The organism is Arcobacter sp. F155, from assembly GCF_004116455.1.
Taxonomy (GTDB): Bacteria; Campylobacterota; Campylobacteria; order Campylobacterales; family Arcobacteraceae; genus Halarcobacter.
The window spans coordinates 403,412-461,082 of record NZ_PDJU01000001.1; the positions used below are offsets into that span (position 1 = coordinate 403,412).

Sequence of the window (57,671 nt, forward strand, 5' to 3'; positions counted from 1 at the left end):
GCTAAGCAGTTCATGTAGGGTACAGAAAAGATAGTTGCCATTCTTGCTCTATCATCGGCAATACCTTTTGTTGACATTACCCCAGGAACAGCACAACCACCAACCATAGCCCCACCTAAAACAAGTGGAAGAGTTGATTGTCCATGTAAACCAAACTTTTTAAAGACTCTATCTAGGATAAAAGCCATACGAGGCATATATCCAACATCTTCCATAATAGCAATTAAAGCAAAAAGAATAAAAAATATAGGAAGATAGTTCATTAGGGCATTTGCACTATTTACCATCCAAATACCAAAATCTGTAATCATAGGTACATCTGTAAAGTTAGCTTGTGGAAGTATATCTATTACTATGTTTTTAAATGCAGCTAAAATAGGCCACGTATAATCTGTAAGTTTATATCCCCATACAATAGAGATTTGGTAAACCATAAACATAAAAAATAGTAAAATAGGGATTGCTAGAAATCTATTTAAAATAATTTTATCTACTTTTTGAGTAAGAGTTTGTTTATCTTTGTTTTTCTCTTTTAGTGCTTTGTGGTAAATAATATCTGCAGAGTCATATCTATATGAGGCTAAAAAAGAGACTGCATCTTTATCATATCTTTCATGGAAAATATCTTCTTCCTTTTTTGCAAACTCTTCAATACTTGGCTCATACTTTTTTACTCTTTGAATAATAGTAGAGTCACTTTCTAAAATCTTTATTGCTAGCCATCTTTTGTTTTGTATTAAAGCTATTTTAGAGATTTTTTCTTCAAGACTATTTATATGGTGTTCTAACTCATCATAGTTGATTTTAAACTCTTGGTAGCTGTTTTTATTTTTTGCTGTAGCAACAATGTTTTTCATAATATCTTTGCCACCAAGACCTTTTGCTCCACTTGCTTCTACAACTGGACAGTTTAGCATTTGAGATATCTTTTTTGAGTCTATTTCTATATCTCTTCTTTTTGCAACATCCATCATATTTAAAACAACTACTACAGGAATACCTATTTCAAGTAGTTGGAAAGTAAGATAAAGATTTCTTTTTATATTTGAAGCATCTATTACGTTTACAATAACATCAGGGCTTTCATCAAGTATGAAGTCTTTTGCAACTCTTTCTTCTAAAGAATAAGAGCTAAAAGAGTAAGTTCCTGGTAAGTCTACCATCTCTATTTTGTGGTTATCATATTTAAAGTAACCCACCTTTTTATCAACAGTTACTCCAGGGTAATTTGCAATGTGTTGTTCTATCCCACTAACAAGGTTAAAAATAGTAGATTTTCCACAATTTGGTTGTCCTGCTAGGGCAACTTTTATATTATTCATTATGAATGTTCCTCTATTTCTATAAGACTTGCTTCACTTCTTCTAATAGTAAGATTATAGTTATGTAGTTTTAATTGCATTGGGTCAAAAAGGGGAGCTTCTCTTATAACTTCAATTTGAGCATTTGATACAAAACCCATATCTAAAAGTTTATGTAGAAGTTTTCCTTTTGCATTAAGTTTTTTTATCTTTGCTTTTTGACCTTTTTTTAAAATAGCTAAAGTGTTTTTTTCTAAATTCATATTAGTTTTCTGTATCTTTTTTTGTGCCACAACCTTTTGTACCACAGTTGCAACCGTTGTTTTTAAATATTTTTTTGTATAAATAAAATGCTGCAAGTAGAGCGATTATAATAATAAATGCATTTTCCATATCTGTCCTTCAATGGGTATAATTATGATAATTGATATCAAAAGTTAAGGCTGAATAGTAATATTAGTTCCCTTTAAAGGTACTTAAAATAGTGGACTTCATGATAAGTGTAGTTGTTTAAATAATTATATATTAAGTAAAAATAAAGCATCATTATAAATAAAAATATTGTTAATGGTATTAATTTGATAACAATTATCAGTTTTGTTTAAACTTAGAGTGGATAAAATTATTGATAATTATTATCAAGGAGCATAATTTGCCTTTATTATTACCTTTAGCAACTTTACTAACTGCTGCAATTACTGTTAAAACTTTGGATAAAACTTCAAAGAAAATAAGTAAACGTAGGGCAAGGAAAACTAAAAATGAAATTTGATAAAGAAGTTCAAAGAGAAGCTGCAAAAATAGGAATGACAGCAACATTAGGTATTACAGTAGCTACATCTTTATTTATGAAAAATAAAACTGCTAAAAAAGCTCATATCATAGCTGGATCTGCTTTTTGTGGTTTTGCTTTATGGCATACTTTTCTTTATGATTCTAAAAATAAAAAGAAAATTGAAACTGTAGAGAAGAAAGAGGAAAAAGAGGTGGTAGTTTCTTAAAGAACTACGCCGTTATCAAATATAACTTTGTTTCTACCTTCTTTTTTTGCTTGATAAAGTAAATCATCTGACTTTTTCTTTGCATCAGTATAGTTTTTGTAGTTTCTTCTAAAACTAACACCCGCACTAAATTCAACATGAATACCTATATCTTTATATTTAAACTTTGTAGTACTAATTAGGTTTTTTACTCTTTTGATGTATTTATATAGTTCTTTTTCTTCTTCATAGTTGATTAAAGCTAAGAACTCTTCACCACCATATCTTGCTATTACATCTTCTTTTCTTGTAAGGCTTTTTAGTATTTGTCCAAAAGTTTTTAAAACTGTATCTCCACAAGTGTGACCATAGGTATCATTGATTTGTTTGAAGTGGTCAATATCATAAAAAACAATTGCATAGTTTGAGTCAAAAGCTTCATGCTTTTTCTCTATTTTTTTAACTTCTTCTTCGTAAGCTCTTCTATTTAACACAGAAGTTAAGAAGTCAGTAGATTTTTCTTGTTTTACAACTGCTAGTTCTTTTTGTAGCTCTTCAATCTTTTTATTTAGTGAATCAAACTGCTCTTTACTTTCATTTAGTTCAACTCTATTGTTTTGCATAGAGTGTTCAATACTATAAATTGTATCAATAAGTTTTGATTGAAGTTGTCCTAACTCTCTATATGAAGCATTTGAGATGTTTAAATCTTTTAGTTCAGTTTTTATAACATCAAATTTTTCACTTGAGTTTGTGCTTTCTAAGATAGTTTTATCAAAATACTTTTCCATTAGATTACTAAGTTTGATAATATCGTCTGTTTTATTTTTTAAAACTTTTCTATCTGCTTCAATTCTACCTTTTGTAATCTCTTTTAACTCTTCAATAGAAGCTTTATTTAGTAGCTCTATTGGGTTTTTATTAACTTTTTTCAAAAATGAGTTTATTTTTTCATCATTGTTAAAATCAATAGAAGGAGATATTATTTCTGATAGGTTTTCAACAAAATATTTTATTTGTGAAAGTACATTTTCTTGGATTAGTTTCTCGTATAGTTCTTTATCTACACTATTAGCTTGATTTAAAAACTCTTCTTCATAGTTTTTAGGAGTAGGTGATAATCCTTTATCTTTCAAGGCTTCTAAGGTAAGTTTGGTAATTTTTTTAGTACTATCCAATACAGCTATCCTTTAATTAGTCCGTGATTATATCCAAGCTAATATATATTCTATCTTTAATTAAATTAATTATAAATTTGTTATTTTACAAAAATGTAAATTTAAAGTGGAAAATATATAATTTAAAAAAAGATTTACATAAATGAAAGAAAAATTAGAAAAAGAAGCATATAAATTAAGGTTTGAGTATTTTAATTTGTATGAAGATAAAGAAACAAAGTGGCATGAAAAGTATAGAAACCATGACTTGTACAACATAGTTGTAAAAAGTCTTGATTATAGGTTTCATGAAATAGGGCAGGTTATGCCAAAACTTTTAGAAGAGGTAGATACTAATCGTTAAAGTTAACAAAAGCAGCTTCAATACTTGGTATGTTTTTATATCGAGTTTTTGTAAGTCTTACGTTTTTTGTTTTTAGATTACAGATTGCAATTCTAAAACTAGCACCCATAGTAGGCTCAACTACGCAGATAATATCATCTTCTATTTGTCTTGTTGCGTGGATGATTCCTTGTAGGTTATTAAAAAAGTATTTTGGGTATGTAAGTGGTGTAATTTCAACTATATCTATAGCTTCATCATTTTCTAAAGTTTCAACTATATCTTTAGCCTCTTCGTATGTTTCAAACTGAATACACCAGTCATCAAAATGTTTGTTAAAATGTTCTAAATCCTCATCTAGAAATCCACCAGCTAAGGATTGTAAAGCAAAAATAGGCACATGTCTCCTTGAAAATATATTTATTTAATCTGTAATTTTAACATATTTTGATTTTAAATATAGTTTTAAAGAATTCTCTATAAAATAATATTCTATAATATATTATTTTAGAATATCAAAGTTTAAAAGGAAACATACATTGAAGACAGTTGTTACAATATTAGCTGCATTAATTATACTTTTCATTATTGGAGAATTAAATAAATATTCAGAGTCACATCAAATCATTTTTGGACTACTAGTCTCTGATATTAAGAATCTACTAATTGGTATAGATGTAGGACTATTTTTTAGTTTACTTTTTACTATTAAGATGGTTAGAAACTATATTTTGAATTCTATTTCAAACTTCATGGCACATAAATCTTACATAAAAAGATTAGATAAAAAAGAACTAATAACATTAAAAGATGAAATTACTGAAGCAATTCATGGAGTTGATATTGTTAGTAATCAAGAGTCACTATTTAATTCAATAAAAAAATTAGATAATATCTTAACAATTCCACATAAATCTATAGTTAATGAAAATTGGATTTTATCTAATTATACTAGTGATAATAAATATATTGTAATTAGTCGTACTCAAAATTTTAGAATTCATAAACTAATACAGATTAAGAAGAAAGATAAAGAAAATGATTTTTATAATTTTCAGTTTAGATATAGTATTAAAATAGACGAATCAGATTTAGAAAAAATGTTAGATAATTTCATTTTAAATATACAGGTTGAAGGACAAGATTTACATTCAATAAATAAAGATAATATTAAAACATATAAGTTAGAAAATGGAAAGTTTGATAATGCTTATAACAAAGAAAGTAGAATATATCATTTTTATTTTAATTGTAAAATTCCTTTAGAAAATGAATTTACTAAAATAAAAGTTTTTACTCAAAGAGTTGAACCAAAAGATGATTCTATAGCCTTAGTTGTTACAGATGCTACTTATTGTTCAAACTATACATTCAATTTACCAGATAATTTAAAAGTAAATAATGTATATACACAAGAAACATTAATACCTTCAGAGACAAAGCAAGTTGATATTGTTAATGAAGATGATAATTTTTCAATTAATATAAATGGGTGGCAGTTACCTGGGTTACTTTTTGTAATTACTTTTAATAAAGATTGACTTTTTATAATACATAATTAATAAATAGTTAAAAGTATTGTGCTATAATTAATTTAATATAGATTATCGCGGCACTAAGTAAATCTATTTAGATTTAATAAGATAATTAAGGATTTTGATATGTATACAGGAATTGAATGTTAATAAAAGTAAGTTTTTACTTGTTTAGTTATTTAAGCTCAGTCATTTGACTGGGCTTTTTTTATTTATAACTTATATAAATGTTGCATAATTTAATATGAAATTAATCACTGTATAAATATAAGGTTATTGTATGAAAATAAGAGTCTATTATGAAGACACAGACATTGGTGGTGTAGTTTACTATGCAAATTATTTAAAGTTTTGTGAAAGAGCAAGAAGCAATATCTTTTTTGAAAGAGGATTATCTCCACACAATGGCGATGAATTTTTTGTAGTAAAAAAAGTAGAAGCAGACTATATCAAATCCGCAACTTTTGCAGACGAGTTAGAAGTAACATCAAAGGTAGTTTCTCAAAAGAGTGCTTCTTTAGAAATTTTCCATGAGATATTTAGAGGTGAGGAGCTTTTATTTACAGCTAAAGTAAAACTTGCATACCTAAAAAACTACAAACCAACAAAAATACCAAAAGAGACTTTAGAACTTTTCTCATCATTTAAATAGTTTAAAAGTTTCCCTTAATAAATCTCAAGCACAAAAAGGATAAAATATCTCCTTTGAAAATAAATTTTACTTATAAAGGATATTTTAGTGTTAGAGATTTTTGTTATAGGTTATTGTCTATACTTCTTCTTTACAATCTATACTTCATTTATGCAAATAGGGTATGTAAAGAAAGCTAAATCATTAGAACCAATTATTTTAGACAATGCAAAGTACGTTGAGGCTGCAAACTATTCAATAGAAAAAGAGAAGTTAGCTATTGTTTCTTCTTTTTATAGTTTTATTCTATTTATTTTTTGGATTGGCTTTGGTCTTTCTACTTTAGATTCAGTTATTACTACAGACTCTTACTGGCTAAAAGCGATTATTTTTGTTGACTTATTTATCATTATCAATTGGGCTTTAGGCTTACCTTTTGATTTATATTCAACTTTTAAACTAGATAAAAAATATGGTTTCTCAAACATGACACCAGCACTATTTATAAAAGATACTATCAAAACAGGAGTTTTATTCTTAGTATTTGGTTCAGCTGTTATTGCAGGTATTTCTTGGATTATTAGTACTTTTGAGACTTGGTGGATTTGGGGATTTGCATTTATTTTTGCTGTTATTATTCTTATAAATATGCTTTATCCAGTTATTAGAGATAAGATGTTTGATAAGTTTGAGTCTTTAAAAGATAAAGAGTTAGAAGCAAAGATTGAAAATCTTTTAGACCAAGTAGGTTTCAAAAGTTCAGGTGTATTTTCTGTAGATGCTAGTAAAAGAGACAACAGACTAAATGCATATTTTGGAGGATTAGGAAGTACAAAAAGAGTTGTACTATTTGATACTTTAGTTGAGAAGCTAAGCCATGATGAACTATTGGCAGTTTTAGGACACGAATTAGGACATTTTAAAAATGGTGATATTTTAAAAAACATTGGTATCATGGGTGTTGTTATGTTTGTATTCTTTGCTATCTTTGGAAACTTAAGTGAAGAGATGTTTTTAGGACTGTCTATTAACAACGAGCCATATGCGATTATTGCTCTGTTTTTAATATTCTCTCCTATTTTATCTTTCTTCTTAATGCCTTTAATCTCTTTAATCAGTAGACACAATGAGTATGCAGCAGATGAGTTTGGTTCAAACTTACAAAGTAAGAAAGATTTAGTAAGTGCTTTATTAAAATTAGCAAATGAAAACAAATCATTTCCACTTTCTCATCCATTATATATCTTCTTTTACTATTCTCATCCACCATTAGTGGAGAGATTTAAAGAGTTAGGTTATGATGTACATGAAAATAGCGAAGAAGCTTTAAAAGATAGCGTATTTAATAAGTAGTATGGAAAATCTAATCTTAATCGCAAGTTCGACTTTTGTAGCAGGTTTACTAATAGCTTCTTTAGTAGTGTGGTTTATTTCAAAACAGAAAATAAACCTTGCTACTAGGGAGTTAGAGTTAGTAAAAGGTTCTTATGAAAATATTATTGTAAGTTTAAAAGATAATATCAAAAACCTTGAAGAATCAGTTAAAAATCAAGAAAGAAGTTTCCAAGAAAAAGTTACTCTTGAAAGAAAATCTTACGAAACTAAGATTGAAGCTTTAGAGGATTTAATTGAAGACAAAAAAGAACAGTACGAAAATGAGTTTAAAATCAAAGAAGAAAATCTAAAAGAAAAAATAGAGCTTTTAGAAACTTCAAAAGATAGATTAAAAGTAGAGTTTGAAAACTTAGCAAATAAACTTTTTGAAGAAAACAATAAAAAATCTTCAAGCAACTTAAATCAACTTCTTACTCCTTTTAAAGATCAGTTAAATAGTTTTGGAAAAAGAGTAAATGATATTCATAACGAAGAGACAAAACAAAGAGTAAATCTTCTTTCTGAGATTAAAAACCTAAAAGAGCTAAACAATCAAATCTCACAAGATGCTTTAAATCTTACAAAAGCCCTTAAAGGTGAAAACAAAACTCAAGGTGACTGGGGAGAGCTTATTTTATCTAAGATTTTAGAGCAAACAGGTCTTAGAGAAGGTATTGAGTACTCAACTCAAGGCTCATACACAGATGAAAATGGAAAAAGACTAAGACCAGACGTTATTGTTCATCTTCCTCAAAACAAAGATATTGTTATTGATTCAAAGGTTTCATTAACTTCATATGTAAACTATACAGAGTCTGAAACTGATGAGCAAAGAGAAAATGCAACAAAAGAGCTTATAAAATCACTTTATGCTCATATCAAAGGTCTTGGTGCAAAAAGTTATGAAAATATAGATGAAGTAAAGACTTTAGATTTTGTTATTCTATTTATTCCTATTGAAGGAGCATTTATGCTTGCAGCTTCAAAGGATAACAACCTATTTAAAACAGCATTTGAAAACAATATTATACTTGTATCACCTTCAACTTTATTTGCGACACTTAGAACTATAGAGAATATTTGGAGATATGAACACCAAAATGAAAATGCTCTTCTTATCTCTAAAAAAGCAGCTGACCTTTATGACAAGTTTGCAAGTTTTGTAACTGATATTGAAAATATTGGTACTCACTTAGGTAGAACTCAAAAATCATATGATGAAGCTATGAAAAAGCTAAGTTTAGGAAGAGGAAATCTTTTAAGACGAAGTGAAGAGTTTATTGAACTAGGTGTAAAAGCTAAAAAGAAGATAGACACCCAAAAACTATTGGGTGAATAATCTTCTTAGTTTTATATCATTTAATATATAAATAGCAACTACTGCACAAACAGTTCCAAGTAGGGTATTAAAATCTATTTTTTCATCTAAGAAAATAGCACTTAATGCTAAAGCTGAACTTGGAACTAAAAACACAAAAGAGCTTACTTTATTTACTCCTAATTTTTCAGAACCAATAAAATATGTAGTTGTAGCAAAGGCACTACTTAAAGCTGTAAGACATAGGATATTTATCCAGAAGATATAATCATACTCCACAACTCTAGCTAAATGATTAAAATCAACTGCAAAGGCACTAATAACACTACAACATACATATATATAGAAGTTAAAGATTAGTGGAGTTGTATTAGTAGCTCTTGCTGTTATAATTGTAAGTATAGGCCAAAGAACAGATGCTATAAGAAAGTATATATTATGTTGTGAGAATATTTGGTTTAAATCAAAGTACCAAATATTTAGCATAGTTAAAACACCAAATGCTCCTAAGATAAGAGCAAATGAGTGTTTTACAGAGATAGTTTTCTTATGAAGCAGTGCTAGGATTACAAAAGTATTTATTGGAATTAGTGTAGTTACTAATGCTCCACCTAATCCTGCTGTTCCATAGTTTACTCCAAAAAATAAAGAGATAGAATAAAATATCATTACAGAAGAAGCTAAAAGTACTAAAATAATTGTTTTAAAATCAATTCTAAAATTTACTTTCAAAAATAGAAGTAGGGGAAGCATAAATACCCCAGAAAGAAATACTCTTAAAAATACAATTTCATATTGGTTTACATAAAGTGTTAAAACTTTAGTATTTATCCATGATGAACCCCAAAATATCATGGATAAAAGTATTAATAGATAAAAAAGGTTTTTATTCATTTGGTGACTTAATTCTATTTGTTTTTAAAAATAGACTTAGATAAATACCAAGAGCAATCATAACTGCACCTGCTATATGATATGTAGCTAACTTCTCTCCTAAAAAGATAAAAGCTAAGATAGAACCAAATATTGGCATAAGATGTGCAAACTGTCCAGTTTTTGAAGCACTTATCGTATCAACTCCAATATGCCAAAAATAAAAAGATAAAATTGATGGAAAAATTGATACATATAAAAAGATGTGCCATTGCTCTTTCAATAACGTAACTTCTCTTTCAATAGTATATCCTTGATAAAAATAAAAAGGAAGAATAAGAATAAATCCTATAAATACTAAAGTTACAAAAAGTTCTAAGTGTGTTAACCCTTTTGGCTTAAACTTTAAAAGTACAGAATAAGTAGCCCAAGTTAATGAACTAATTAATATCAATAAATCACCTTCTTGTAATACAATATATAATAGATTAGAAAAATCACCTTTTAATACTAAAAATATAACCCCAACTGTAGAAAGTATAATTCCTGTTGTTTGAAGCTTTGTAATCTTTGCTTTTAATATAAAGTAAGACAATATAAGTATTAAAATAGGTGTAATCGAGTTTATAAGAAGTGCATTAGTTGCTGTTGTAGTATTTAATGCAAGATAAACAATAGTATTAAATAAAGTAATACCTAAAAAAGAAAGTACTATAAGTATTTTGAAATTTTCTTTTATAGCTTGTTTAATTCTTTGTATATTTATAAAGAATAAAGAAGGTAGTAAAAAGATTAATGTAAAGAACCATCTAAAAAAAGATAATTCAATAGCTTCTATTGATTCATTTACATATCTTCCTACAATAAAGTTACCAGACCAAAAAAGCACACACAGTGCTAATAAGATATAGACCCGTTGTGTGCTTATCATTTAGTTTAACTCATTTAATAATAATATATCTACAGTGTTACCTTGTTTTAAATCTTTTCCATCTTCTTTTTGGATTAAAAGAGCAGGAGAACCTAGCATATTTGTCAAAATAGCACTTGTACCTTGTTTTTTACCATCAAAGTTAATTTTATACTTCTCATCTTCATAAAATACATTACAAGCAGTAAATATAGTTTTTGGCATTTTATGTGGGAAGTCTTGAGTTATTTCTGCTTTTACAATAGGAAGCTCTTTTTGAGAGTTCTCAAACTTATATATCATAGGTAAAAGATATAAAATAGCACATACAGTAGAAGAGTAAGCAAAACCAGGTAAAGAGATAACTAACTTCTTATCTTTCTTTGCAACTAAAATATGCATACCAGGTTTAATTTTAACACCATGAAATAATACTTCTGCTCCAAGCTTCTCTTTTACTACATCTTGAACAAAATCATAATCACCAACAGATACTCCACCAGTAGTTACAACAATATCAGCTTTTTCTAAAGCAGACTCTAGTAATTCTGTAATTGAATCCATATCATCTTTTACAACACCCATTTGAATTGTTTGAGCTCCTGCTGTTTTAGCTAAGGCTTCTACAGTAAGATGATTTGAACTTCTTATTTGTGCATCATTAGTTTGTTCTTCTCCTAAATCAAGAATTTCACTTCCTGTACTTGCAATTGCAACTATAGGTTTAGCATATACTTCTACTTGTGATATATTTAATGATGCTAAAACACCAATTTCAGCAAAACCGATTTTTGTTCCTTTTTTAATAAGGACTTCATCTTTCTTATAATTCTCTCCAATATCTCTAACTGCAAATTTAAAAGGTACTTCCTTATTAATAATAATTTCATTACCTTCTACTGTCACGTTTTCAATCGGTATTAAAGTATCACTTCCTTCAGGCATAAGTGAGCCAGTAAATGTCTTAATACATACTCCAGATGTCACAGAAGATTCTACTACTTCTCCAGCTGGATTTTTATCTATAATAGTTAATTTTTTTAGGTTTTGGTCATTTGCAATAATCGCATAACCATCCATACCTGAAGTTTTGTATTTTGGTGAATGCTCATTCGCTATAATGTCCGTAGCTAGCGTTCTTCCGATAGAATTCGTTAAAAAAAGCTTTTCCTTAGTTCTACCTTTAAAATCTATACTAGATAGGATGCTTAAAGACTCGTCATAATTAATAAAATTTCTCATATTTATCTCCATATTTTTAAAGAAGAATAGTATCATATAGTAGATAAAAAAGTAACTTTTAGTAAATTATTGAGTATTTTTGTAAGGTTTAAGTAGCATAAGTATAGCAAATAATACAAACTTGTTACGAAATCACATAAAATTATAAATTTATTCAAAAAATAATTGACTTACGTCAAAAATATGGCAATAATTTACCATAGTTATATAACATTTACTTATATAATTGGGCGTTATGTTACATATAAGAAAAAGTTAATTTACTTATTATAAGAAGAAATTGACTTAAAATAATATTAATTGTCATTTGTGCTTAATTTTATGTTATTATATGTGTGTAGCTAATTTTCAAGGAGGAACGATGACGAAGTCAAGTAAAAATTCTGAAAAATCACTTGAAAAAGTTTCTGAAAAGAAACTAAGCAGAAGAGATTTTTTTAGAAAAACTGCAGTTTATTCAGCTGGTGCAATAGCTGCGGCGAATGTTTTGTCTCCCGTAAAGCTTAAAGCTGATGATACAGCTATTGTAAATGAAGCTGAATGGGGAACAAAGCTTGGTGATATGGTTACTAAAAACTTATATGGAGTACCTTCACCTTATGAACACAACGTTATTAGAAGAACAACAGACCTTTTATCTTCAGGTGATATGTATGCTTCTGTTTCAATGTGTCCTATTCATGAGTTACAAGGTATTATAACTCCAAATGGTCTATTCTTTACTAGAAATCACGGTGGTACAGCTCATGTTGACCCTGAGAAATTTAGACTTATGATTCATGGAAAAGTTAAAAAAGAAGTTGTTTTAACTTTAGATGAATTAAAAAAATATCCAAGTGAAAGTAGAATTCACTTCATTGAGTGTCCTGCAAATGGTTCAACTGGATGGAGAGGACCTCAATTTAATAATCTTCAATTTATGAAGGGTATGATGAGTTCTGCTGAATGGACAGGAGTAATGCTTAAAACTGTACTTGAAGATATCGGTCTTGAAGATGATGCAGTATGGATGCTAGCAGAAGGTAGTGATAATGCTGGAAATCCAAGAACTATTCCTGTTGAAAAAGCTTTAGACGATGCTATGTTAGTTTGGGCTCAAAATGGTGAAGCTCTTAGACCTGAACAAGGTTATCCTTTAAGACTTCTTGTTCCAGGTTGGGAAGGAAACTTAAATACTAAATGGTTAAAAAGATTAGAGTTCTCTGACAAACCATGGCATGCAAAAGAAGAAACTTCTAAATATACTATGCTTCAAAAGAATGGTAAGGCAATCAGATATTTCTGGCCGAATGAAGTTAACTCTGTGATTACATCTCCATGTCCAGAAAAACCTTGGACAAATCTTAAAAAAGGTGACATGATTGAAATCGAAGGTCTTGCTTGGTCAGGGCACGGTACAATCAAAAATGTTGATATCTCTTTTGATGGTGGAGACAATTGGGTAGAAGCTAACCTTAAAGGCTTAGTATTACCAAAATCATGGACTAGATTCTCTTATATTATGAAATGGGAAGGTAAACCTTTATTACTTTCTAGTAGAGCTGTAGATGATACAGGTAACGTTCAACCAACAATTGATCAAGAAACTTCAGCAGTTGGTGTTGAATCTGTTTATCACAGAAATGCAATTGTAACTTGGGAAGTTAAAGCAAATGGGGAGGTTAATAATGTTCACATTAGAAAACACAATGCTTAAGAAATCTTTATTAGCTGCAAGCGTTGTAACAGTAGGTTTATTAATCTCAGGTTGTACTTCAAGCGGAGACCTTGAAAGAGCAGTTGACGGTGCAGTAAAATATGAAGTAAAAGATGGTAAATACACACAATACCATGTAAATACTCAAGGTATTAAAAAGTTTAACTTTGGTAGAGAAGCTACTCCTACTGAAATTGCAGCTTGGGATAAAGATGCAATGCCAGATGGTACTGGACTACCAAAATATGATATGAAACATGGAAAAGTTGTTTTAGATGAAGATGGAAACCCTAAAAAAGCAGAAGGTTCTGTAGAGTGGGGTAACGAACTTTATGATTCACAATGTGCTATGTGTCATGGAGAGTTTGGAATTGGTGGAAAAGGTTACCCTGCATTATCAGCAGGTAGTGCTTCTACAGAAACATTAACTAATCAGTTATTAAATCCAGCAGATAAAGAGCCTGGAATGGAACCTCCAACAAAAGTAATTGGAACATATTGGCCATATGCAAGTACACTTTTCTGGTATATTCAAGATGCTATGCCTTTCCCTCATCCAAAATCATTATCAAATAGTGAAACATATGCTTTAGTTGGATATTTACTAATGGAAAATGGTGTTGAAATTGATGGTGAAGAGCTAGATGAAGAGTATGTTCTTGACAGAGAAAAATTCTTAAAAATCAAGATGCCAAATGAAGATGGATTCTATCCAAAAGTTGATACACCTGAAGATCCTAAGCAAGGTGTAAGAAACATGAAAGCATACTTAAGTAACCCTAAAAATTATGGTACGGGTGAAAGATGTATGACAGATTGTGTTAAGGGTGAAGTGCCTGTTCTTAGAATTAAGAACGAGTTAAATGACTTTAATCCTCCAGCTTCTACAGAAAGATCATGGAAGGTTCAAAGCTCAGATTCAGCTGCAAACTCAAAAGCTGCAAGTACATATGAAACATATTGTGCTGCTTGTCACGCAAATGAAGCAATAGGTGCTCCAGTGTTAGGTGATAAAGAGGCTTGGTCTGCTATTGCTGCTAAAGGAATGGATGTAGTTTATGCTAATGCAATAAATGGTATAAATGCAATGCCTCCTAAAGGTGGAGCAATGGATATTTCAGATGAAGAGTTTAAGGAAGTAGTTGATTATATGATTAACTCTAGTAAATAAAGGAGAAAGCAATGAAATTAATCAAAAAGTTACTTGTAGCTTCGGCTATTTGTGGATTATCTTTTTCTAGTTCTTTTGCAGATGCAGAACTAGTAAAAAAAGGTGAGAAAGTTTTTAATACTAAAAATTTAGGTAATTGTTTAGCATGTCATGCTGTAAATGGAAAAGCTATTGATGGACCAGGAAGTATGGGACCAGAATTAAGTGGTTTACAGTATTGGCCAGAAGATACACTTTATGATATTGTTTACAATATTTATGAAGCTAAAGGTATTACAAATACATCAATGCCAGCATTTGGTAAAGCTGGTTGGTTAAGTGATGATCAAATCAAAGCTGTAGTAGCTTATTTAAAAACAATTAAATAATTATAAAAGGATAGATGATGATAAATAGAAGAAATTTTTTAGGTTTAGGTTTAGGTGCATTAGCAGTATCAATGGCTCCTTCTACGTTAAGTGCTATTGATTTTAGAAAAGATAAGCCAAAGGCTTGGACTGCAACTAAAGTAGATGCAGCAATCCAAGAAATCTTTGGAACTACTAAAATGACTAAAGGTAAAGTTAAATTAAAAGCTCCAGATATCGCTGAAAATGGTGCAGTTATTCCTGTAACAGTTTCATCTAAATTAGCTGGTTCAAAAGTAGCAATTCTACAAGATGCTAACCCAGAAACTTTAGTTGCTGTATTTACAGTACCAGAAGGTGGAATCATTGACTATTCTGTAAGAATCAAAATGGCTAAAACTGGTAACGTAACAGCAATCGTTGAAGAGAATGGAAAATTATATTCTGATGCTAAAGAAGTTAAAGTAACAATTGGTGGTTGTGGTGGTTGATTTAGTTCAACTAACTTTATAAAGAAATAAAATTTTAAAAAATAAAAAGATATATAAAAGGAATTTATAATGGCTAAAAAAACTAGAATCAAAGCTAAATTAAAAAAAGGTGTAGTAACTGTTAAAGCTCTTGCTAACCACGCAAACCTAAGTTACCAAGAAGCAGAGAGAGCAAAAAAAGAAGCTAACTTCATTACATATGTAGTAGCAAAAGTTAACGATAAAATTGTTTATGAAGTATCAACAAGTCAATTCTTATCAAAAAACCCTTATATGAAATTTAAATTCAATGCAGATGCAGTTGGAGCTAAAAAAGGTGATAAATTAGTGTTTACTTGGGTTGACCTAAAAGGTAACACAAGAGAAGATTCAAAGAAAATTAAATAATTAATCACTCTTTTGAGTGATTAATCTTATAAGGAGATATGTATGTTATTAAAAATTGCTAAAACGACTGCATTAGCTGCTCTTACTGTATGTACTTTAAATGCTGCAGACTTTAATGCACAAGCTGAAAAAGATAGACTTGCTTTAATTGATTATTTTGAAGCAAAGTTTGAAAACCCAGAGAAAAATAGAGGTACTTTTTTCCCTTATTCTACTGATGATGAGTTAAAAAACAACATTATTAGTGGACTTAAGCATGAAGATTTTGCTATTGGAAATTATGCTTTCTCTAAAAATGGAAAAGTGTCATATGAAGAAATCAATGAATTCCCTCCATATGAAGAGTTTATCGAAAATGGTGAAGCTTTATATGAGAAGAAATTTGCAAATGGAAATTCACTTGCAACATGTTTCCCAGACCCAGTAGAAGCAGGTTCAAAATATCCTTACTTTGATGAGGAAAGAAAAGAAGTTATGACATTAACTGTAGCTATTAATGAGTGTAGAACTGATAATGGTGAAAAGAAATGGAATACTAAAAAAGGAAACATGGCTCACGTTCAAGCATTCTTTGTTTCTTCTGCTAAAGAAGAAGAGAAAGTTGTAAATACTAAGATTGAAAGTGCTGATGCAGCTGCTGCTTATGAAAGAGGAAAAGAGTATTACTATAGCCAAAAAGGTTATTTAAAACTTAACTGTGCTGAGTGTCACGTACAAGGTGCAGCACTAAGAGTTAGAAATGAGTCTTTATCTCAATTATTAGGACAAACTACTCATTTCCCAGTTTATAGATTAAAATGGGGAGCTAAAAGCCCTAACAATGATGGTTTAGGTACTTTAGAAAGAAGAATGAGTGGATGTGTAAAAGACCAAGGTCAAGTTCCACCAAAAGCTGAAGATAAAGAGATGAGAGAACTTTTATTCTTTATGTCTTATATGAGTAATGGACTTAAAATTGATGGTCCAGATATTAGAAAATAAGTAGGAGATGGTTATGAGAAAATTATTATTAAATTTATCAATTGCAGCAACTACAGCTTTAGTTTTTACAGCTTGTACAGGGAATGCACCAACTCCTCAAAGTGCGGCAAAAGTTGATGAGAAAGCTCTTTGTAGCGTTGAGAAAAATGGTATTGAGCAAGTTTTAGCTACGGCAAAAGTTTATAACGAAGCAGCTAAAGCAAACAAATTAGAATTTAGAAGATTAAGTGTTAATAACTCTGATTTAATTATCGCTGTAGAAGAAGGTATTAAATCTGGGGCTAAAGAAGTTAATCCTAAAACTTTTAAAGGTAAAAAATCAAAAACTGTTTTACCAATAGAGTTTGCAGCAACAAGAGCTTGTAAATTTGGTATTGCAGCTTTAAGTCAAGCACACGAAGCTAAATCTACTTGGAGACTGGCTGTTCCAGGTGATGGTTTCAAATACTAATTAATTAAATAATTAGACACAATTTAAAAAGTCAAGGATAACACCTTGGCTTTTTTTCTTTAAGATTAAAAAAAGGCTAGGAGAAGAGATGACAATTTTAAAAAAACTATTAGCAACTTCTGCTATTTTTGCAGTATGTTCAACATCAGCAATGGCTGAAGGGAACTCAAAATTTGTTCCTATTTCAAAGGGTGTTAAATCAATTGAAATGAATTTAAATGGCGAAAAGTTTACTTTAATGAGAAACCAAAATGCTGGAAATATTATTTCAGAACTTTATAATACAACAAATAGAGGTGCGCCTCAACCTATGGTTATTGCAAAAGGTGTAGAAACAGTAGGTGAATTAGAGTTTATTGAATACATGAAGAAAGCTCAAAATGATAAGTCTATTGCAATTATTGATTCAAGAAAGCCAGGATGGAATGCAAAACTAAGAATTCCAGGTTCAATTAATGTTCCATTTACAAATTTTAACGAAAAAGATACTGCTATTGAGTGGATGGAAGATGAAATGGGTGTTGTTGACAATAATGGTAAATTAGATTTTTCAAACGCTAAAACAATTGTTTTATATTGTAATGGTTATTGGTGTGGACAAACACCAGCAATGGTTAAAAGAGCAAAATATTCACTTTTAAGCATGGGATATCCTGCTGAAAAAATCAAATACTACAGAGGTGGAATGCAAGCATGGACTTCATTAGGTTTCACTGTAGTTGGAAGTGGAAAATAGTTTAAGACCTTGTCAAAAATTAAAAGAGGATTTATAAATGAGTAAATTAAGTAGAAGAGAGTTTGTTTATATGATGGCAGTACTTGGTGCTGCTCCTGTATTTGCTAACTCTCATACAAGAATGACAAATACAAACAAAATGGAAGACTATTATAAGTTAAAGCCATTTGGTAATGCAAGATTTATGCATATGACTGACTCTCATGCACAGTTACTTCCTGTATATTTTAGAGAGCCAAGTGTTAACTTAGGTTTCCATGGAAACTATGGTAAGCCTCCTCATATTGTTGGAGACAGACTTTTAGATTATTATGGAATCAAAGATAATAAAAGATTAACTTATGCATACTCTTGTGTAGATTTTGAAAAACATGCAAAAGTTATGGGTAGAACTGGTGGTTTTGCTCAAATTAAAACTGTTGTTGATTATCTAAGAAAAAGTTTTGGTGAAGATAAAACTTTATTAATGGATGGTGGAGATACATGGCAAGGTAGTGCAACTGCTCTTTACACTAGAGGTAAAGATATGGTTGGTGCTATGAATTTACTTGGTGTAGATGTTGCTGTTGGTCACTGGGAGTTTACTTATAAAGCTCAAGAAGTTTTAGATAACGTAAAAGAGTTAAATGCTGAGTTCTTAGCACAAAACGTTAAAGTAAAAGAAGATGCATTATTCAATGAAACTGAAATTGCAATGCAAGCTTATGACGAAGATACAGGTCATGCATTTAAACCATATACTATTAAAAAAATGGGTAATGCAAGAGTAGCAGTTATTGGTCAAGCTTTCCCTTATACTACTATTGCAAATCCTCAAAGATTTATTCCTGATTGGTCATTCTCAATTAATGACGAAGGAATGCAAGAGCTAGTAGATGAAGTAAGAGAAAGTGAAAAACCAGATGCAGTTATTGTTCTTTCTCACAATGGTTATGATACTGACAAAAAAATGGCAGAAGTTGTTACTGGTATTGACTTTATTATGGGTGGACACACTCACGATGGTGTTCCAGAAGCATATCCTGTTAAAAATGAAGATGGTGTTACTTATGTTTGTAATGCTGGTTCAAATGGTAAATTCCTAAATGTACTTGATTTAGACATTCAAAATGGAAAAATCAAAGACTTCAAATTTACACTTCTTCCAATCTTCTCTGATTTAATTGATGAAGATAAGCAAATGAAAAAATATATTGAAGATGTAAGAGCTCCTTATAAAAAAGATTTAAATAGAGTAATTGCAACTACTGAACAAACACTGTTTAGAAGAGGTAACTTCAATGGTTCTTGGGACCAAATTATTTGTGATGCTTTAATGGATGTAAAAGGTGCTGATATCTCTTTATCTCCAGGATTTAGATGGGGAACATCTGTAATTCCAGGACAAGATATTACTTTTGATGATTTAATGACTCAAACAGCAATGACTTATCCAGAAACTTATGCTAGAGATATCTCTGGTAAAGATATTAAGCTTATTTTAGAAGATGTAGCAGATAACTTATTTAACGAAGATCCATTCTACCAACAAGGTGGAGATATGGTTAGAACAGGTGGTATTTCTTATAGAATTAATCCAACTGCAAAAATGGGTGAAAGAATTTCTGACATTACACTTACTAAAAATGGACATAAACTTGAAGCTAACAAGTCTTATAAAGTTGCAGGTTGGTCTACTGTTGGTTCTAAAGCTCCAGGTGAACCAGTATGGGAAACTGTAGAGACTTACTTACAAAATGTTAAGCATATTGCAAACCTTAAAATTGATACTCCAGATATTGTTGGAATCAAAGGAAACCCTGGAATTATTTAATAGTTTCAGAATGATAAAACATAAAGAAATCTTTCTTTATGTTTTTGATTTATAAAGTATTTAAGAAAGTATTTTATAAATCAAAAGAAGGACAAAAGATGATTAAAAAGGCGTTTATAGTTCTATTTGCCTGTTTTATATCTACAAATTTATTTGCAGACTTTCAAGAGGGTAAAAAACTTTTTGAACAAAAATGTGCTCAATGTCATAAAGGGTATATCTCATTTAAAAAACTAAAAGAGAACTTTTATGAGAGAAATAATCAATTATTAAAACTAGAAACTCCAACAGAGAATATGCTTGCTTGGGCAATGATGGATAGTAGTAGAAAAATTGGTGACCCAAATGATGAAGATATGAGGTCAATTGAGATTGAAGAGTATTTAAAAAACTATTTAGAAAAACCAGATAGAAATAATAGTATTTGCGATCAGACTGCTTTAAAGTATTATAAAAAGAAAGAGCCAATAAAAATAACAGATGAAGAAGCTGAACTTTTAGCTCAATATTTTATGGGATACAAAGAAGATAGACTTAAGAATATGCCAAAAGCAAATAAGATTCTAACTTCAAACTATGATGAAAAAGAGATTTTAAAAGAAGCGCAAACAGAAGGAAAACATATTATTGTTTATGCTACTTCTAAAACTTGTTACTTCTGTAAAAAAATGGAAAAAGATGTATTAAATCAGCAAGATGTTAAAGATATCATGGCAGAAGATTATATTTTCTTAAAAGTTAATGTTGATTATGTAAACTTACCTTTTGGTTTAAAAAAGCATTTTAAAGGGATGACTCCTACATTTTTTGTATTAACTTCAGGTGGAGAGTTATTAAATACTTATCCTGGAGCTTGGATTAAAAGTGATTATTTACAAATTTTAAAAGAGAATCTATAATTTATGATTATTGGTAAAGTAATAGGTACTTTTAGTGCTAAAAAGGGTGATAGTGGACTTCCTAGACCAAAGGTTGATAGTTTAAAACTAATAGAGGGGTTTGGAATAGAAGAAGATAAGTTTGCTGGAAAAGACTTAGAAAAAACAGTAATGATAGTAGGGCAATACAGTTACGATATCTCTTCAAAAGAGGGAATTAATATCCAAGCTGGCTCTTTAGGTGAAAATATTTTATTTGATTTTAATCCACATGATTATAGTGTAGGAACTAAGTTTAAAATAGGTGAAGCAGTTATACAAATAACTGAAAACTGTACCATTTGTAATCATTTAGCAGTATTTGGTAAAAAGTTACCAGAAATCGTAAAGGATTGCAGGGGTATTTATTGTACTATTATAAATAATGGAGTTATAAAAAAAGATGACTCTGTAGAGTTAATATAAAGGATATATAATGAAAAGAATTTTTATTTTAATGTTTGCATCAGCACTATTTTTATTTGCAAAATCAGAGTTTAGTGAGCCACATCCTACATTTGATGAGCCAAGAAAAGTAGCTATTCAACTTTATGATTCTGACTTGGAAAAAGTAAATCATAATCTTAGTACGATTTATAACATTTTAAAAGAGTACCCAGCAGAATCACTAAAAGTAGTTGTTATTGCCTATGGAAATGGGGTAAGAGCTTTAAAAACAGATTATGATGCAGCTACTCTTAAAAGAATCAAGTCTTTAGTTGAGTATGATGTAGAGTTTATAGTTTGTAAAAACACTATGGAAACTATGAAGTGGACAGAAGATGATTTTATTGATGATGCAAGTTTTGTTCAAGCAGGAATAGTAGAATTAATAGAGAGACAAGTTGATGGCTATATTGGAGTTATAGCTTACTAATTTCATAAAAGGAGTTTACAATGTTAAAGAAGATTTTTACGACAGGATTTTTATCATTAGCTTTAGCTACAACTGTTTATGCAGCTAATGTTAGTAAAGAGCAGTGTGAATCAAAAGAGGGAAGCTTTATTTACGCAGGAAATGAGTGTATTGAGTATAAAGCCTTTGAATCTGAAGACAATGAAGTTATTACTGTAATTGTTCATGGAACTTGGGATTTAGGAACAAATACTCTTGGTAGATATGCTCCTTTTGCAGAAACTATGAATATGATAACAGATTTAACAACTATTGCAGTTGCTCTTCCTGGGTATTCAGATTCATCAACAAACAACTTAAAACCATTAGCAAGTAAAGAAGTTAAAAATTTAGCAGCTAAAAAAGAGTATGTTGAATTTTTAGGAGAATTAGTTTCTTCTTTAAAACAGAAGTACAATGCGCAAAAAGTTAACTTTATCGGTCATAGTGCAGGGGCAATGATGGGTGCAACTTTAATTGGTACAAAGCCTGATTTAATTCAAAATATTGCTTTAGCTGGTGGAAGATATGATATTCATAAAGTAAGTGATGAAAAAGATTTAATCTCAATGGTTGATGTATTAGATAATATAAATAAAGATACTAAAATCTTATTTATTTATGGAACTGAAGATAAAATTTCAAAACCAGAAGTTACTACAAGTTTTTATGAAATAGCTAAAAATAAAGGCTTAAATGTAAAACTAGTAAAAGTAGAAGGTGCAGCTCATATTGATTTAGATATGACAGATACTGCTACAGAAGCTACTGTAGAGATGTTTGAAGAGGAATAATTACTCCTCTTCATAAAACTCTAGTTCATTGTATGCATCAAATACATTTCTAGAGTTTAACTCTTCATATAAAGCTTTATCTTTAAACTCTTCCATTTTAATATGTTTTGTTACCTCAGCTGAACCAATTTCTTCCTCAACAGCTTCTAAAACTCTTTGTTTTAATAGTGTAAAGTATTGTTTTGTTTCATTTATGGCATTTTTACTTGTATCATGACCGTGCCCAGGAATTAGGTTTTTATAATCCATTTTTTCCATCATTTCAACAGCTTTAAGTTGACCAATAACTGAGCCATTTCTATTAGAAGTAATTCTTCCATTCATAACTAAATCACTAGAAAATAGTGTTTTATTTGAAGGGATATATACAAATAAGTCATCACTAGTATGAGCTTTTTTCCCTACAGGAATAATTTGAACTTCCATATCATCAACTTTAATAGAAGTTGCTTCTTTAATCTCATGTTCTACTCTTACTATTTTTGTATTTTTAATAGCATCTTTAGGAAGCATTTTAAACATTCTTGTTTTAGAGCCTTCCTTATAGTTTTTATTTATACTTGAAGAACCAATTATTTTTGCATCAAACTTCTCTTTATAAAATGAAGCACCTAACCAGTGGTCATCATGTTCATGTGTTAAAAAAACTGTTTTAACTGGAAGTTTTTTTATCTCACTCATTTTTTCATATGCTTGTTTTGCTAATTCATAAGTAGCTCCTGCATCTACTAAAAGGTAGCTTTTGCCAGTACTTACAAAACAGTGATTTGACATAAATCCACCATTGTGTTTTGAAGGTGCTTCAAGCTTTCCTAAAAAACACCATGTATTATCATTGATTTTTTTTGGTTCTAGCTTATAATCAAATGCAAAAACTGATGTACTTAAGCCTAAAGCAACGATACTTGAAATAATCTTTTTCATCTTTATCCTTATTTGTTTTTCTTATATTTCTTCATGAAGTATTTTAGTAAATCTAAGGTATAATTAGCATTAATATTGTAATATAATCAACAAATTTTTAGGAATATTTATGGATAAAAAAAGACAAATGAATTTCAATCTAAATAATTTTTTATTGTCATTATCAAATGCATTTGATGAAGTAGAATCAAGATATTTTAATACAAGTAAAAACCACTCTAAAAGAGTTGCCTATTTAAGTTTAAAGTTTGCCTTAGAGTTTAACTATAAACAAGATGCTTTATTTGATATTTGTGCTTATTCTTTGATGCATAATATAGCTTTATCACAAGCAAAAGAGGATAAAGAAAAGTTTTGTAACTTGGCAAATGAATACGCGATGAAACTTCCTTTTGATTTTAAAGAGCAAAAAGATGTTTTAAAGTATCAGTATGAAAGTTTTGATGGAAGTGGACCTTTTAATCTAAAAGAGTATGATATTCCATTATTCTCACAGTTTATCTACTTTGCAAACCATATAGATACAAAATTTGATTTAAGTAAAAACTCTGTAGAAAATAGAACTAAAATACTAGCTTATATAAAAGATAAAGAGAATATACTTTTTTCAAGTGATTTAGTTGAGTGTTTCGAAGAGTTTGCTCAAACTCAAAGCTTTTGGCTTGATTTACAAAATGAAAATGAGTTACTTACTTTTATTTTTTCTACACTACAAGACAAAACTATAGTTTTAGATTTTGAAGAGCTTTTAGAGATTACTTCTATCTTTACACTATTTACTAATGAAAATCTAAATATCATAGAAAATGCATCTAGAGTTGCTGAATTCTATAACTTTGAACACAAAGATAAACAGACATTTATGATTGCAGCTTCTTTATGTAATATTGGAAAACTTTATATTGACGAAAAAATACTAAATAAGCAAAACTCTTTAGATGATAATGAATATGAAGAAATAAAAGCTTATCCATACTATATAAAAAAAGTCTTATCAAATATTATTGGTTTTAATGATATCTGTTCATACGCTTATAAGGTACAAGAACAAATTGATGCAAATGGATATCCTTTTAGCTTAGAAGCAAAGGATTTAAGTCTAAAAGATAGAAGTCTAGCTTTAGTTAATATATATACTGCATTAACAAGTAATAAACCATATAGAAAAGCTTATACTAGAAAAGAAGCTTTTGATATCTTAGAGCAAATGGCAAAAGAGAATAGGGTAGATGAAACTATTGTCAATGATTTTAAAGAGATTTTTAAATAGTAAATCAAATTAATGATTTACTATTCTGAAGTTGTTGTTAGATTTAACATTTTCCAAGAATACATTCCACCTCTATACCAAGAGATTTTTTCTTCTGGATAACCAATTTTTATAAGGTTTTCAATAGCGAAAGTTGATTGTGGACACCATACTCCATTACAAAATAGAACTAACTCTTTAGCCTGTGTGAAATCATATTTTCCTTTTGATACTTCTTTAACTCCAATCATATCAAGAACATCATAGAAATCATCAGGGTATTTGTCTTTATTAAAGTAAGTAAATGGAATATTTTCAGCAGTTGGTATACTCATTTGTAAGAACCAATCAGGAAGCCTTGCATCAATTAATAGCATATCATCTCTTTCTTGAGACTCTTTTATGAAGTTAATAACTTCTATTTCTCCAATAGTTTGTATTTTGTCTGTTATTTTCATAGGAGTGATTTTTCCAACAGTAGTAACAAACTTCTTAACGCATTTTGAAGATAATCCTTCTTTTGCATAGTCTCCTGACCAAATATTTTTAGGATCAGCTCCATTTATTTGTCTACACTCTTCATCATGTATTCTTTTTATATTGTATGTTTTTTCATCATACTTAACTTCTACACCATCACCTCTTAAGTTTAACTCACTCGCATTTACTGCTAAAGTTAGTAATGAAGTAGCTAGGGCTATTTTTAGTGTGTGTTTTAACATTTTAACTCCTTTTTGTTTATTAGAAAATATTATAATAATTTCATATATTTAAACTTAAAAATATTAAATAATAATTTTCTTAACAAAAGCTAAGTAAATATAACATTACGTGTGGTACAATTTGAAAAAAATATGGAGAATACTATTAAATCTCAATCACAAGCTTATAAATTTGCATTAATAGCAGTATTCCTTTGGTCAACAGTTGCTACAGCTTTTAAATTTGCATTACAATATTTATCACCTGAAGAGTTAGTATTACTCTCTTCTTTAACTTCATTAGCTGCACTGTTTTGTGTGCTAATAATAAATAAGAAACTAAATCAAGTATTACCATATATAAAGAAGAATATAAAATTAGTTTTTATTTTAGGACTTATTAATCCATTTTTATACTATCTAGTTTTATTTAAAGCTTATGATTATTTACCAGCTCAAGAAGCACAAGCTATAAATTATACTTGGGCTTTAATGTTAGCATTTCTTTCTGTTCCATTTTTAAAGCAGAAACTTACATTCAATGATATTGTTGCAGGGATTATCTGCTATTTTGGTGTATTAGTTATATCAACAAAAGGTGAACCTTTTTCTTTAAACTTCTCAAATATAGATGGAGTATTGTTAGCACTATTTAGTACAATTCTATGGTCTTTATATTGGATATTTAATACAAAAGCAAAAGGTGAGTCAACAGTAATGCTATTTTCTAACTTCTTAGTTGCTACACCAGTTATAATAATATACTTCGTTTTAACACAACCTCTTAGTGTTCCTAATTCAAGTGGAGTATTAGCAGCAGTTTATGTAGGATTGTTTGAAATGGGTATTACTTTTCTATTTTGGTTAAAAGCAATGCAAAATGCCCAGAATACTTCAAAGATTGCAAACCTAATTTTTATCTCACCTTTTATGTCCTTAATCTTTATATATTTCATTCTAAATGAAAAGATTTTTATCTCTACTTTAGTAGGTTTAGCATTCATCATTGTTGGACTACTAATTCAGCAAAAAAAAGCCAAAGAGTAGCAATAAAATAGCATTTTAAGAAAATTACAATAAAATGATATATTAGTTATAATAAATGGTCTTTTTTTAAGTCTTAATTTATTTTTACTGTGAAATAATGAATAGTTTTCAAAAGTCATTACTTTTAGTACTACTAAAAAAACATTAGAAATATTGTTTGGATTTAGACTAGAAAAAGATTTAATTTAAGGAAAGGGGATTAGATGAAATTAACTAAGTTAGCTAGTGCTTTTGCACTAAGTGCAGCTGTTTGTACTTCAGTATTTGCAGCAGATACAGTTAAGATCGGTGTTCAAGCACCAATTACAGGGAAGTATGCAAATGAGGGACAAGGTATTGACAACTTTGTTAGACTTATTGTAGATGAAAAGAACAAAGAGGGTGGACTACTTGGTAAAAAGATTGAAGTAGTTACTTGTGATGATGAAGCAAAAGCTCAAAAAGCAGCTGTTTGTGCTAAGAAGTTAGCAAATGCAGGTGTTTTTGCTGTAATTGGTTCTTATACTTCAGGAGCAACAGAAGCTGCTCAAACTACTTATTATAGAAATAAGATTCTTCAAACTTCAGATGGAACTTCAGATTCTTTAATTAAAAGAAAATATTGGACATTCTTTAGAAACTCATTTCCAAACTCAGCTCAAGGTGAGTTTACAGCAGACTATTTTGTAAATCAAAAGAAATATCAAAGAATTGCAGTATTATCTGATTATTCTTCTTATTCTGATGGATTAGCAAACTCTGTAGAGGATTCTATTAAAAAGCTTGGTGGTAATGTAGCATTTAGAGGAAAGATTAAATCTGGTACTCAAAACTTTACAGCTATCTTAACTAAAATCAAAGCATTAAACCCAGATGTAATTTATTACTCAGGTTACTATACTGATGGTGGACTTTTAAGAGTTCAACAACAACAATTAGGAATTAACGCTGACTTTGTTGGTGGTGATTCAAATGATAACCCAGACTTCTTAAAACTTGCAGGAAAAGCTGCAGAAGGTGTTTATTTAGTAAATGTACCAACTCCAGATATTTTACCTTATGAAGCTGCTAAAAAATACTTAACAGCATATGAAGATAGATTTAACATGAAGCCTCCTTCAATTTGGGCTGTAGTTAATGCAGATGGTTTAAGAGCAGTTATGGAAGGTGTTGAAAAAACAAACTCATTTGATACTAAAAAGATTTCTGACTATATTAGAAATGATATGAAAGATTTCCCAGGAATTACTGGACCATTTAACATTAGAGAAGATGGTGAAAGAGTTGGAGCATCTTTAATGGTGTATCAAATTCAAAATGATGGAAGCTACAAAGTATCATTCAACAAATAATAAGAGAGCCTAAATAAATGGATATTTTTCTTCAACAGTTAATCAATGGTTTGACTATAGGAAGTTTATATGCATTAGTTGCTTTAGGTTATACAATGGTTTACGGTGTGATGAAGTTAATCAACTTCGCACACGGTGACCTTGTTGCCTTCTCAGCTTATGTTGGACTTACTATATTTACACAGTTTTTTGGTGCAAGTGCAGTTTCTTTTGTTAATGTAATTATCATTTTCTTATTGACTGCTATTATTGTTGCTTTTGTGGGTGTTCTTCTTGAGCGTCTTGCATATAGACCTTTAAGAACGGCACCAAGACTTAGTGCTGTTGTTTCAGCACTTGGTGCAGCTTTAGTTATTCAAAATGGAATAATGCTTATTTGGGGTCCAAATATGCAAATTTTCCCAGCAGATTTATTACCTAGTACAACTTGGAATGTTTCTGGTGTAATTATTACATTTACACAGCTTTGTATTTTAGTACTTTCAGCTGTATTAATGATAGCTTTATACTTCTTTATTAATAAAACAAAGATTGGTACTGCTATTCGTGCAACTGCAATTGACCAAGATGCAGCAAAACTAATGGGTATTAATGTTAATAGAATTGTTATGATTATTTTCGTAGTTGGTTCTATGCTTGGTGCTATTGGTGGTCTGTTTATTGGTATTTATTATAGATCTTTAACATTTGATATGGGATGGGTTTATGGTCTAAATGCCTTTATTGCAGCTATTATTGGTGGAATTGGTTCAATTCCAGGAGCTATGATTGGTGGATTATTACTTGGATTATTTAATGCTTTAATTGCAGGTTATATCTCAACAGAATGGGCTGAGACATTTACTTTTGTTCTTTTAATTATTATCTTAATTGTTAGACCAACAGGTATTCTTGGTGAAAAAACAGCGGAGAAAGTATAATGAATAAGACTACTTTAATTGCTACTATATTTATATTAGTTATGGCTGTTTTCCCATTTACTGTTGATTCAGCTTGGCTTAGTATTGGTATTACGTTTTTAGTATTTGCTACAGTTGCCTTTTCTCAAGATATTATTCTTGGACGAGCAGGTGTATTTAATATGGGACATGCTATTTTCTTTGGTATTGGAGCATATACAACAGCAATATTAAATGTACATTTTGGTTTAGAAATTATTGCAACTATTCCATTTGCAATTATCTTTCCTGTAATTGTTGCTATTGTACTTGCAGGTCCAATCATTCACCTAAGAGGTGATTATTTACTTGTAGCAACAATTGGATTTAATATCATTTTTGAACAGGTTTTATCAAATGATTTATTTGGTTTAACTGGTGGTCCAAATGGTATTTTTGGAATCGATGTTGTAAGAGTATTTGGATATGAATTATGGTCAGATACTGCAATTTACTATATGGCATTTGGACTTCTTTTAATTACACTGTTAATTATTAGAAACCTTGATAACTCAAGATATGGTAGAGCACTTTATTATATCAATAAAGACGAAATTGCTGCAAAGTCTATGGGTATTAATATTCCATATTATAAACTATTTGCCTTTGCACTAGGTGCTGCTATTGCAGGTGTTGCTGGTTCTATTTTTGCAATTCAGTATTCAGCTGTAAGTCCTGAGTCATTCTCATTTATGCAGTCAGTTATGTTCTTTGCTATTGTACTTGTTGGTGGTTCTGCATCACTTCCAGGTGTAATTATTGGTACATTTGTAATGTTTGTACTACCTGAACTATTTACAGAGTTTAAAGAGTCAAGATATTTAATCTTTGGTGCTGCAATGGTTCTTACTATGGTTCTTAGACCAAATGGTGTATGGCCAGCAACTTTTGGAAATATTCCAAAGTATTTAAAAGAAAAAGCACTAAAAGCAAAATCAAAAGGAGAAACTGAATAATGAAATATGTACTAGAAATAGATAACGTATCTAAGTTTTTCCATGGTCTTGTTGCAATTGATGACTTAACTATTAAAGTAAAACCTGGGCAAATCTATGGGATTATTGGTCCTAATGGAGCAGGGAAAACTACACTTTTTAACTGTGTTACTGGTATTTATACACCAGAGCAAGGAACTATTAAATATAAAGGTGAAGATATCACTGGAATGCAACCTCATAAAATTGCTCAAAGGGGAGTTTTAAGAACATTCCAAAATATTAGGCTATTTAAAGAGATGAGTGTAGCTGAAAATATTATGGCAGGATATCATACAAAGTCAAAACAAAAATGGTATCACGCAATTATCCATACTCCTGCATATAAAAAAGATGAGCAAGAGGCTTGGAAAAAAGTTGAAGAGTTAATGGAGTTTTTTAATTTAACTCATTTAGCTACAAATGCAACTGGTGATTTATCTTATGGTAATCAAAGAAAAGTTGAGATGGCAAGAGCATTAGCTGCAAAGCCTGAACTTCTTATTTTAGATGAGCCAGCAGCAGGTCTTAATGAAAATGAGACAATTGAGTTAACTGAAATCATTAGAAAAATATCTCAAATGGATATTGGTATTATGATGATTGAACATGATATGGAAATGGTTATGAATTTAACTGATTATATCACTGTTATTAACTTTGGAAAAGAGATTTCTCAAGGTGAACCAAGTTTTGTACAAAATGACCCAAGAGTTGTAGAAGCTTATATTGGTTCTGATGATGACGAGGAGGAAGAGCAAGATGGTAAATAATGAGATTTTATTAGATATAAAAGACCTTCACGTTTCATATGGAGCTATTTCTGCAATTAAGGGAATTAATATTCAAGTAAGACGTGGAGAAGTTGTAACAATCTTAGGTGCAAATGGTGCTGGAAAAACTACAACTTTAAGAACAATCTCTGGCTTACTAAAAGCAAAACAAGGTAGTATTATCTTTGATAAAAATGATATTACTAGTACTCCTGCTCATGATATAGTAAGTTTAGGTATGTCTCACTCTCCTGAAGGAAGAAGAGTTTTTGGAACACTTACTGTTGAAGAGAACTTGATGATGGGTGCATATACACTTAAAGACCACGACAAAGAGACATTACAGTGGATTTATGACATCTTACCAAGACTAAAAGAGAGAAGAAAACAGCTTGCTGGTACTCTTTCTGGTGGTGAGCAACAAATGCTTGCAATAGGACGTGCTATTATGTCAAAACCAAAGCTTTTAATTCTTGATGAGCCTTCACTTGGACTTGCACCTATTTTAATTAAAGCAATTTTTAAAGCAGTAAAAGAGATTGCACAAAGTGGTGTAACTGTTTTATTAGTAGAACAAAATGCGAAGGCTGCATTGAAGTTAGCTGATAGAGCTTATGTTTTAGAAGTGGGTCATATTACCCATGAGGGAACATCTGAAGAGTTATTAAACTCAGAGAAAATCCAAGAAGCTTATCTTGGTAAAAAACACTAAATAGTAGTAAGGGAAATCCTACTACTATTTAAAAAATGGTTCAATAATATAACAGCTCATTGACCACTCTTCATCATCTTTTGTTTTATGGATTTCTCCACCTTTAAATGTTGCTTTTAAGTTATCATAGTTAGCTACTACTTTATCAAAGTTTTTGATTATCTCAGGAATTCTTTTATCAAGCTTCTTTCTTGCATCTTTAGTAATATCAGAGTAGAAAGTAAATACTCCATAATCTAAACTAGACTCTTTATAGTTTTCATCCCTTTGAATCATTTTACAGATTCTATCTACTTCATCTAAGTACTCTTTTTTAGTATTTATAACATTATTTTTAACAGAGATAATTACTCTTGAAATTGAGTCATTGTGGTTACTATGAGGAATTCTTTCATCAAGTGTTATACTAAAAGTACCTTCTGTAAGATCTCTTTTAGTCATAAAGTTTGGATATTCATCTCTATCAGGTAGTGAACATCTTAAAATATCTGTAACAGTAGCATTTATAAATATTTCTGGTGTGTGCTCTTCTATTTTTGCTATCTCTTGAGCAATATGAATAGTTACAATTTTATGGGGACCATAAGAAAGACTTAGTCTATCATTTGTCCAAAATAAAAAGTTGTTTTTAGCATTTACAATACCATTTAAAATAGCATCTACTACTTTTTCTTGTTTTGGAAAGTTATTCATAGTAGTTTTCCTCTACTTCTTCAATAATGCCACTTTCATAAAGAATATTTTCTATAAGTCTATTTTTTGATACATTGATTTTCTCTGAAAGAATAACTAATGCATCATCAAGTTTTGAATCAATTTTAATAGTTAGCTGAGTAATCTCTTTTTTGTTTTTAAGACTTTTATCTATTACATTTCTTATAATTTGTCTATCATATTTTTGTTTAGCCAAAAAATAACCCTTTGATTTTTGTTTACTTATATTACTTTGATTTCTTTTAAAACTCCTTGAAGTAATGCTTTTTAGGTTTTATAGAACAGTTTTACACAATACTATAAATAAGTAATTTTAGATACTAAAATAAGTAAAATTTAAGTCTAAATTAAGTTTTTGTGTGTGATAATTTTTGAAAGGTACTACTTTTTGTATTACTTAATAAAATTTATGCTTTTAATTATAAGGATACGGGATGAGAGAAGAAAAAGAGATTATAGAATCAGCAGTTAAACTGGCTGAAAAATGGCAAAGAAGAGCTACTGAGTTAGTTAGTGACTACGATAGAGAGTTCTATAAGAAGATGAACAAGATGTTAGAGCATCCAAAAGACAAAGCTTTACTAATTGAGTTAATGGACCAATGCTTTAGATGTGAATCAAATGATAGAATTGCAAATCAAATCATTTTTTTACTTGAAAAGCATGGTATGGCACACTTTTTTACTACAAAAGATAGAATGCTTTTATGGTTATTCCAAAATATAGGTAAATTTTTACCAAACCTTTCTGTACCAATGTTTGTAGATCAAATTAGAGATGACACAAAAACTGTTGTATTAAAAGGTGAAGCAGAACCATTTAATAAGCATCTTAAAATGAGAAAAGAAGAGGGTACAAGGGTAAATATTAATTTAATTGGTGAAGTAGTTCTAGGGGAAGAAGAAGCTAGTGAAAGAATTGAAAAGTATTTAAAAGCTTTAGAAAACCCAAATATTGACTATATTTCTATTAAAATCTCTACAATTTATTCTCAAATAAGTGCTTTAGATTTTGAACATACAGTTGAAGTATTAGTTGAAAAGCTAAGCAAAATTTATGCTCAAGCTAAAAAATATCCTTATATTGCACCAGATGGTACAAAATCAAATAAATTTATCAACCTTGATATGGAAGAGTATAGAGACTTAGATATTACAGTTGAAGTATTTAAAAGAACTTTAGCAAAAGAAGAGTTCAAAGACTTCTATGCAGGAATTGTACTTCAAGCATATTTACCTGATTCATTTAATGTACAAAAAGATTTATGTGAATGGGCAAGAAAAAGAGTAGAGAATGGTGGAAGCCCTATTAAGTTTAGACTTGTTAAGGGTGCAAACATGGAAATGGAAGAAACTGAAGCTTCTCAAAAACACTGGGAAATGGTAACTTATACTGAGAAAAGTGATACTGATTCAAACTACAAAAGAATGATTAGACATGCTTTAAAACCAGAAAATGCTCCATATATGCATGTGGGAACGGGGTCTCATAACTTATTCGAACTTGCCTTTGCTACAGAACTAGCAAAAGAGAATGATACAGAAAAGTATCACACAATTGAGATGTTAGAAGGTATGAGTGAGTCAGCAAGACTTGCAATTAAAGAGATCTCTAAAAATGCGATTCTTTATGGTCCAACAGCTTCAAAAGAGCAGTTCACAAATGCGATTGCTTATTTAGTAAGAAGACTTGATGAAAATACAGGTCCTAATAACTTTATTAGATATTCTTTTGGATTAGAAGTTGGAACAAAAGATTGGAAAGATCAAGAAGCACTATTTAGAAAATCATTTGAGAATGAGAAAACATCTTTTGTTGGTGCAAAAAGACAGCAAAATAGATTAACTGAAAAATGGGATGATTTCTCTAACTCTTCATACGATACAGGAACTTATCACGCAGAAGCTGATACAGATTTTGTTTTACCTGCAAATCAAGAGTGGGCAAGAAATATTATAAAAAAATGGAAATTCTCTAAAGACAGTGAACATAAAGTTGCACCAGTTGTAGTTGGTGGAGAAGATTTAATTGAAGGAAGAAAAGTTGTAGATGCAATTGATAAATCTCAATTAAAAGAGGGTGTTTTAGCAGGTAGATTTGCTAATGCTACAGCAGAAGATTTACAAAAAGCAGTAGATATTGCAGATGCTGATGTTGATGGTTGGAGAAGTAAAACAAATAGACAAAGACATGAGGTTTTAAAACAAGCAGCTATTAAAGTTAGAGAAAGAAGAGATGATTTAATAGGTGTTGCAGCAGCAGAAGTAGGAAAAGTATTTACTGAAACTGATGTTGAAGTATCTGAAGCAGTTGATTTTATTGAGTTTTATTCTCACTCTTCAGAGTATTGGGAAAAATATGAGAACTTAGAGTTTAGCGGAAAAGGTGTAGGTGTTGTCGTACCACCTTGGAACTTCCCTGTAGCAATTCCTTTAGGTGGGGTTGCATCAGCATTAGCAGCTGGAAATACAGTTATTATCAAACCTGCTTCTGTTGCAGCATTAACTGCTTATGAAATGTGCAAATGCTTCTGGGATGCAGGAGTTTCAAAAAACACTTTACAGTTTGTTCCTTGTCCTGGAGCATTAGCTGGTGAGCATTTAATTGCTAATAAAAAAGTTGATTTTGTAATTTTAACTGGTGGTGAAGATACTGCCCACAAAATGCTTGAAACTAGACCAGACCTTTTCTTAACAGCTGAAACTGGCGGAAAAGATGCAACAATAGTTACTAATATGGCAGATAGAGACCAAGCAGTTAAAAATGTTTGTTTAAGTGCTTTTAACAACTCAGGACAAAAATGTTCAGCTACATCTTTACTAGTATTAGAAGAAGAAGTTTATAATGATGCTTCATTTAGAAAAGCTTTAGTTGACACTGCTAGTTCTATGAGTGTTGGTTCTGTTTGGGATTTTAAAAATAGAATTGGTACGTTAGCAAATCCTGTTGGTGGAGCATTAAAAAAAGCAATTTCTGAATTAGAAGATGGAGAAGAGTGGGCTTTAGAACCTTCATATGCTGATAATAATGAGTATATGTTAGAACCAGCAATTAAATGGGGTGTAAAAGAAGGAAACTTTATTCATAAAACAGAACTTTTTGGACCAGTATTAGCAGTAATGAAAGCAAAAGATTTAAAACATGCAGTTGAGATTGTAAACTCTACAGGGTATGGTTTAACTTCTGGAATTGAGTCTTTAGATGAAAGAGAAGTTGAGTATTGGAAAGCAAACCTAAAAGCAGGAAATCTATATGTAAATAGAGGAACTACAGGAGCTATTGTTTTAAGACAACCATTTGGTGGTATGGGTAAATCTGCAATTGGAGCAGGGAGAAAAGTTGGTATTTATAACTATATAACTCAGTTTGTTGATTTTGAAGAGAGTAATATTCCAAAAGTAGCTAAAAAATATTCTACAGATTTAACAAGGTTTATTGAGTCTTGTAAAACAGATAATAAATATAAAAATGATATAGAAAAGCTTTCTTTCGCTTTACAATCATATTATGAAAACTATGAAAATGAGTTTTCAAAAGAAAAAGACTATTGTAATGTAAGAGGAGAAGACAATCACTTTAGATATATTCCTTTAGATAATGTAATTATTAGAGTTAGTGATGATGATACTCTTTTTGATGTAGTATCAAGAGTTCTTGCCGCAAGAGTTTCAAAGGTACACTTTAAAGTATCAGTTGATAAAAATAAGAAAGTTAAAAAGTTCCTAGAAGATTCATACTCTAAACTATTTACTTCAAGGGATAACTTAGTTATTCAAGATGAAGAGAAGTTCAAAAAAGAGATTTCTAAGTACGATAGAGTAATCTATTCAGATATTGCAAAAGTATCTGAAGAAGTATTTAAAGAAGCTTCTAAAACGACAACTTTCATCGTAAGAGGAAAACCTATGATGGAAGGAAGATTAGAGCTTCTAAACTACTTTAAAGAGCAATCTGTTTCACACTCTTATCATAGATATGGAAATATTGGAGCAAGAGAGCAAGGAAACTAAAAGAAGAGGAGTTTATCTCTTCTTCTTTTAAAAGTTCTCTTTAGAGAATGCAATCTTTTCTTCTAAAGTTTTATTAGAGTTTTTTAAACTATCAATTAAACTAAATCTTTTTAAAGCACCAATGTCATTGGCAATTTGTATAGCTAAACCAGGTCTTGCATTTAATTCTAATACTAAGGGACCTAAATTTTTATCAATAACAATATCAGCACCTAAGTAACCCATATTTGTCATCTCATAACATCTTGCAGATAAATGAAGTATCTCATCCCAAAAAGGAACTACTAATTCCTTTAGGTTTTTATTTGTATCAGGGTGCAGTTTAATTGGTCTATCAAACTGTACTGCATTTAAAGCTTTTCCAGTTTTAATATCAATTCCAACTCCAACAGCACCTTGATGAAGATTTGCTTTTCCATCACTATTTGAAGTAGATAATCGCATCATTGATAAAGTAGGAAAACCTTTATATACAATTACCCTTACATCAGGAACACCTTCATAACTAAACCCATCAAAGACATCATCAAAATCAACTAGCTTCTCGAAAACAGCTACATCATTTCTTCCACCAAGAGAGTATAGACCACTTAGAATATTTGAGATATGTCTTTTTATATCGTTATAATCTAAAGCTTCACCACTTGGTTTAATAAACTTGTCTTTATCTCTTTTAACAATAACAAGAATACCTTTACCTCCACTTCCTTGTGCAGGTTTTATAACAAAGCCACTTTGGTTTTCTATATAGTCTTCAAAGTGATTTATTTCCACTTGGTATTGAATATAACCTAGTAATTTAGGAACTGAGATTCCATGTTTTTGGGCTAGTTTTTTAGTTTTTAGTTTATTATCAACTAAAGGAAAGTTTTTTCTATCGTTGTGTTTTCCTATATAGTTGATATTTCTGTCATTCATTCCTAAAATACCAAGTTTTTTTAGTTTAAAAGGGTTTGCAAACATTTTACTTAACCATTGATTTAAATCTATAAAGCTCACTTAGTCTATAACCACTATATCTTCCTAGAAGTATGATTAATCCAAGAACTGCTAATAAAACTTCTGGGAAGTTAAATGTAATGAAACTTAGAACAGAGTTTGTCATAGCAAAGTAAGCAATAATAGATACTATTAAAGAACCACTACCTTGTAAAAATACCTCTTTAGAACCATCTTCTTCCCAAATAATAGACATTCTTTCAATAGTCCAAGCTAAAATAATAATAGGGAAGAAAGTAATACTTGTAGCATATTCTAGTTCTAACTTATGTGAAAGAATAGCCACAAAAGCCATTATTCCAACAACAACAATTAGTACAGAAGATATCCTTGCTACAAGAAGTAAATTTAAGTGGGATAAGTATGACCTAACAATAAGTCCCATAGTTACAACTAAAATAAACATCATAATACCAGGTATTAAACTTGTTTCAATAAATGCCATCGATAATAAAATAGGCATAAAAGTACCAGATGTTTTAAGTCCTACAATTACTCTCATAATAACAACTACTAAAGCTCCTAGAGGAACTAAAAGAAGTAGTTTAAATGTATTTTGTGACTCATTTGGTAATGTAAACAATGAAAAGTCTAAAAGAGTACTTTGGTTTTTAAGATCTTTAGATAAAGCAGCATTTCTTGCTGGTACAATATTTTTAGTTACAGAGAATCTTACATTAGAGTTTTTAACACCCTCAGCTTCTAATAAGAACTGTGAACCTCTTTGCCATATAAATATTTCACTACTATTTTCAATAAGACCATTATTTATATCAAATAAATACCATTTGTCTTTATGGAAAACTTCTAACATAGGAGTTAGTACTATATTTCTTTGTTTATCTTCTAAATATAATGCACCAATTGTTCTAACCTTGTATTGCATTTTATTTAGAAGTTGAACTAGGGCATCTCTTTTTTCTTTAGCTGTTTTCATATAATTGTTTTTAATCATTTTTGCAGCTTGAGAAGGTTGAACTAGGTTAAACTCTTTTATTAATAAAGAAGTAAAGGTCAAAGAATCAGAGCTTTTGTCATATATTTTATTTAATAAAGAGTTTGCTGCTTGAACCATTACAGAAGGAACTTCCATTGGCTCAACTTCAATAGGTTCTGCTTCAAGATTTGCTTTATAGTATTTGTCTTTTATAATATCAATTGAGTAGTAGATTACTTGACTACCTTCAATTTCTCTTTTAGACCAAACACCTTTATTTATAGAGTTTAGTTTTCTTTTTGTAAAACCATAATCCGCAGAACTTGACTCTTCATTTACAATGATAATTCCATCTTGCTTTTTAGGAAGAATCATAGAAACTAAGGCACTTTGGTTTTTCTTACTATCAAAACTAATTTTTGCTTCAATATTCCATATATTTGTAGTCTCTTCTTGAAAAATAGGGAAGTTAAGTACTTTTACTTTATAACTCATTAGAGCAATAGAAGTAATAATTAATATAATTGAGAATAAGAGTATTTGATTTCTTGATGTCATTTTTACTCTTTACTTAGCTTTTTTTATTGGCTCTTGCGTGAACTTTTTAGATACATCAACTAAAACCATACCAGTTAGGAAGTTTTTACCAATAAGAACTGGATAAGAGAACTTACTTCTATCTGTAAGTGTTACATCAACAAGCTGACTACTGTTTGCAACGTTTATTCTCATTTGTACTACATATCTTTTTTGATTTTTTGCCCCATGTCTTTTGATATAAACAATTCTACTTATAGGTAAAGCTTTGTTAATTAGTTCACCTTTTTCATTTTCTAAAGTAAACTTAACCCATTTTTTCCCATCTCTTTCAAAAGCTTTTATATTTATTGCATGTAAAGAAGTTGTAGTTGCACCTGTATCTATCTTAGCTTTTAGTTTTAAGTTCTCTGAAGGAATATATACATATTCATAGTTACCTAGAATTATCTTTGAGTCTTTTTGTTTTGGCTCTTTTGTAATATAAACAGGAACTTTTTTCTCTTTATATACAATTTTTTCTTTTATTATTATTTTTTCTTTAGGTTCTTCAATTTTAGGTTCTTGTATATCCATTTGTTCAGTTTTACTTGCAGCTGAGCAGCCAATGAAGATTACTGTTAAAGCTGAAAAAAAGATAGCATTAAAAAAAAGTTTTTTCATTATTTAATCCTTTGAAATATATATGAAAGGCATGATTATAGTATAAATATCTAAAAAAACAGTAAAGAATTTAATTTAAAGCAGTGAGGAGAAGAGAAAGAAGATACTTTAGTATCTTCCATTATATTTCATAATTAAGATTTGCTCATAAAGCATATTACCAAAGCCTTCAGGTAAGTTTTCATGCTCTTTTTCTACTAGAGTTATAATCTCTCTTATTTGGTCTTCTGTCATATTTTGAACAACAGGAATGATAGTTTTAGCAATTGTGTCTTTAAACTCTTTTATTTCTTCTTGTGTCATGTAAATTAGTCTTTCTAGTAAAATTAAAAAAGAAATTATAGTGTAATTATCTAAAAAAGCAGTTAATTTAGTTTTTTTTGTTATAATCGCGAAAAATATAGTTAGGAAAGAGATTTTGGTAAACTTAAGTAAAAAAATTTCAAGTTTAGTTGGAAGAACAAATGCAGAATATGGATTGATTCAAGAAGGTGATAGAGTGTTAGTTGGTTTCTCTGGTGGGAAAGACTCTACAACTTTAATTCATGCCTTAAATCACCTAAAAAGAGTTACACCTTTTGACTTTGAGTTTAAAGCAGTAACAGTAACTTATGGAATGGGTGAGCAAGTACAGTTTTTAGCTGACCACTGTAAAGAACATGGAATTGAGCATGAGATTATTGATACAGAAATCTTTGAATTATCAAAAGATAAGATTAGAAAGAACTCATCATTCTGTTCATTCTTTTCTAGAATGAGAAGAGGGTATTTATATTCAACAGCACAAGAACAAGGATACAATAAAGTAGCACTTGGTCATCATTTAGATGATGCAATGGAGTCATTTTTTATGAACTTCCTATACAATGGTGCATTAAGATCAATGCCACCTATTTATAAAGCAGAAAATGGTTTACAGGTTATTAGACCTTTAATCTTCTGTAGAGAGAGACAATTAAGAGCTTTTGCTCAAACAAATGAAATCTCAGTAATCGGTGATGAAGCATGTCCAGCAATGAGATTTGATATTAAAATGCCTCATGCAAGAGCTAAAACAAAAGAGTTATTAGAAAAAATGGAAGAGGAAAATCCTCAAATGTTCGTTTCTATGAAATCTGCATTTAAAAATATACAAACATCAACATTCTTTGATAAAGAATTACTGGATAGAGATTAATATATGAAGTTATTGGTCTCTTCTTGCCTTTTAGGTGAAGATGTTAGATATGATGGGGGAAACTCTTCTGTAGCATTTAATCCAAAGTTTTCTTTTTCTTCAAAAGAACTATTTATGGATATTTTATGCGACAATGAAGTTTACTCTTTATGTCCTGAAGTAAAAGGTGGATTACCTACTCCAAGAGATCCAGCGGAGATTACAAGTGTAGAAAAACCTTTTAAAGTTGAAACTATAAATAAAGAAGACGTAACTATAAACTTTTTACTAGGAGCAAAAAAGGCTTTAGAGCTTTGCCAAGAAGAGGGTATTAAAGTTGCTTTATTAAAATCTAAATCACCATCTTGTGGAAATACAAAGATTTATGATGGTACTTTTACAGGTAATTTAGTTGAAAATCAAGGATTAACAGCTAGATTATTAAGTGAAAATGGAATCACAGTATTCAACGAAACTCAATTAAAAGAATTACAACAGTTTATAAGAACTAATAAATAGTTTCTATAACTGTTCGTTTACTAAATTAGATAATTTAAGTGGGTCTAAGGCTCCACTTACTCTTTTTACTTCACTACCATTTTTATATACAATTAAAGTAGGAATTGATCTTATTTGATATTTTGCACCTAAGTTTTGGTGTTGTTCTGTATTTACTTTTACAAATAGTGCTTTTAATGGATATTTTTGAGCTACTTCATTAAAAATTGGTGCCATCATCTTACATGGTCCACACCATGGAGCCCAAAAGTCTACTATTACAGGAATTTCTGAATTAACAATTACATGGTCAAAGTTTGATTCATCTAATTCAATAGGAGTAGAGTCTAAAAGTGAGTTTTTACAAGAACCACAATTAGCTTTTGAATAAGAGTCTTTTTTTGGAATTTTGTTTACTTTTAAACAATGAGGACATACAACATTGATTTTATCCATTTATTAAGCCTTTAAATTTAGAAGTGTATCTGCAACAGCTTGTTGCATTTCAATTCCCTTTGCATTTGCTTCATAAGCTATTATTTGAGGTATATTTCCTGCAATTGCATCAATCATATCTGCTGTAACTTCCATATTTTCTGGATCTCCAACTACTTGAGCAATAGTAGATAGTTTTTCTGCTGTTTCAGTTACTTGCATTTGTGCTGCAAGCATACCATTTAAATTATTATCTATTCTCATTATTTACTCCTTGAGTATCTTCTTGAGAGTGAAGTAGCATTTTATTTAAGTTTGCTGTTCTTGCAATTTGTGCATCAGCAGAACTTAATTCGCTAGGGGCACTAGAAGCACTTTTTAGTTCTTCTAACTTAGCATTTGCTGCTCCTTCATCTTCAGGCATTGAGGTATCAAGTCTTACTGAACCACCATTTGCATAAAGCTTTCCATCTGGTCCAACATGATAATTATATTGAATAGGTGCTGTTGTAGTCCCATTTGCAGCATGGGCTTGTTCATGGGTTTTAACTTGGGCATCTAAGTTCTTATATTTATCTAAAACTCTATCATAATCTTGTTTATCAAACTTTTCATTAGAAGCATTAGTTTTATCATAATCATCTGAAGCAGCTTTTTCTACTTCTTTTTTATCAATATTAGCTAACTCAGACCTTTTCTGAGCTAGTTGTTGATATATAGATGATGCTGATTGAGAATAAGAATTTAATTCCATGTTAAAACCTTTTTATATTAAAACAATTTTATCAAATTGCCTTTAAAAAGTAAAGCTATTAACTTAATAGTTTATAGCTACCTTATACTTAGGATCGTCTTCTTCATAAGTACAAAATGGACCTGCATCCTTAAGTATTTTTTTACAATCTTCACTTAAGTGTCTAATTGTAAGTTTTTTCCCTGCATCTGCATATTTTTTTGTAATATTATCAATAGCTTCAACACCTGAGATATCCATAACTCTTGCATCTTTAAAGTCTAAAACAATATTTTCAGGGTCATGTTTTGTATCAAATAATTCAAAAAATGAAGTTGTAGAACCAAAGAATAGTGGTCCATCAAATTCATATACTTTTGTGTTATCATCTTCTCTGTAAGTTCTACTTCTTACTTTTGAGTGATTCCAAGCAAATACTAAAGCTGAGATAATAATACCTGTAATAACTGCAATTGCTAAGTCAGCAAAGATAGTAATAACTGTTACTGCAACTAAAACAAACTTATCTGAGTTTGGCATAAATCTAATTCTATTTCCACTTTCCCATTCAAATGTACCAATAGAAACCATAAACATGATTCCTACTAAAACAGCAACTGGAATTAGTGCAATATATGGACTTAGTGCAACAACAAAAGAGATAAGTAAAATAGCAGCAGTGATACCCGAAAGTCTTCCCCAACCACCATTTGAGAAGTTAATAATAGATTGTCCAATCATTGCACAACCTGCCATACCACCAAAGAAACCACAAGTAATATTTCCTGCACCTTGTGCAATACATTCTTGGTTTCCACTTCCTCTTTTTCCACCCATTTCATCTAAAACTGAAAGAGTTAAAAGAGACTCAATTAAACCAACAAGCGCAACTAATACAGAGTAAGGAAGAACCATTAACACAGCATCCATATCAATATGTAGTGTAGGTAGGGCAAAAGATGGTAGATTTCCTGAGATATCAGCTAAATCACCAACTCTTTTTGTATCTAAGTCCATTCCAATAACAACTGCTGAAATAACAACAATAGCTACAAGTCCAGATGGAACTGCTGTAGATACTTTTGGAAAGAATTTAACAATAATCATAGTAAGAGCAACAAGTGCATACATAATCCAACTCTCACCTTTGAATAGTGGGAACTGTGCAAGTGCAATTACAATAGCAAGACCATTTACAAAACCATACATTGCAGGTTGAGGAACAAGTCTAATTAACTTTCCAAGTTTAAAAACACCAATTAAAACTTGAAAAATACCAGCAAGAATTGTAGCTAATAAAATATACTGTAAAATATAAGTAGACAACTCTCCGTTTGCTGTAAGTTGAAGCATTAAATCTTCTGGAATAGACTCTTTAACTTTAACTCCTAATCCAACTAAAACAACTGCAATTGCACCTGTTGCACCTGAAATCATTCCTGCTTTACCACCAACCAATGCAGTAATCAGACCTAAAATAAATGCTGTATATAAACCAACTAAAGGTGATACACCAGCAATAATTGAGAATGCAATAGCTTCTGGAACTAAAGCAATAGCAACAACTATTCCTGATAAAACATCACTCTTAACTGATTTACCAATTATTGTATCTTTTATATTCAACAAAATAAAACCCTTTCTTCTTAAAATCGCGATTGTATCTAAATCATGTTTAAGAATAAGTTAAGCTATTTCATAACCTTTTTTAATACTTATTAGATATAATTTTCCTATGAGAAAAGAGTTTTATAAAAGTGTTGGTTTTAAATTAGCAGTTCTTAGTTTTATTATTTTAGCTTCTTTGTTTACTTCTAGTTTTATGTTTAATTCTCAAATAGACAAACTAAAAAAACAAATAGACTATATATATTTTGGAAATTATATTCCTGTACTAAAACTTCATAGTATAGAAGAAGATTATAATGACTTAATAAAATGTATGAGAACATATAAAAGATGTGAAAGAGACCCCTTTTTTAAATCAATACAAAAAGATTGGAATTACTACAACAACTCTTATAAGGGTATAGAAGAGAGAAAAGTAGTAAATAAAATCAATAAAGATGTAAAAAATTCATTAACTTATAAAACAAAAATAGCTACTTATAAAAAAGTAATCAAAAAAATAGAGTTTTTAAAAGAGTATGAAAAGAAAATTGCCTATAAAAAAAGAGTAGAGTTTCTAAATGAATACTCATCAATGAAAGAGTATCTTTTTTATAATATGATTGCCTTAATTGCAGTATCCTTTCTATTTATCTCTTTTATTATTTATTCAATCATAAAAAAAGACAATCAATTAAAAATCTTAACTAAAAAATATGCCTTAGAATCAATAACTGATTCAATGACAAAACTATACAACAGAAAATATTTTGACAAAATATTTGATAATATGCCATTTATTTCAAACCAAAACTCTTGGCATACTGCTTTTGTGATGTTAGATATTGACTTTTTTAAGCAGTATAATGATACTTATGGACATGATTTAGGAGATGAGACTTTAAAAGCTGTAGCAAAAGAGCTTAAAGAGTATTTCAATAAAGATTATGAATATGTATTTAGACTTGGTGGAGAAGAGTTTGGAGTTATTTTGTTTGATATTGATGAAAAAACTCTAAAAGAATGCCTAAAAGATGTAAATAAAAACATACAATCATTAAATATTGAGCATAAAAATAGTAAAATAGCGAACGTAGTTACCATATCTATTGGTGCTGTTATTTATAAACCATATTCATACACATCTTGTAACAAGCTTTATAAAATAGCTGATGAGTGTTTATATAAATCAAAAGAGAATGGTAGAAATCAGTTTACTATTTATAACGAAGGAGAATAATTGACATTTCTATTTAATAAAAATAGTCATTTTAACTTAGCTAATTTGGCTACTTTTTTTAATATTGCTGCTGGTATGTTAGCAATTTATTATTTAACACATAATAATTTTTTTGCGGCAGCACTTTTTGCTTGGCTTGCAGGTGCTTTTGACATTGTAGATGGGAAGATTGCTAGAAAATATAACTTATCTACAGAGTTTGGTATTCAGTTAGATTCATTTGCTGACTTTTTATCATTTGTGATTGTTCCAACTATGTTTATCTTTTTTGCTGTAATTGACGGAAAAGAATTAATGCTTTCTACACCTTTAGTAGCTTTTGCATTTATCTATTATGTGATTTCTGGTCTTAGAAGGTTAATTCAGTTTAATATTAATGCTCAAGAAGGTGAAGTTGAAAAGTATTTTATCGGTGTTCCAACTCCTTTAGGTGCTATTTTATTATGGGTTGTTTATTTAGTTTGGTTAACTGGACTTATAAACGAAAATATTGTTCTAATTTCAATGATTATCATTGGATATCTTTTAAACTCAAAACTTAAAATTAGACATCCATAGATGAATCAAGTTACTGCTATTGACTTGGGCTCTAACTCTTTTAGAGTCCTAATCTACGATTGTTTAAATAATAAAGTACTTGGTGAACACAATGAAGTTGTAGGTATGGCTGATGGTTTATCTGAAACAAATTGTATTTCAAATGAAGCTCAACAAAGAGTAGTAGATGCGATTAACACTTCTTCTGAAAAGCTAGGATATGACCCAAGTAAAGCTATTTGCGTTACAACTGCTGCAATGAGATTAGCTAATAACTCAACAGAGGTTCTATCTTACTTCAAAAAACAAACAGGTGCACAATTTAAAATTATTGATGGGAAAGAGGAAGCTAGACTTACACTTTTAGCTGTAAAGTATGCTTTAAAAAGAGAAAAAATCAACTCTTCAAAATTTATTTTACTTGATATTGGTGGTGGTTCTACTGAAATAATTGTTAGTGATGAAGATGAGTCTATTTCCCATAGCTTTAATTTTGGAATAGTTACTTTAACTCAAAAGTATGATAATTATGAAGATTTAAATAAAGAGCTACAAGCCCACAAAAAAGATATTAAAAACTTTTTAGAAGAGAATAGTGTAGATACAAAAGATTATACCTTTGTGGCTACTGCTGGGACTCCAACTACAATTGCAGCAATAAAACTTGGGCAAGACTTCTTTCACTATGATAAAGATGCTGTAAATGGTACAAAAATTAAAATAAAAGATTTAGATGAGTGTTTAGAGCTTTTTAGAAACTCTTCAACTTCTACAATTACAAAACTTGTAGGACGTGGTAGAGTCGAGTTTATTGAAGTTGGTGTTTATATTTATAAAACTATATTTGAAGTATTAGATAAAAAAGAGTCTATAGTTTTAGATGATGGTTTAAGAGAGGGTGTAGCTATTAACTCTTGTTTACTTAGATAATAGTCTTACACTTTGCTCTTGCATAATATTTGCTTGTGAAGCAGCTAAATATCCCATATTTGCTGTGACATTTGTTTTAGAGAAGTCATTCATCTCTTGACCAAAATTTATTTCTTCACCTTTTTTTAGGTTCTGCATATTAAGTTTTGATAGCTCCACTTGAGTAGAGATAGAATCCCTTGCACTTGATTCAAGTTTTCCACCTAAATCATTGAATTGATCCTTATACCCTTGAATCTCTTTTTGAGCTAATGCAACTTGCTCTTTTGTTAGGTTTAATGCATCTTCATTGTTAAAATCATTTCTACTAAACTCTTGAGCAAGAGAGTTTGCTATTTGAGGAGTGTTTGGTTTATCAATAGAGTGATAAGCCTCTTTAGTAGAAATTGTAACTGCTAAATTCTCTTCATAGTCATCAAGAGCAATTAGGTTTTCTCTTTGATATTTTGTTTGAAAAGCTTCTTCTTTAAAGTTCATAAGCTCTTTATTTAAATCATTTTTTATTTCATTTTTATTTTGAGTATTCTCATCTAAAGAGTTAAGTTTCTCTTGAATATTATTTAATATCTCTTCTTGTTTATTTAAACCATTTTCAGCTACTTTTGTTATAGCAATCCCAGTATTAAAGGACTGTAAAGATTCTGAAAGTTCATCTCTCTTTTGATTATAGTCATTAATTGTTAGATGTAAAAAGTCACTACTAGTGTCTTGAACTTTTGAGGACCCATTAGCTTTATTAAGTTGATAATCAGAAGAACTATTTAACGAAGCAATATTATTGTTTACATTATTAATATCCATCAAAACCTCTTAAAGTAGATTAATTATTATACATTTTACCAAAAAAATAATAAATCTAAGCTAAACTTAAAATTAATCATAAAATTGCTTATTAAACTGCTATTAATCAATACTTCTGTATAATCTTTGATTATTTTATAAAAGGAAAAGACAATGAGAATAACTGGCGCAAAAATGGTTACAGAATCATTAAAAGAGGAAGGGGTAGATGTAGTATTTGGATACCCTGGTGGCGCTATTATGAATGTCTATGACGAAATTTATAAGCAGAGTTTTTTTCAACATATTTTAACTAGACACGAGCAAGCAGCAATTCATGCTGCTGAAGGTTTTGCGAAATCTACTGGTAAAGTAGGTGTTGCTATTGTAACAAGTGGACCTGGTTTCACAAATGCAGTAACAGGACTAGCAGATGCATATATGGATTCAGTTCCAATGGTTGTTATCTCAGGACAAGTTCCAACAACAATCATAGGTACAGATGGATTCCAAGAAATAGATGCAGTTGGTATTAGTAGACCATGTACAAAACATAACTATCTAGTAAATGATATTAAAGATTTACCAAGAATTATAAAAGAGGCATTTCATATAGCAGCAACGGGAAGACCTGGTCCTGTCCATATTGATATTCCTAAAGATATTACAGCAGAGGTTGCTAACTTTGAATATCCTAAAGAAGTGGATATTCCAACATACAAACCTACAGTTAATTACAATAAAAGACAATTAAAAAAGGCAATGGATGCAATTGCAAAATCTAAAAAGCCTTTATTATACGTTGGTGGTGGTGCAATTTTAGCAAATTGTGCTTATGAGATTAGAGAGTTTGCAAAAATGACAAACATTCCTGTTGTTGAAACACTTATGGCTAGAGGTGTTATGGGTGATGAGAATGATTTATTCATGGGAATGTTAGGTATGCATGGAGAGTTTGCAGCAAATATGGCAGCACATGATACTGATTGTATTATCTCTTTAGGTGCAAGATTTGATGATAGGGTTACAGGAAGACTTGATGAGTTTGCTAAAAAAGCAAAAGTAATTCATGTAGATGTTGACCCAACTTCAATTGGTAAATTAGTTGATACTAACTTTCCAATTGTTGGGGATTTAAAAGTTACTGTAGAAGGTATGATTGAAGCTGCAAAAGAGATGGAGTTTAATGAGTATACAAACTGGGTTTCTTTATTAAGAGACTATAGAGAAAAAGAGCCATTAAGATACCAAGACTCTGATGCTGTTATTAAACCTCAATGGGCTATTGAAAGAGTTGGTCAAACATTAGGTGAAAATGCAATTATCTCTACAGATGTTGGTCAACACCAAATGTGGACAGCACAGTTTTATCCATTCTCTTTCCCTAGACAATGGAATACTTCAGGTGGTTTAGGAACTATGGGATTCGGACTTCCTGGAGCAATGGGTGTTGCTAGAGGTAACCCAGACAAAGTATCTATTAACTTCACTGGTGATGGTTCAATTTTAATGAACATCCAAGAGTTAATGACTTGTGTTGAATACAATTTGCCAGTAATTAATATTATTCTAAATAATAACTATTTAGGAATGGTAAGACAATGGCAAACACTATTCTATGAAAATAGATTATCTGAAACAGATTTAAGTGCACAACCTGACTTTAAAAAGCTTGTAGAAGCATTTGGAGGAAATGGTTATAGAGTAACAACTAAAAAAGAGTTTGATGAAGCTCTAAAAGATGCAGTTGAAAAGAAAAAACCTGCAATGATTGATGTTATTGTAGCAAGAGATGAGATTGTATTACCAATGGTTCCAAATGGACACGCATTAAATGAAATGACTTTATTAGGAGATAGCAATGAATAATTTTAATCACTATTATGATTCAGAAACAACAAGACAGGTTATCTCTGTAATCGTTATTAATGAACATAATGTTTTATCTAGAATTGTAGGGCTTTTCTCTGCAAGAGGATATAATATTGATTCTTTAACAGTAGCACCTATGAGTGGTTCAAAATACTCAAGAATGACTATTGTTACAACAGGAAGCAAAAGAGTTATTGATCAAATTGTTAAACAATTAAATAAATTAATTCCTGTTTTAAAAGTAAATGAACACCAAAATGTTATTGAAAAAGAGACTGTTTTAATCAAAATACCAATTGAACAACCTCTTAGTGATATTGAAGTAATTGCAAGAGCATATAATGGTCATATCCAAAATGTTACAGATGATGCAATTGTTATCTCTGCAACTGATGCACCAAGTAGAATTGCAAACTTTACAAATATTATGAATAAATACAAGCCACTAGAAGTAGTAAAAAGTGGTGTTGTAGCAATGGAAAGATAGGAAAAGATTTGATTTTATCTGATATATTAGAAAAAATAGATATTAGTTTAGACTCTAAGCTCGAAGTTTTTGGCTTAAATACACTTTTAGATGCAAATGCAAATGAAGTCTCTTTTTTAGAGAATAAAAAGTACGTTAATGATTTATCTAAAACTAAAGCAGGAGCTGTTTTAGTAAAAGAAGAGTTTGCAAAAGATGTTCCAGAAGGTACAATTGCAATTATTTGTGAAGAACCATACTTAACTTTAGCTAGGTTAAGTAAGTTCTTTGCACCTAAAGTAGTAGAAACTAAAGGGAATGATTGCCTTGTAGGTGAAAATACAAACATCATGCCTAATGTTTATTTAGGAAAAGACTCAAAAGTAGGTAAAAACTGTACTATTATGTCTGGAAGTTTCATTGGAGATAATGTATCTATTGGAGATAACACAATTATCTATCCTAATGTATCAGTTTATAGGGATTGTACAATTGGAGATGATTGTATAATCCATGCAGGAACTGTTATAGGAAGTGATGGTTTTGGATTTGCACACACACAAACTGGAAAATATATTAAGATTTATCAAAATGGTAATGTAACAGTTGGAAATGATGTTGAAATTGGTTCTAATTGTTGTATCGATAGAGCAGCATTTAATTCAACAATCATTGGAAATGGTGTTAGACTTGATAATTTAGTTCATATTGCACACAACTGTGTTTTAAAAGATGGATGTATCTTAACAGGTCAAGTAGGGCTTTCTGGTTCTACTATTTTAAATGAATATGTAATTATGGGTGGACAAAGTGCTACAGCTGGACATCTTGAAATAGCACCTTTTACAACAATTGCAGCTCGTGGTGGGGTAACTAAATCAATTACGGAACCAAAGAAACAATGGGCAGGTTTTCCACTGTTTGAACATAGACAATGGTTAAAACTACAAAGTAGAATTGCAAAATTATTAAAATAAAGGCTTCAAAATTTTAAAGAAGATTTTTTCACTAATCATACTTTTTTTAATTGTATATTTTGAATATGCAACTTTCATATCAGATAAAAGTAGTGTAGGGCAAATAGGTTCTGTATTTGCTAACTTTTCTCACACTAATTTTGGATTTTTATCATATGGTTATTTATTATTACTATTAGTGCCACTTTATATTATTAACTTTAAAGAAAATTTTGATTGGAATGATTTTTCTATAAAAACTGTTTCAATTTTCTTATTATTGATTACTCTTTTAACTTTCCAGTCTTTAGTTGTAGATGGAAAACTAAGTGGTGAAATAGGTAACTATATTGTTGACTCAATGATGCCATTTATCGGGGTTGCCGGCCTTTGGATATTCGTTATTATTGGTTTTGTAATCTCATTTTTAATTCTTCTCGAAGACATGAGTTTTAATATTGATATTGAAAAAATAACTCCAAATTTCAAAAAAGTAGACACTACATCTAAACCTAAAAGAATCTCTAGCAGAAAAAAAGAGAAAAGAGAAAGAAAACAAGCTCCTGCAAAAGAAGAGAAGGTTTCTATTCAAGAAGAGGAAGAGATTCCTGAAATAGTAATTGATGAGAGTGCAGAGAGTATTACTGATATTAAAGTTGATGACTTAAATATTATCTCTTTAGACCAAGAAGACTTAAATAAAGAAGAAGTAAAAGAGATAAATATCTCTTCAGTTGAAGAAGAAATCTCTGATATCACAGTAGTTGAAGATAGTACTTCTCATGGAATTATTGTAGATGAATTAGAAGAAAATAAAAAACTTCTAGAAGATATTGAATTAGGTAAAACTGAAAAGCCAAAAGATTTTGAGCTACCACCAACTAAATTCTTCCAAAATGCACCAAAAGATAAAAAATCAAAAATATCTGAAGGTGTGATTGATCAAAAGATTGAAGATTTATTAGAAAAACTTTTAATGTTTAAAATTGAAGGTGATGTTGTAAGAACTTATACAGGTCCAGTTGTTACTACATTTGAGTTTAAACCAGCTCCAAATGTAAAGGTTTCAAAAATTTTAAATCTTCAAGATGATTTAGCAATGGCCTTAAAAGCTCAAACAATAAGAATTCAAGCTCCAATTCCAGGAAAAGATGTTGTTGGAATTGAGGTTCCAAATGAAGACATGCAAACAATTTTTATTAGAGAACTTTTAGAGAGTGAGATTTTCCAAAACTCTAAATCACCATTAACAATGGTTTTAGGTAAAGATATTGTTGGAAAACCATTTATTACAGACTTGAAGAAATTACCACATTTACTTATTGCTGGAACTACAGGTTCTGGTAAATCTGTAGGTATTAATGCAATGATTTTATCATTATTGTATAAGAACTCTCCAGATAATCTAAGACTTGTAATGATTGATCCAAAAATGCTAGAGTTTTCAATGTATAATGATATTCCGCATCTTTTAACTCCTGTTATTACAAAGCCAACTGATGCAATTAATGCTTTATCAAATATGGTTGCTGAGATGGAAAGAAGATATACTTTAATGTCTCAAACAAAAACTAAAAATATTGAAAACTATAATGAAAAAGCTAAAAAAGAAGGTTATGATAAAATCCCTTATATTGTTGTAGTTATTGATGAGTTAGCTGATTTAATGATGACAAGTGGAAAAGATGTAGAACACTCTATTGCAAGACTTGCTCAAATGGCAAGAGCTAGTGGTATTCACTTAATTGTAGCAACACAAAGACCTTCTGTTGATGTTGTAACAGGTCTTATTAAAGCAAACCTACCATCTAGACTATCATATAAAGTAGGTCAAAAAGTTGATTCAAAAATCATCTTAGACTCTTTAGGTGCTGAATCATTACTTGGACGTGGAGATATGTTGTTTACACCTCCTGGTACTTCAAATATTGTAAGAATTCATGCTCCTTGGTCAAAAGAGGATGAAATTGAAGCTGTAGTTGACTTCTTAAAGTACCAAAGAGAAGTAGAATATGATATGAACTTTGTAAAGGATAGAAATACTTCTGATATTGCAGGTGCAACTGGTGTTGAGCTTGGAGAATTAGATGAACTTTATGAAGATGCAAAATTAGTTGTTTTAAATGATAAAAAAACATCTATTTCATATATTCAAAGAAAACTAAGAATAGGGTACAACAGAGCGGCTACAATTGTAGAACAATTAGAACAAACAGGTGTTTTAAGTGAAGCAAATGCTAAAGGTAACAGAGAAATATTAATTTAATTCATCAATCTTGTATTATAAATGCTGTTTTTATATATTTTGTGCTAGAATTATTTTAATTATAAAGCAAAGGAGTATGTTATGAATACAAGTATTGTAGGAAGACACATAGAATTAACAGAGCCAATTAAAGATTACGTTAATAGCTCAATCGAAATTTTCAAAAAATATAATTTAGATATTATATCTGTTAATGCAATTATTGCACAAGAAGAAAAAAATGGTAGAAAAGCTTTTACTTTTGAATTCACTTTAAATATTGCACATTTAGATACTGTAGTTGTAAAACAAAAAGATAAAGATTTATATGCAGCGATTGATATTGCTGTAGATAGAGTATCAAAAGTTTTAAGAAGACATCATGATAAAATTACTGGTCATAAAGCAACTAAGCTTACTGAAGTAGTTTCTCAAGAGATTGAAGATGAAATTGCTAATGAACTAGATAAATTAGATTCTGAAATCTTCCCTGTAAGACTTACTTCTTACAAACCAATGGATATTGAAGAGGCATTAACTGAATTAAAAGAGTCAGATGCTATCTTTAAAGTATTCTATGACAAAGATGATAATATGAGAGTATTATACAAATCAAAAGACGAAGGTAAATTTGGATTATATTAAGATATAATCTAGTTTACTAATATAAGGTATTAGCATTTTGCTAATGCCTTTTTTATTTTTAAAGGATATAAAGACTATATGGACAAAAAACTAAAAAAAATTGCTTTAATTGGTCAACCAAATGTAGGTAAATCATCACTGTTTAACAGAATTGCAAAACAAAGAATAGCTATTGTTTCTGATATGGCTGGAACTACTAGAGATATTAGAAGACATGAAGTTGAAATCTTAGAAAAAGATGCTTTAATGCTAGATACTGGTGGAATTGATGAAACAAATGATGCAATTTTTACAAACGTTAAAAGAAAGGCCATAGAGTGTGCAAAAGAGGCTGATATAATACTTTTTATGGTAGATGGTAAAAGATTACCTGATGATAAAGATAAAGAACTATTTTATGAGCTTCAAGATTTAGGAAAACAACTAGCATTAGTTGTAAATAAAATCGATAATGATAAAGAGAAAGAAAGACTTTGGAACTTTTATGAGTTTGGAATAGATGAAGATAATCTATTTGGAATATCAGTTTCTCATAATAGAGGAACTAAAACTTTATTTGAATGGGTAGCTGCTAGACTTCCAGCAAGAAAAATTGAAGAAGAAGTAATAATTAACAGTGAAATTGTAGAAGATGATCTTTCTTTAGAACAATTTTTAGACCCAGTTGAAGATATAAATGAAACTGCTCAATTAGATGATGGTCAAGTTAAAGTAGCTATTATTGGTAGAGTTAATGTAGGTAAATCTTCAATTTTAAATGCACTTGTTGGAGAAGAAAGATCAGTGGTTTCTCCTGTTGCAGGAACTACTATTGATCCTGTTGATGAGGCTTTTGATTATAAAGATAAGCACATCACTTTTGTTGATACAGCGGGTCTAAGAAGAAGAGGAAAAATTGAAGGTATAGAAAAATATGCTTTAAATAGAACTACTCAAATGCTAGAGAAAGCCAATTTAGCTCTTTTAGTTTTAGATGCTTCTTCAGAATTAGTTGATTTAGATGAAAAAATTGCTGGACTTGTAGATAAATATGGTTTAGGAACAATTATTGTCTTAAATAAATGGGATGAAAATATGGATACCTTCAAAAAACTTGAAGATAAAATTCGTTCTAAATTTAAATTTTTATATTATGCTCCTATTATTGCAGTTTCAGCTAAAACAGGTAGAAGTATAGATAGACTAAAAGATAAAATTATAGAAATTTATGAAAATTATGCACAAAGAATTCCAACATCAGTATTAAATAGAACAATTGAAGAAGCTGTTATTAGACATGCTCTTCCAAGTCCTAATGGTGCATATTTAAGAATATATTATACAACTCAATATGAGGTTAAGCCCCCAAGAGTTGCACTTATTATGAATAAACCACGACTACTACATTTTTCATATAAAAGATATTTGATTAATTTTTTAAGAAAAAATATTAACTTTGAAGGAACACCTATTCATATTATCACAAGAGGAAAAGGTGAAAGAGATATTGATGAGGATGAAGTAGAAGCTTTCTAATAAGGAGTTCTTCTTGAATATAAACACTTTTAAGAATGATATTTTTGGAGGTGTAACTGCTGCTATTGTTGCATTACCATTGGCTTTAGCCTTTGGTGTTGCAAGTGGTGCAGGTGCAATCGCAGGTCTTTATGGAGCAATTATCTTAGGATTTTTTGCTTCGCTTTTTGGTGGAACTTCTACCCAAATTTCTGGTCCAACTGGACCTATGACAGTTATTACAGCTTCTGCTATAGCAACTTTTCAAAATGATTTACAAGCTGTTTTTACTGTAATCTTTCTATCTGGATTAATTCAAATCTCTTTTGGTATTGTTAAAATAGGAAAATGGATTAAGTATATTCCTTATCCCGTTATTTCTGGTTTTATGTCAGGAATTGGAATTATAATTATTATCTTACAAATAAACTCGTTTGTAGGAGTTGATTCATATGGTTCGGTTATAGAAACAGTAGTTAATATTCCAAGTACTATAAAAAATATAGATTTTCATTCTTTTATAATTGCTTCAATAACCCTAGTAATAATGTTTTTAACTCCTAAAAAAATTGCAAAGCTAATTCCTCCTGCTTTAATTGCTTTAGTTTTTGTAACTTTACTTTCAGTATCAATGAACTTTTCAATCTCTACAATTGGAGAAATACCAATGGGTTTACCAGAGCTTGTATTTCCTTTTAGTTTTGATATCTTAAAACTTAGTACTATTATAACTTTAGCTATAACTTTAGCACTTTTAGGTTCAATTGATTCATTACTTACTTCACTTGTTGCTGATTCTATGACAAAAACTAAACATAAGCCAAATAAAGAGCTTATTGCCCAAGGAATTGGGAACTCTATTTGTTCTTTCTTTGGAGCAATCCCAGGAGCTGGGGCTACAATGAGAACAGTAATAAATATAAAAAGTGGAGGAACAACAAGAGTCTCAGGAATAGTTCACTCTATTACTTTACTTTTGATTGTTTTAGTTCTAGCACCTTTTGCTTCAAGTATTCCCCTTGCTGTATTGTCTGGAATTTTAATAAAAGTAGGTTTTGATATCTTAGATTATAAGTTTATAAGACTTATAAATAAAGTTTCAAAGCAAGACCTTCTTGTGATGGTTACAGTAGTTTTATTAACAGTTTTTGTAGATTTAATTATGGCTGTAGGAGTAGGGATAACTTTTGCTTCAATTATTGCAGTTTATAAAGTATCCAAAAATACTAAAATCAAAACTATCTATCCTAAAAGAGAATCAGACTTTGATATTGATATTGAAGATAAATCAACAAAGATTATTAAGATAAAAGGTTCATTGTTTTTTGGAACAGCTTCTATTCTTGATAGAAGAATAGATAAAGTAAGAGCTAGAACAAAAACCCTTGTTTTGGACTGCTTAGAGGTTAGTGTTTTGGATTTATCGGCAATATTTATGCTAGAAGAGATTGTTAGAAGGTTAAAAAATAGAGATATTGAAGTAATTTTACTATTAAAAATTTCTGATAAAAAAAGAGTTATTAATTTAGATAGAAATAATATATTTAAAAATATAAAAATATTTAATAAGATTGATAATGCTGTAAATTCAATTCAAGAAAATAATTATAAAAGAAGCCCACTATAACAGACTTTAATGTTTAATTCATATACAATTAGATAAAATAATATATATCTAAGTAGCGCGGGATTTCCATTGTTGAGGGTCCGATACTATTTTTTTGTGGATAATGTGGATAACATGGTGTGCAGCTTTTCATTGCGTTTAGGCTCCTGAAATGGTACTCTTATCTGCTATCGTTGGCTTTTGTGGGCCATTTGATGGTTAACGACTACTTGGATATTTTAATAATTTTTAGGGGAAATCAAAGTGAACATTTTAATACTTGGTAGTGGTGGAAGAGAATACTCAATAGGACTTGCTATTTCTAAAGAAGAAGAGAATCATAAATTATATTTTAACCCAGGAAATGGGGCAACTTCGCAAATTGCAGAGAATATCAATATTAAAGATTATAATGAGTTAGCTATTTGGGCAAAAGAAAATGCAATTGATTTAACAATTGTTGGACCAGAAGCTCCACTAGTAGATGGTGTTGTTGATATATTTAAAGAGCATGGATTAACTGTGTTTGGACCAAGCAAAGCTGCAGCTCAGCTAGAGGGTTCAAAAGTTTATATGAAAAACATTTTAAAGAAATATAACATACCAACAGCAGCGTTTATAGAAACTACAAGTGAAAAAGAAGCTCACGATTTCATTGATACAATGAGTGAACCAATTGTTGTAAAAGCAGATGGTTTATGTGCAGGTAAAGGTGTAATTATTGCTCAGTCAAAAGATGAAGCAAAACAAGCAGCATCTGATATGTTAAGTGGTTCATCTTTTGGAGATGCAGGAACTTCTATTGTTGTTGAAGAGTATTTAGATGGATATGAGTTATCTATTTTTGCTATTTGTGATGGTGAAAACTATAAAGTTTTACCAGCAGCACAAGACCATAAAAGAGTAGGGGATGGTGATACTGGACCAAATACTGGTGGTATGGGTGCTTACGCTCCAACTCCTTTAGTAAATGATGATATTTATAAAAAAGTAGAAGAAAGAGTAATTAAACCAACTTTAGAAGGAATGAAACAAGAAGGTGCTCCTTTTGAAGGTGTACTATTTATTGGAGTAATGGTAGTAAATGGTGAGCCAATTATTTTAGAATATAACGTTAGATTTGGTGACCCAGAGTGTGAAATTTTAATGCCTTTATTAGAAACTCCTGTTTCAGAACTGTTTTATAAAGGTGCTACAAAACAACTTGATAAGTTAGATATTAAAATTAAAGATGAATATGGTGTTGCAGTTGTTATGGCAAGTGGTAACTATCCATATGGTTCAAGTGAACCTGCAGAGATTATTGTTGATGAAATTGTTGATGAAGATTTAAAAGAGCATACGCATATCTCATATGCTGGTGTTGAAATGCAAGATGGTAAACTAATGGCAACAGGCGGAAGAGTTCTTCTTTGTGTTGGTTTTGGTAAATCTATTAGGCAAGCAAGAGATAGAGCATATGGTCTTTGTGGTCAAGTTCATTTTGCAGGTAAAAAAATCAGAACAGATATTGCTTATCAGGCATTAAAATAAAAAGTATGAATACAGATAACTTAGAATTAGCATCAAATAGAAAAAGAGCTTTAGCTTATGTTATTGATGATTTTTTAGTAACATT

General features: G+C 30.0%; 62 protein-coding genes (2 of these 62 running past the window's edge). 41 read left to right on the forward strand and 21 right to left on the reverse strand.

Annotation, left to right across the window (positions count from 1 at the left end):
• The 3 genes in view from feoB to CRV03_RS02025 are tightly spaced (at most 1 nt apart) and all read right to left on the reverse strand, a layout consistent with a single transcriptional unit that may run on beyond the window.
• Positions 1 to 1,322, reverse strand: partial view of a ferrous iron transport protein B gene (gene feoB, locus CRV03_RS02015; protein ID WP_129083468.1) — the 5' portion only. 1,162 nt of this gene lie to the left of the window's left edge; 1,322 of the gene's 2,484 nt are visible here — the first part of the coding sequence; its start codon is at positions 1,320 to 1,322; the stop codon falls past the left edge of the window.
• Positions 1,322 to 1,564: a FeoA domain-containing protein gene (locus CRV03_RS02020; protein ID WP_129083469.1), complete on the reverse strand. Its 243-nt coding sequence runs from the start codon at positions 1,562 to 1,564 to the stop codon at positions 1,322 to 1,324. Before CRV03_RS02020 ends, feoB begins: the two co-directional genes overlap by 1 nt.
• Before the next feature lies 1 nt (position 1,565).
• Positions 1,566 to 1,694 (reverse strand): FeoB-associated Cys-rich membrane protein, encoded by a 129-nt coding sequence (locus CRV03_RS02025; RefSeq protein WP_129083470.1) that lies wholly within the window; start codon positions 1,692 to 1,694, stop codon positions 1,566 to 1,568.
• A 368-nt stretch (positions 1,695 to 2,062) separates the two neighbouring features.
• On the opposite strand from CRV03_RS02025, the gene CRV03_RS02030 reads away from it, so the two are divergent.
• Positions 2,063 to 2,302 carry a hypothetical protein gene (locus CRV03_RS02030; protein WP_129083471.1) on the forward strand — a complete coding sequence of 80 codons (240 nt, stop codon included), beginning with the start codon at positions 2,063 to 2,065 and terminating at the stop codon, positions 2,300 to 2,302.
• Here CRV03_RS02030 and CRV03_RS02035 read toward each other — a convergent pair.
• Positions 2,299 to 3,459 carry a GGDEF domain-containing protein gene (locus CRV03_RS02035; RefSeq protein ID WP_129083472.1) on the reverse strand — a complete coding sequence of 387 codons (1,161 nt, stop codon included), beginning with the start codon at positions 3,457 to 3,459 and terminating at the stop codon, positions 2,299 to 2,301. The two genes, CRV03_RS02030 and CRV03_RS02035, sit on opposite strands and share 4 nt — an antisense overlap.
• Before the next feature lie 142 nt (positions 3,460 to 3,601).
• On the opposite strand from CRV03_RS02035, the gene CRV03_RS02040 reads away from it, so the two are divergent.
• Entirely contained in the window at positions 3,602 to 3,802 is a 201-nt protein-coding gene (locus tag CRV03_RS02040; protein WP_129083473.1) for a hypothetical protein, read from the forward strand.
• On the opposite strand, the gene CRV03_RS02045 is transcribed toward CRV03_RS02040, so the two are convergent.
• Positions 3,792 to 4,181: a hypothetical protein gene (locus CRV03_RS02045; RefSeq protein WP_129083474.1), complete on the reverse strand. Its 390-nt coding sequence runs from the start codon at positions 4,179 to 4,181 to the stop codon at positions 3,792 to 3,794. The genes CRV03_RS02040 and CRV03_RS02045 overlap by 11 nt on opposite strands.
• Before the next feature lie 139 nt (positions 4,182 to 4,320).
• On the opposite strand from CRV03_RS02045, the gene CRV03_RS02050 reads away from it, so the two are divergent.
• The 4 genes from CRV03_RS02050 (at position 4,321) to rmuC (ending at position 8,660) form a co-directional block, all read left to right on the forward strand.
• The gene (locus CRV03_RS02050; protein WP_129083475.1) at positions 4,321 to 5,322 is read left to right on the forward strand and encodes a hypothetical protein; all 1,002 of its coding nucleotides are present in this window, start codon (positions 4,321 to 4,323) and stop codon (positions 5,320 to 5,322) included.
• 274 nt (positions 5,323 to 5,596) lie between these two features.
• Positions 5,597 to 5,968: a YbgC/FadM family acyl-CoA thioesterase gene (locus CRV03_RS02055; protein WP_129083476.1), complete on the forward strand. Its 372-nt coding sequence runs from the start codon at positions 5,597 to 5,599 to the stop codon at positions 5,966 to 5,968.
• A gap of 87 nt (positions 5,969 to 6,055) precedes the next feature.
• A complete protein-coding gene (locus CRV03_RS02060) occupies positions 6,056 to 7,300 on the forward strand; it encodes a M48 family metallopeptidase (RefSeq protein WP_129083477.1) in 1,245 nt (414 codons plus the stop codon).
• A 1-nt stretch (position 7,301) separates the two neighbouring features.
• On the forward strand, positions 7,302 to 8,660 hold the full coding sequence (rmuC, locus tag CRV03_RS02065) for a DNA recombination protein RmuC (RefSeq protein ID WP_129083478.1): 1,359 nt from the start codon (positions 7,302 to 7,304) through the stop codon (positions 8,658 to 8,660).
• Here rmuC and CRV03_RS02070 read toward each other — a convergent pair.
• From CRV03_RS02070 to CRV03_RS02080, 3 genes are read right to left on the reverse strand one after another with little or no spacing between them, the layout of a single operon-like run.
• Positions 8,646 to 9,533: a DMT family transporter gene (locus CRV03_RS02070; RefSeq protein WP_129083479.1), complete on the reverse strand. Its 888-nt coding sequence runs from the start codon at positions 9,531 to 9,533 to the stop codon at positions 8,646 to 8,648. The two genes, rmuC and CRV03_RS02070, sit on opposite strands and share 15 nt — an antisense overlap.
• Positions 9,526 to 10,443 (reverse strand): DMT family transporter, encoded by a 918-nt coding sequence (locus tag CRV03_RS02075; RefSeq protein ID WP_129083480.1) that lies wholly within the window; start codon positions 10,441 to 10,443, stop codon positions 9,526 to 9,528. Before CRV03_RS02075 ends, CRV03_RS02070 begins: the two co-directional genes overlap by 8 nt.
• Entirely contained in the window at positions 10,444 to 11,664 is a 1,221-nt protein-coding gene (locus tag CRV03_RS02080; RefSeq protein ID WP_129083481.1) for a molybdopterin molybdotransferase MoeA, read from the reverse strand.
• Between the two features lie 361 nt (positions 11,665 to 12,025).
• Here CRV03_RS02080 and soxC point away from each other — a divergent pair, with 361 nt between their 5' ends.
• The 13 genes from soxC (at position 12,026) to CRV03_RS02145 (ending at position 22,343) form a co-directional block, all read left to right on the forward strand.
• A complete protein-coding gene (gene soxC / locus CRV03_RS02085) occupies positions 12,026 to 13,360 on the forward strand; it encodes a sulfite dehydrogenase (RefSeq protein ID WP_129083482.1) in 1,335 nt (444 codons plus the stop codon).
• Positions 13,332 to 14,531: a c-type cytochrome gene (locus tag CRV03_RS02090; protein ID WP_129083483.1), complete on the forward strand. Its 1,200-nt coding sequence runs from the start codon at positions 13,332 to 13,334 to the stop codon at positions 14,529 to 14,531. The genes soxC and CRV03_RS02090 overlap by 29 nt, the downstream gene beginning before the upstream one ends.
• Before the next feature lie 11 nt (positions 14,532 to 14,542).
• Complete coding sequence (gene soxX, locus CRV03_RS02095; RefSeq protein WP_129083484.1) at positions 14,543 to 14,899, forward strand: sulfur oxidation c-type cytochrome SoxX; 357 nt, start codon at positions 14,543 to 14,545, stop codon at positions 14,897 to 14,899.
• A gap of 17 nt (positions 14,900 to 14,916) precedes the next feature.
• A complete protein-coding gene (soxY, locus tag CRV03_RS02100; RefSeq protein ID WP_129083485.1) occupies positions 14,917 to 15,369 on the forward strand; it encodes a thiosulfate oxidation carrier protein SoxY in 453 nt (150 codons plus the stop codon).
• Between the two features lie 69 nt (positions 15,370 to 15,438).
• A complete protein-coding gene (gene soxZ, locus CRV03_RS02105) occupies positions 15,439 to 15,756 on the forward strand; it encodes a thiosulfate oxidation carrier complex protein SoxZ (RefSeq protein ID WP_129083486.1) in 318 nt (105 codons plus the stop codon).
• A gap of 42 nt (positions 15,757 to 15,798) precedes the next feature.
• Entirely contained in the window at positions 15,799 to 16,737 is a 939-nt protein-coding gene (gene soxA, locus CRV03_RS02110) for a sulfur oxidation c-type cytochrome SoxA (RefSeq protein WP_129083487.1), read from the forward strand.
• Between the two features lie 13 nt (positions 16,738 to 16,750).
• Positions 16,751 to 17,188 (forward strand): hypothetical protein, encoded by a 438-nt coding sequence (locus CRV03_RS02115; RefSeq protein WP_129083488.1) that lies wholly within the window; start codon positions 16,751 to 16,753, stop codon positions 17,186 to 17,188.
• 88 nt (positions 17,189 to 17,276) lie between these two features.
• Positions 17,277 to 17,924, forward strand: coding sequence for a rhodanese-like domain-containing protein (locus CRV03_RS02120; protein ID WP_129083489.1), 648 nt, complete (start codon positions 17,277 to 17,279; stop codon positions 17,922 to 17,924).
• A gap of 37 nt (positions 17,925 to 17,961) precedes the next feature.
• The gene (gene soxB, locus CRV03_RS02125; RefSeq protein ID WP_129083490.1) at positions 17,962 to 19,737 is read left to right on the forward strand and encodes a thiosulfohydrolase SoxB; all 1,776 of its coding nucleotides are present in this window, start codon (positions 17,962 to 17,964) and stop codon (positions 19,735 to 19,737) included.
• A 98-nt stretch (positions 19,738 to 19,835) separates the two neighbouring features.
• Positions 19,836 to 20,636 (forward strand): thioredoxin family protein, encoded by an 801-nt coding sequence (locus tag CRV03_RS02130; RefSeq protein WP_129083491.1) that lies wholly within the window; start codon positions 19,836 to 19,838, stop codon positions 20,634 to 20,636.
• A gap of 3 nt (positions 20,637 to 20,639) precedes the next feature.
• Positions 20,640 to 21,080: an MOSC domain-containing protein gene (locus CRV03_RS02135; RefSeq protein WP_129083492.1), complete on the forward strand. Its 441-nt coding sequence runs from the start codon at positions 20,640 to 20,642 to the stop codon at positions 21,078 to 21,080.
• A gap of 10 nt (positions 21,081 to 21,090) precedes the next feature.
• Positions 21,091 to 21,531, forward strand: coding sequence for a DsrE family protein (locus CRV03_RS02140; protein ID WP_258238978.1), 441 nt, complete (start codon positions 21,091 to 21,093; stop codon positions 21,529 to 21,531).
• Between the two features lie 20 nt (positions 21,532 to 21,551).
• Complete coding sequence (locus tag CRV03_RS02145; RefSeq protein WP_129083494.1) at positions 21,552 to 22,343, forward strand: alpha/beta hydrolase; 792 nt, start codon at positions 21,552 to 21,554, stop codon at positions 22,341 to 22,343.
• Here CRV03_RS02145 and CRV03_RS02150 read toward each other — a convergent pair whose 3' ends face one another.
• A complete protein-coding gene (locus CRV03_RS02150; RefSeq protein ID WP_129083495.1) occupies positions 22,344 to 23,267 on the reverse strand; it encodes an MBL fold metallo-hydrolase in 924 nt (307 codons plus the stop codon).
• 109 nt (positions 23,268 to 23,376) lie between these two features.
• On the opposite strand from CRV03_RS02150, the gene CRV03_RS02155 reads away from it, so the two are divergent.
• Positions 23,377 to 24,537, forward strand: a complete 1,161-nt coding sequence (locus CRV03_RS02155) for an HD-GYP domain-containing protein (protein ID WP_129083496.1) — start codon at positions 23,377 to 23,379, stop codon at positions 24,535 to 24,537.
• 20 nt (positions 24,538 to 24,557) lie between these two features.
• On the opposite strand, the gene CRV03_RS02160 is transcribed toward CRV03_RS02155, so the two are convergent.
• Positions 24,558 to 25,238 carry a rhodanese-like domain-containing protein gene (locus CRV03_RS02160; RefSeq protein ID WP_129083497.1) on the reverse strand — a complete coding sequence of 227 codons (681 nt, stop codon included), beginning with the start codon at positions 25,236 to 25,238 and terminating at the stop codon, positions 24,558 to 24,560.
• A 132-nt stretch (positions 25,239 to 25,370) separates the two neighbouring features.
• On the opposite strand from CRV03_RS02160, the gene CRV03_RS02165 reads away from it, so the two are divergent.
• The 6 genes from CRV03_RS02165 (at position 25,371) to CRV03_RS02190 (ending at position 30,992) form a co-directional block, all read left to right on the forward strand.
• The gene (locus tag CRV03_RS02165; RefSeq protein WP_129083498.1) at positions 25,371 to 26,264 is read left to right on the forward strand and encodes a DMT family transporter; all 894 of its coding nucleotides are present in this window, start codon (positions 25,371 to 25,373) and stop codon (positions 26,262 to 26,264) included.
• Positions 26,265 to 26,467: 203 nt separating this feature from the next.
• A complete protein-coding gene (locus CRV03_RS02170) occupies positions 26,468 to 27,595 on the forward strand; it encodes a branched-chain amino acid ABC transporter substrate-binding protein (RefSeq protein WP_129083499.1) in 1,128 nt (375 codons plus the stop codon).
• A gap of 17 nt (positions 27,596 to 27,612) precedes the next feature.
• Positions 27,613 to 28,515 carry a branched-chain amino acid ABC transporter permease gene (locus CRV03_RS02175; RefSeq protein WP_129083500.1) on the forward strand — a complete coding sequence of 301 codons (903 nt, stop codon included), beginning with the start codon at positions 27,613 to 27,615 and terminating at the stop codon, positions 28,513 to 28,515.
• The gene (locus CRV03_RS02180) at positions 28,515 to 29,489 is read left to right on the forward strand and encodes a branched-chain amino acid ABC transporter permease (protein ID WP_129083501.1); all 975 of its coding nucleotides are present in this window, start codon (positions 28,515 to 28,517) and stop codon (positions 29,487 to 29,489) included. The genes CRV03_RS02175 and CRV03_RS02180 overlap by 1 nt, the downstream gene beginning before the upstream one ends.
• Entirely contained in the window at positions 29,489 to 30,280 is a 792-nt protein-coding gene (locus CRV03_RS02185; protein WP_129083502.1) for an ABC transporter ATP-binding protein, read from the forward strand. Before CRV03_RS02180 ends, CRV03_RS02185 begins: the two co-directional genes overlap by 1 nt.
• Complete coding sequence (locus tag CRV03_RS02190) at positions 30,270 to 30,992, forward strand: ABC transporter ATP-binding protein (RefSeq protein WP_129083503.1); 723 nt, start codon at positions 30,270 to 30,272, stop codon at positions 30,990 to 30,992. Before CRV03_RS02185 ends, CRV03_RS02190 begins: the two co-directional genes overlap by 11 nt.
• Before the next feature lie 24 nt (positions 30,993 to 31,016).
• Here CRV03_RS02190 and CRV03_RS02195 read toward each other — a convergent pair whose 3' ends face one another.
• Both CRV03_RS02195 and CRV03_RS02200 read right to left on the reverse strand, forming a co-directional pair.
• On the reverse strand, positions 31,017 to 31,685 hold the full coding sequence (locus tag CRV03_RS02195) for a hypothetical protein (RefSeq protein WP_129083504.1): 669 nt from the start codon (positions 31,683 to 31,685) through the stop codon (positions 31,017 to 31,019).
• Positions 31,678 to 31,902 carry a hypothetical protein gene (locus CRV03_RS02200; RefSeq protein WP_129008390.1) on the reverse strand — a complete coding sequence of 75 codons (225 nt, stop codon included), beginning with the start codon at positions 31,900 to 31,902 and terminating at the stop codon, positions 31,678 to 31,680. The genes CRV03_RS02195 and CRV03_RS02200 overlap by 8 nt, the downstream gene beginning before the upstream one ends.
• A gap of 238 nt (positions 31,903 to 32,140) precedes the next feature.
• On the opposite strand from CRV03_RS02200, the gene CRV03_RS02205 reads away from it, so the two are divergent.
• A complete protein-coding gene (locus tag CRV03_RS02205) occupies positions 32,141 to 35,716 on the forward strand; it encodes a bifunctional proline dehydrogenase/L-glutamate gamma-semialdehyde dehydrogenase (RefSeq protein WP_129083505.1) in 3,576 nt (1,191 codons plus the stop codon).
• Between the two features lie 27 nt (positions 35,717 to 35,743).
• On the opposite strand, the gene CRV03_RS02210 is transcribed toward CRV03_RS02205, so the two are convergent.
• The 4 genes from CRV03_RS02210 to CRV03_RS02225 form a co-directional block, all read right to left on the reverse strand.
• Complete coding sequence (locus tag CRV03_RS02210; protein WP_129083575.1) at positions 35,744 to 36,679, reverse strand: alpha-L-glutamate ligase-like protein; 936 nt, start codon at positions 36,677 to 36,679, stop codon at positions 35,744 to 35,746.
• A gap of 1 nt (position 36,680) precedes the next feature.
• Entirely contained in the window at positions 36,681 to 38,210 is a 1,530-nt protein-coding gene (locus tag CRV03_RS02215) for an inactive transglutaminase family protein (RefSeq protein WP_129083506.1), read from the reverse strand.
• Positions 38,211 to 38,219: 9 nt separating this feature from the next.
• Positions 38,220 to 38,852: an ATP-dependent zinc protease gene (locus CRV03_RS02220; RefSeq protein ID WP_129083507.1), complete on the reverse strand. Its 633-nt coding sequence runs from the start codon at positions 38,850 to 38,852 to the stop codon at positions 38,220 to 38,222.
• 108 nt (positions 38,853 to 38,960) lie between these two features.
• Positions 38,961 to 39,155, reverse strand: a complete 195-nt coding sequence (locus tag CRV03_RS02225; protein WP_129083508.1) for a hypothetical protein — start codon at positions 39,153 to 39,155, stop codon at positions 38,961 to 38,963.
• Between the two features lie 115 nt (positions 39,156 to 39,270).
• On the opposite strand from CRV03_RS02225, the gene CRV03_RS02230 reads away from it, so the two are divergent.
• Both CRV03_RS02230 and CRV03_RS02235 read left to right on the forward strand, forming a co-directional pair.
• Entirely contained in the window at positions 39,271 to 40,029 is a 759-nt protein-coding gene (locus CRV03_RS02230) for an ATP-binding protein (RefSeq protein ID WP_129083509.1), read from the forward strand.
• Between the two features lie 3 nt (positions 40,030 to 40,032).
• Positions 40,033 to 40,527, forward strand: a complete 495-nt coding sequence (locus CRV03_RS02235; protein ID WP_129083510.1) for a DUF523 domain-containing protein — start codon at positions 40,033 to 40,035, stop codon at positions 40,525 to 40,527.
• Between the two features lie 3 nt (positions 40,528 to 40,530).
• On the opposite strand, the gene trxC is transcribed toward CRV03_RS02235, so the two are convergent.
• The 4 genes from trxC to CRV03_RS02255 form a co-directional block, all read right to left on the reverse strand.
• Positions 40,531 to 40,962 (reverse strand): thioredoxin TrxC, encoded by a 432-nt coding sequence (trxC, locus tag CRV03_RS02240; RefSeq protein WP_258238979.1) that lies wholly within the window; start codon positions 40,960 to 40,962, stop codon positions 40,531 to 40,533.
• Between the two features lie 3 nt (positions 40,963 to 40,965).
• Positions 40,966 to 41,205: a hypothetical protein gene (locus CRV03_RS02245; protein WP_129083511.1), complete on the reverse strand. Its 240-nt coding sequence runs from the start codon at positions 41,203 to 41,205 to the stop codon at positions 40,966 to 40,968.
• The gene (locus tag CRV03_RS02250; protein ID WP_129083512.1) at positions 41,192 to 41,695 is read right to left on the reverse strand and encodes a putative metalloprotease CJM1_0395 family protein; all 504 of its coding nucleotides are present in this window, start codon (positions 41,693 to 41,695) and stop codon (positions 41,192 to 41,194) included. The genes CRV03_RS02245 and CRV03_RS02250 overlap by 14 nt, the downstream gene beginning before the upstream one ends.
• A gap of 63 nt (positions 41,696 to 41,758) precedes the next feature.
• Entirely contained in the window at positions 41,759 to 43,303 is a 1,545-nt protein-coding gene (locus tag CRV03_RS02255; protein ID WP_129083513.1) for a SulP family inorganic anion transporter, read from the reverse strand.
• A gap of 106 nt (positions 43,304 to 43,409) precedes the next feature.
• On the opposite strand from CRV03_RS02255, the gene CRV03_RS02260 reads away from it, so the two are divergent.
• From CRV03_RS02260 to CRV03_RS02270, 3 genes are read left to right on the forward strand one after another with little or no spacing between them, the layout of a single operon-like run.
• Positions 43,410 to 44,522, forward strand: coding sequence for a GGDEF domain-containing protein (locus CRV03_RS02260; RefSeq protein WP_129083514.1), 1,113 nt, complete (start codon positions 43,410 to 43,412; stop codon positions 44,520 to 44,522).
• Entirely contained in the window at positions 44,523 to 45,080 is a 558-nt protein-coding gene (locus tag CRV03_RS02265; protein WP_129083515.1) for a phosphatidylcholine/phosphatidylserine synthase, read from the forward strand. It abuts the gene before it with no gap.
• A complete protein-coding gene (locus CRV03_RS02270) occupies positions 45,081 to 45,989 on the forward strand; it encodes an exopolyphosphatase (RefSeq protein WP_129083516.1) in 909 nt (302 codons plus the stop codon).
• Here CRV03_RS02270 and CRV03_RS02275 read toward each other — a convergent pair.
• Positions 45,978 to 46,790 carry a hypothetical protein gene (locus tag CRV03_RS02275; protein WP_129083517.1) on the reverse strand — a complete coding sequence of 271 codons (813 nt, stop codon included), beginning with the start codon at positions 46,788 to 46,790 and terminating at the stop codon, positions 45,978 to 45,980. The genes CRV03_RS02270 and CRV03_RS02275 overlap by 12 nt on opposite strands.
• A gap of 153 nt (positions 46,791 to 46,943) precedes the next feature.
• Here CRV03_RS02275 and CRV03_RS02280 point away from each other — a divergent pair, with 153 nt between their 5' ends.
• From CRV03_RS02280 to CRV03_RS02320, 9 genes are all read left to right on the forward strand, one after another.
• Entirely contained in the window at positions 46,944 to 48,638 is a 1,695-nt protein-coding gene (locus tag CRV03_RS02280; RefSeq protein WP_129083518.1) for an acetolactate synthase large subunit, read from the forward strand.
• On the forward strand, positions 48,631 to 49,128 hold the full coding sequence (ilvN, locus tag CRV03_RS02285) for an acetolactate synthase small subunit (RefSeq protein WP_129083519.1): 498 nt from the start codon (positions 48,631 to 48,633) through the stop codon (positions 49,126 to 49,128). The genes CRV03_RS02280 and ilvN overlap by 8 nt, the downstream gene beginning before the upstream one ends.
• Before the next feature lie 8 nt (positions 49,129 to 49,136).
• A complete protein-coding gene (gene lpxD, locus CRV03_RS02290) occupies positions 49,137 to 50,084 on the forward strand; it encodes a UDP-3-O-(3-hydroxymyristoyl)glucosamine N-acyltransferase (RefSeq protein WP_129083520.1) in 948 nt (315 codons plus the stop codon).
• A gap of 10 nt (positions 50,085 to 50,094) precedes the next feature.
• Positions 50,095 to 52,329: a DNA translocase FtsK gene (locus CRV03_RS02295; protein ID WP_129083521.1), complete on the forward strand. Its 2,235-nt coding sequence runs from the start codon at positions 50,095 to 50,097 to the stop codon at positions 52,327 to 52,329.
• An 81-nt stretch (positions 52,330 to 52,410) separates the two neighbouring features.
• Complete coding sequence (hpf, locus tag CRV03_RS02300; RefSeq protein WP_129083522.1) at positions 52,411 to 52,953, forward strand: ribosome hibernation-promoting factor, HPF/YfiA family; 543 nt, start codon at positions 52,411 to 52,413, stop codon at positions 52,951 to 52,953.
• 78 nt (positions 52,954 to 53,031) lie between these two features.
• Complete coding sequence (der, locus tag CRV03_RS02305) at positions 53,032 to 54,468, forward strand: ribosome biogenesis GTPase Der (protein WP_129083523.1); 1,437 nt, start codon at positions 53,032 to 53,034, stop codon at positions 54,466 to 54,468.
• Positions 54,469 to 54,481: 13 nt separating this feature from the next.
• On the forward strand, positions 54,482 to 56,074 hold the full coding sequence (locus CRV03_RS02310) for a SulP family inorganic anion transporter (RefSeq protein WP_258238980.1): 1,593 nt from the start codon (positions 54,482 to 54,484) through the stop codon (positions 56,072 to 56,074).
• 243 nt (positions 56,075 to 56,317) lie between these two features.
• On the forward strand, positions 56,318 to 57,586 hold the full coding sequence (purD, locus tag CRV03_RS02315) for a phosphoribosylamine--glycine ligase (RefSeq protein WP_129083524.1): 1,269 nt from the start codon (positions 56,318 to 56,320) through the stop codon (positions 57,584 to 57,586).
• A 5-nt stretch (positions 57,587 to 57,591) separates the two neighbouring features.
• Positions 57,592 to 57,671, forward strand: the start of a protein-coding gene (locus CRV03_RS02320) for an RDD family protein (protein WP_129083525.1). Its footprint extends 349 nt past the window's final position; only the first 80 of its 429 coding nucleotides appear in the window; the start codon lies at positions 57,592 to 57,594; its stop codon lies beyond the right edge, outside the window.

Bases quoted from the DNA above. Each gene is read 5' to 3' on its own strand.
- CRV03_RS02020 (WP_129083469.1), bottom strand. From the start codon at position 1,564: ATGAATTTAGAAAAAAACACTTTAGCTATTTTAAAAAAAGGTCAAAAA.
- CRV03_RS02025 (WP_129083470.1), bottom strand. From the start codon at position 1,694: ATGGAAAATGCATTTATTATTATAATCGCTCTACTTGCAGCATTTTAT.
- CRV03_RS02030 (WP_129083471.1), top strand. From the start codon at position 2,063: ATGAAATTTGATAAAGAAGTTCAAAGAGAAGCTGCAAAAATAGGAATG.
- CRV03_RS02040 (WP_129083473.1), top strand. From the start codon at position 3,602: ATGAAAGAAAAATTAGAAAAAGAAGCATATAAATTAAGGTTTGAGTAT.
- CRV03_RS02055 (WP_129083476.1), top strand. From the start codon at position 5,597: ATGAAAATAAGAGTCTATTATGAAGACACAGACATTGGTGGTGTAGTT.
- rmuC (WP_129083478.1), top strand. From the start codon at position 7,302: ATGGAAAATCTAATCTTAATCGCAAGTTCGACTTTTGTAGCAGGTTTA.
- CRV03_RS02070 (WP_129083479.1), bottom strand. From the start codon at position 9,533: ATGAATAAAAACCTTTTTTATCTATTAATACTTTTATCCATGATATTT.
- CRV03_RS02075 (WP_129083480.1), bottom strand. From the start codon at position 10,443: ATGATAAGCACACAACGGGTCTATATCTTATTAGCACTGTGTGTGCTT.
- CRV03_RS02080 (WP_129083481.1), bottom strand. From the start codon at position 11,664: ATGAGAAATTTTATTAATTATGACGAGTCTTTAAGCATCCTATCTAGT.
- soxC (WP_129083482.1), top strand. From the start codon at position 12,026: ATGACGAAGTCAAGTAAAAATTCTGAAAAATCACTTGAAAAAGTTTCT.
- CRV03_RS02090 (WP_129083483.1), top strand. From the start codon at position 13,332: ATGTTCACATTAGAAAACACAATGCTTAAGAAATCTTTATTAGCTGCA.
- soxX (WP_129083484.1), top strand. From the start codon at position 14,543: ATGAAATTAATCAAAAAGTTACTTGTAGCTTCGGCTATTTGTGGATTA.
- soxY (WP_129083485.1), top strand. From the start codon at position 14,917: ATGATAAATAGAAGAAATTTTTTAGGTTTAGGTTTAGGTGCATTAGCA.
- soxZ (WP_129083486.1), top strand. From the start codon at position 15,439: ATGGCTAAAAAAACTAGAATCAAAGCTAAATTAAAAAAAGGTGTAGTA.
- soxA (WP_129083487.1), top strand. From the start codon at position 15,799: ATGTTATTAAAAATTGCTAAAACGACTGCATTAGCTGCTCTTACTGTA.
- CRV03_RS02115 (WP_129083488.1), top strand. From the start codon at position 16,751: ATGAGAAAATTATTATTAAATTTATCAATTGCAGCAACTACAGCTTTA.
- CRV03_RS02120 (WP_129083489.1), top strand. From the start codon at position 17,277: ATGACAATTTTAAAAAAACTATTAGCAACTTCTGCTATTTTTGCAGTA.
- soxB (WP_129083490.1), top strand. From the start codon at position 17,962: ATGAGTAAATTAAGTAGAAGAGAGTTTGTTTATATGATGGCAGTACTT.
- CRV03_RS02130 (WP_129083491.1), top strand. From the start codon at position 19,836: ATGATTAAAAAGGCGTTTATAGTTCTATTTGCCTGTTTTATATCTACA.
- CRV03_RS02135 (WP_129083492.1), top strand. From the start codon at position 20,640: ATGATTATTGGTAAAGTAATAGGTACTTTTAGTGCTAAAAAGGGTGAT.
- CRV03_RS02140 (WP_258238978.1), top strand. From the start codon at position 21,091: ATGAAAAGAATTTTTATTTTAATGTTTGCATCAGCACTATTTTTATTT.
- CRV03_RS02145 (WP_129083494.1), top strand. From the start codon at position 21,552: ATGTTAAAGAAGATTTTTACGACAGGATTTTTATCATTAGCTTTAGCT.
- CRV03_RS02150 (WP_129083495.1), bottom strand. From the start codon at position 23,267: ATGAAAAAGATTATTTCAAGTATCGTTGCTTTAGGCTTAAGTACATCA.
- CRV03_RS02155 (WP_129083496.1), top strand. From the start codon at position 23,377: ATGGATAAAAAAAGACAAATGAATTTCAATCTAAATAATTTTTTATTG.
- CRV03_RS02160 (WP_129083497.1), bottom strand. From the start codon at position 25,238: ATGTTAAAACACACACTAAAAATAGCCCTAGCTACTTCATTACTAACT.
- CRV03_RS02165 (WP_129083498.1), top strand. From the start codon at position 25,371: ATGGAGAATACTATTAAATCTCAATCACAAGCTTATAAATTTGCATTA.
- CRV03_RS02170 (WP_129083499.1), top strand. From the start codon at position 26,468: ATGAAATTAACTAAGTTAGCTAGTGCTTTTGCACTAAGTGCAGCTGTT.
- CRV03_RS02175 (WP_129083500.1), top strand. From the start codon at position 27,613: ATGGATATTTTTCTTCAACAGTTAATCAATGGTTTGACTATAGGAAGT.
- CRV03_RS02180 (WP_129083501.1), top strand. From the start codon at position 28,515: ATGAATAAGACTACTTTAATTGCTACTATATTTATATTAGTTATGGCT.
- CRV03_RS02185 (WP_129083502.1), top strand. From the start codon at position 29,489: ATGAAATATGTACTAGAAATAGATAACGTATCTAAGTTTTTCCATGGT.
- CRV03_RS02190 (WP_129083503.1), top strand. From the start codon at position 30,270: ATGGTAAATAATGAGATTTTATTAGATATAAAAGACCTTCACGTTTCA.
- CRV03_RS02195 (WP_129083504.1), bottom strand. From the start codon at position 31,685: ATGAATAACTTTCCAAAACAAGAAAAAGTAGTAGATGCTATTTTAAAT.
- CRV03_RS02205 (WP_129083505.1), top strand. From the start codon at position 32,141: ATGAGAGAAGAAAAAGAGATTATAGAATCAGCAGTTAAACTGGCTGAA.
- CRV03_RS02210 (WP_129083575.1), bottom strand. From the start codon at position 36,679: ATGTTTGCAAACCCTTTTAAACTAAAAAAACTTGGTATTTTAGGAATG.
- CRV03_RS02215 (WP_129083506.1), bottom strand. From the start codon at position 38,210: ATGACATCAAGAAATCAAATACTCTTATTCTCAATTATATTAATTATT.
- CRV03_RS02220 (WP_129083507.1), bottom strand. From the start codon at position 38,852: ATGAAAAAACTTTTTTTTAATGCTATCTTTTTTTCAGCTTTAACAGTA.
- CRV03_RS02225 (WP_129083508.1), bottom strand. From the start codon at position 39,155: ATGACACAAGAAGAAATAAAAGAGTTTAAAGACACAATTGCTAAAACT.
- CRV03_RS02235 (WP_129083510.1), top strand. From the start codon at position 40,033: ATGAAGTTATTGGTCTCTTCTTGCCTTTTAGGTGAAGATGTTAGATAT.
- trxC (WP_258238979.1), bottom strand. From the start codon at position 40,962: ATGGATAAAATCAATGTTGTATGTCCTCATTGTTTAAAAGTAAACAAA.
- CRV03_RS02245 (WP_129083511.1), bottom strand. From the start codon at position 41,205: ATGAGAATAGATAATAATTTAAATGGTATGCTTGCAGCACAAATGCAA.
- CRV03_RS02250 (WP_129083512.1), bottom strand. From the start codon at position 41,695: ATGGAATTAAATTCTTATTCTCAATCAGCATCATCTATATATCAACAA.
- CRV03_RS02260 (WP_129083514.1), top strand. From the start codon at position 43,410: ATGAGAAAAGAGTTTTATAAAAGTGTTGGTTTTAAATTAGCAGTTCTT.
- CRV03_RS02270 (WP_129083516.1), top strand. From the start codon at position 45,081: ATGAATCAAGTTACTGCTATTGACTTGGGCTCTAACTCTTTTAGAGTC.
- CRV03_RS02275 (WP_129083517.1), bottom strand. From the start codon at position 46,790: ATGGATATTAATAATGTAAACAATAATATTGCTTCGTTAAATAGTTCT.
- CRV03_RS02280 (WP_129083518.1), top strand. From the start codon at position 46,944: ATGAGAATAACTGGCGCAAAAATGGTTACAGAATCATTAAAAGAGGAA.
- ilvN (WP_129083519.1), top strand. From the start codon at position 48,631: ATGAATAATTTTAATCACTATTATGATTCAGAAACAACAAGACAGGTT.
- hpf (WP_129083522.1), top strand. From the start codon at position 52,411: ATGAATACAAGTATTGTAGGAAGACACATAGAATTAACAGAGCCAATT.
- der (WP_129083523.1), top strand. From the start codon at position 53,032: ATGGACAAAAAACTAAAAAAAATTGCTTTAATTGGTCAACCAAATGTA.